Source organism: Victivallis lenta (genome assembly GCF_009695545.1).
Classification (GTDB): Bacteria; Verrucomicrobiota; Lentisphaeria; order Victivallales; family Victivallaceae; genus Victivallis; species Victivallis lenta.
The window spans coordinates 1-57,671 of record NZ_VUNS01000028.1 but is presented as its reverse complement, the minus strand read 5'-3'; the positions used below and the strand labels follow the sequence as shown (position 1 = coordinate 57,671).

Below are 57,671 nucleotides of genomic sequence, written 5' to 3'. Positions count from 1 at the left end.
CGAAGGGCAGGGGCTCAGTGAGCACACCGCTCCCTTTGACGCGCTGGTGAACGTGCTCGACGGCGAGGTGAAGATCGCCATTGCCGGGAAGCCGCATCTGCTGAAGAGCGGGGAGAGCATCATCATGCCCGCGAACATTCCGCACGCGCTCTCGGCCGTTACCGCCTTCAAAATGATGCTGGTCATGATCAAGGCGTAACGCCGTCGAGTTCTGAATGAACTTAACGGATTGCGGCGGAGCGTCCGACCCCGCCGCAATCCCTGCGCCCGGACACCGGAGAACTTTGCCGCAGTTTCAAAAATACCTCTGATCCGCACTTGAAAGAGTGCGGGTCCCGGGTTACTTTTAGAAGCATGGTCCGGCGAATGAATCCAGGGAAGTTCCCTCGGGGCCGGAAGAGGGCGGAAGTATGTACGAAGAAGGCGCGTCCGGCGACGCGGTCACATCCAGAATCTATCGGGACGAGCCGATTCCGAGAACGGCGGCCCTGCTCGCCGGCGCCACCCCGCCGGAATACCGGGAGATGCGGAAGCTCGCCCGGAGCTACAGCATTTACGAAAATTCCGAGGCGATCATCTTCTATAAGCAGGGCAAGTTCATGGAGGAGTTCGAGGACGACTTCGACTTCGGCGGGGAGTTCGTCCGCTATTTCCCGACCTATCAGGCCATGAACGACCGGCAGCTCCGCGGCTATTTCTCCTGGCGAACCCGGGTCCGGCGCGGCATCGTCGAAAAAACTTCGCTCTCGTTCGCTTTCGTCTACCTCTATGAGCTGCTGAACCAGATCGGAACCGGCACTCCCGAGGAGGGCTTCCGCAGGCTGAAAAGTTTTCACGAAGCTTACGGGCAGATCGATTCGGCCATCAACCGCTACGCCAGGCTGTGGCTCCGGGATTACGTCGTTTACTACAACCTCGACAGATCCCTGCTGGACGGCTGCCCGGATGCGGAGGCCGACCGGGCGATCCTGACGCTGATGAATTACGGCTCGCACAGTACGGACGAGGTGTTTGCGGCCCTGGTCTCCCTCTCGCCTTACCGCCTTGAAAACTCCGGATTTTTCAAGCAGTATCCGGACGATGTGAAAACCGTGGTCGCCGGCGTGTTCGCATCCCTGTCGGAGTATTACGGCAAAAACCGGCGGAACAGCCTCTGCGAAAAATTTTTCGGCAAACTTCAGACCGGCACGAGCTACAATATGTTCCGTTCCGCCGTCTTTTTCGACCGCATCCGGCGGCGGGAGTATGTCTACGAGATCAACGATATTTACCGATACCGCTGCAGCGGCGGCGGCTGGAGTTGCGACCGGTTTCTGCGCTACAAGGACAAACTCCGGCAGATCGGGGCGCTGCTGAAGAGCATCGACGCCCTCATGCGCCTTCAGTACGGTTTCAAATCCGCATTGAAGGAGGAAAAGACCACCCGGCTGTTCCAAAGCATCATCAATGCCGAAATCGGGAAGCTTCTTGAGGCGAAGCGGAAAAGCGCCCGGTCCGAAATCACGCTGGACCTCTCCCGGCTTTCCCGCATCCGCGAGGCGGCGCTCGCGACGCAGAACCGGCTGATTGTGGAAGAACCGGAAGAGGCCGCCGGTCCGGCAGTTGCGCCGCCCTCCGCTCCGCCGCCGGAAACGGGTCCGGCGGCTGCTGAAGAGGCCGCGCTTCTTCCCGACGCCGAATACGGCTTTCTCGGCTGTCTGCTGGACGGCGGGGACTGGGGGACTTTCGCCCGGGAGAGGAGTCTCCTGCCGTCGGTACTGGTCGACTCCATCAACGAAAAGCTGTTCGACCGCTTCGGAGACACAGTGATCGGCTATGATGCGGAAAAGCCGGAAGTGATCGAGGATTATAGAGAGGAATTGAGAGGAATGATCCGGAAATGAAAATACCCAGACGCATATCGACCGTCATCATCAACTCCCTGAAAGGCGGCGTGGTGCCGCGGATCGGGCTGCCGTACATCACGGTCGGCCGGGAGACGGAGATCGACGCCCTGCTGCACGACGTCGACCTGATCGCGGAGGGCGGCGCCTCCTTCCGCTTTATCGCAGGCAGGTACGGCAGCGGCAAAAGCTTTCTCCTGCAGACCATTCGCAATTATGCCATGGACAGGAACTTCGTCGTGGCGGACGCGGACCTCTCCCCGGAGCGGCGGCTGCAGGGCACCCGGGGGCAGGGGCTCGCCACCTACAAGGAACTGATTCAGAATATGTCCACCCGGACCCGTCCGGAGGGCGGCGCGCTCACGCTCATCCTCGACCGGTGGATCAGCAGCGTTCAGAGCGAAACGGCGCTCGAGAGCGGGCTCGCGCCCGGCGACGACGGCTTCGGCCGGCTGGTGGAGAAGAAGATATACGCGGTGATCCACTCCCTGAACGAGATGGTTCACGGCTTCGATTTCGCCCGGCTGCTGACCATCTACTACCGCGCCGCCCTCGACGGAGACGACGGGGAAAAGGCGAAGGTCGTCAAGTGGTTCCGCGGCGAGTATGCGAATAAAACCGAGGCCAGGGCCGAGCTCGGCGTCAACATCGTCATCACGGACGACGACTGGTACGAGTACATCAAGCTTTTCGCCATGTTCCTCAAGAAGGCCGGTTACAGTGGTCTTCTGATCCTGATCGATGAGCTCGTCAACATCTACAAGATCCCGAACAGCATTACGCGGCAGTACAATTACGAAAAAATCCTGACCATGTACAACGACACGCTGCAGGGGAAGGCGCGCCATCTCGGCATCATCATGGGCGGCACGCTCCCGTGCATCGAAGATACGCGGCGCGGGGTGTTCAGCTACGAGGCGCTGAAATCCCGGCTGGAGGCGGGCCGCTTCGGGTGCGACGGCGTCCGGGATGTGCTTTCGCCGGTCATCAGGCTTTCGCCGCTCACCAACGAGGAGATGCTTGTGCTGATCGAGAAGCTCGCCGCCATCCACGCCGGGCTTTTCGAATATGAACCGGCCCTGAGCCAGCAGGACCTAGTCGACTTCATCAAAATCGAATTCAGCCGGATCGGGGCGGATACGAACATCACGCCGCGCGAAGTGATCCGCGATTTCATCGAGCTGCTGAATATCGTGTACCAGAATCCCGGAATCGATGTCGCCGGGCTTCTCGGTTCGGAACAATTCGAGTTCGCCCGGACGGAGATCGACGGGGAAGCGCCGGATAAAGAGTTCGAAGAGTTCGAGATCTGAGGACGCCGATGAATATCTTCAACCGCTATGCGCCGTTCATCCGGGATTTCATCTACCAGAACAACTGGGAGTCGCTGCGGGCCATTCAGGTTGCCGCGGGTGACGCCGTGTTCAACACCGACGACAACCTGCTGCTCTCCGCTTCCACCGCGTCGGGGAAGACCGAGGCCGCCTTCTTTCCCATCCTGACGCTGTTCACCGAAGATATGCCGAAATCCGTCGGCGCGGTTTATATCGGCCCCCTGAAGGCGCTGATCAACGATCAGTTCCAGCGGCTCAACGACCTCTGCAGGGAGGCGGATATCCCGGTGTGGCACTGGCATGGCGACGTCGCGCAATCCCGCAAAAAGCGGCTTCTGGAGAACCCCTCCGGCATTCTTCAGATCACGCCTGAATCGCTCGAGGCGCTGCTGCTTCACAAACACGCCTATATCGCCCGGCTGTTCGGCGACCTGCGGTTCATCGTCATCGACGAGGTTCACTCCCTGATGCGCGGCGACCGCGGCGGCCAGACCCTCTGCCTCATTGAACGGCTTTCGAAGCTCGCCGGGGTGAATCCGCGCCGGATCGGGCTCTCCGCCACCATCGGCGACCTCGAAAGCACCGGGAAATTTCTCTCCGCCGGAACCGGGCGAAAGACCGCCATCCCGAAAATCGAGGCCGGAGGCGCCCGCTGGCGGCTCTCCATGGAGCACTTCTACGTTCTCGGCGCGCAGGCGGCGGAGGAGCGGGAGATCCAGGACGCGCAGCCGGAGCTGGACGGAAAGACCGATACCGCTCCCGTCAACGCCGATCCCGCCATGGGTTATATTTTCGAGCATACCCGCGGAAAAAAGTGCCTTGTCTTCCTGAACTCCCGCGAAGAGTGCGAGGCCGCCACCACCACGCTGCGGCAATATTGTGAAATCAGGCATGAGCCGGACCGGTTCCTGATTCACCACGGCAATCTGTCCACCTCCTACCGGGAGACCGCTGAAGCGATCATGAAAGATGAGGAACAGTTCCTGACCACCGTCACCACCGCGACCCTCGAGCTCGGCATCGACATCGGCCGGCTCGAACGTGCGTTTCAGGTCGACGCCCCTTTCACGGTTTCCTCCTTCCTGCAGCGCATGGGGCGGACCGGGCGGCGGGACCTGCCGCCGGAGATGTGGTTCGTCATGCAGGAGGAGCAGCCCGAGGCGCGGGCGATGCTGCCGGTCACGGTCCCCTGGACGCTCATCCAGGGCATCGCTCTGATTCAGCTCTACCGCGAGGAGCGCTGGGTCGAGCCGCCGAAGCTGGACCGGCTGCCGTTCAGCCTGCTTTACCACCAGACCATGTGCACGCTGGCCTCCTGCGGCGAGATGTCGGCGGCGGCGCTCGCTTCGCGCGTGCTTTCGCTGAGTTATTTCCACCGGATCACACAGGAGGACTACAGGCTTCTGCTGCGGCACCTCGTCTCCACGGAGCAGATCCAGAAAACCGAGGAGGGCGGGCTGATCATCGGCCTGGCCGGGGAGCGGCAGACCAGCTCCTTCAAGTTCTACGCCGTGTTCAAGGAGAACGAGGAGTACACCGTGCGCAACGAGTCGCAGGAGCTCGGCACGATCGTCATGCCGCCGCCGGTCGGCGAAAAAATCGCGCTGGCCGGGCATGTGTGGATCGTTGAAGAGGTCGATCACAATCGCCATCTGGTCTACTGCTCGCAGGTCCGGGGGAAAGTGCCCGCCTATTTCGGCCAGTGTCCCGGCGACATCCATACCCGGATTCTGGAACGGATGCGCGAGGTGCTGCGGGAGAACTGCTCTTATCCGTATCTCATGAAAAATGCCGTGGCGCGGCTCGACGAGGCGCGCCGCACTGCCCGTCACTCCGGCATGACCGAAGAGCCGCTGATCTGTCTGGGCGGCGACATGTGGTGCCTGTTTCCGTGGCTCGGAACCTATGCGTTTCTTGCCCTGGAGCGCTTTATCAAAATCAAGTGCGGCCCCGCGCTCGGCCTCTCCGCGCTGGATTCGTCGCGGCCGTACTTCCTGATTTTCCGGATGAAGGCGTCGAAAGAGGAGTTCTTCCGCCTCCTCGGCGAGATGGAAAAACAGCCGCTCGACCCGATGGAGCTGATTTACAAGGGCGAAGTTCCGCTGTTCGAAAAATACGATGAATTCCTGCCGCAGCAATTGGTCAGAAAAGGATTCGCTTACGGCATTCTCGGCATAGACGAAATGAGGGCGCGCATCCGCAGCTGGCATTAGCCCCGATACAGTCCGCTGACTAATGCATCGCGGGGCCCGGAGGTGGTACATCTGCCTCCGGGCCCCGCGGCATTGCAGCCTGAAAAGAGGAGGATTATTTCCCCTCTTTTTCCTTTTTCAGACGTTCGACGTCCTGCTTGGAGAAAGCGATGACCTGATCGAATTTTTCAGCGTTGGACCGGTCGGCTTCGACGAGGGTTTCATGTGCTTCGGCGACGGTTTCGGCGGTGGTCAGCAGGTCGGCTTTCCGGGCCGCGCTGTCGTAATCCGCATCGGAGTCGCCGCCGCCGGCGACGAAGTCGAAAAGCTTGACCACGCCGAGATCGCGCAGCAGTTTGGTCAGGAACTCCGAAGCGTTCACGAGTTCGACTTTCGCGTCGCAGCGTTTGGCTTTGAGCCCGATCATCGAAAGCACGCCCATGAAGGTGCTGTCCATGGCCAGGCATTCGGTCATATCCATCCGCACGCATCTGAAATTGTCGAGCGTCTTGGCCAGTTCGCGCAGCGGCACCGCGTATTCGAAATTCGCGCGGCCCGAAACCTTGACGAAATAAACGCCGTCACGGTGCGAAATCAGCAGATCGGACTCTTTCATTGTCTCACTCCTCCCCGGGGGTTATCGTTCCAGAACGGCCTTGATCCGGCGGACGCCGCGGCTCGAACTCTCTTCCTTCTTGATTTTGAACCGGCCGAGTTCCCCGGTGCGGCTCGCATGCGGACCGCCGCAGATCTCCTTGCTGACGTCGCCCATCGTATAGACCTTGACTTTGGCGTCGTACTTGTTCTCGAAGAGTCCCATCGCGCCGGAATTTTTGGCGGTTTCGACATCCATCTCCTCGCAGACGATCGGCAGGTCGCGGCTGATCGCGTCGTTGACCAGGTCTTCGACCTGCTTGAGCTGCTCCGGCGTCATCTTGTCCTCGTGCGAGAAGTCGAAGCGGAGCCGCTCGGCCGTGATGTTCGAGCCGCGCTGTTCGACATGCGTGCCGAGCACCTTGCGGAGCGCCGCCTGCAGCAGGTGGGTCGCGCTGTGCAGCGCGGCGGTCGCCTCGGAGCTGTCGGCGAGGCCGCCCTTGAATTTCTGTTCGGCGCCGGCGCGGCTCATCTCCTGATGTTTGGCGAAGGCGGCGTCATAACCGGCCCGGTCGACCTGGAATCCTTTTTCCTGCGCCATTTCAATGGTCAGTTCGATCGGGAACCCGTAGGTCTCATACAGATTGAAAGCGTTTTTGCCGGAGATGATTTTCTTCTCGATATGGGCGGGAACGCGGTCGATCAGCTTCTGGAACTCATGGGTCCCCTTTTCGAGCGTGACCGCGAATTGCTTTTCCTCGCGGTCGAGCTCTTCGCGGATGACGGCGGCCCGGTCCCGGAGTTCGGGGTAGACATCGCCGAACTCTTCGATGACCGCATCCGCGATTTTCGAGGTGAAGGCGTCGTTGATGCCGAGCTTGCGCCCTTCGCGGATCGCCCGGCGGATCAGGCGGCGCAGCACATACGGCTGATCGACCTTGCCCGGCGTGATTCCGTCGCCGAGAATGAAAGTCGCGGCGCGCAGATGGTCGGCGATGATGCGTTCCGAGCTCGTGCGGACGGCGGCCGGCGCGTCGATGCCGCGGATTTCGTCGAGCTTTGCGAAGATCGGCGCGAAAATTTCGGTTTCGTAGCAGCTCGCCTTGCCCTGCAGGATCGCGGTCACGCGTTCGAGGCCCATGCCGGTATCGACGTTCTTCTGCGCCAGCGGCTCGAATTTGCCGTCGGCCGTCTTGTTATACTGCATGAAGACGTCGTTCCAGATTTCGACCCAGCGCTTGTCGCCCGGATCGAACGTTTCGGGGGCGGGCAGCGGCCCGGTCCAGTAAAACATCTCGGTATCCGGGCCGCAGGGACCGGTGGTGCCGGCCGGGCCCCACCAGTTGTCCTTCTTGCCGAGTTTCGCGATGCGGGCCGCCGGGATGCCGTGCGAGCGCCATTCGTTGTAGGCCTCTTCGTCGAACGGACAGTCTTCGTCACCGGCGAACACGGTCACGGCGAGCATGTCGGCCGGAATGTTCAGGTTCTCTTTCCCGGTCAGAAATTCAAAGCTGAAGCCGATCATCTCTTTCTTGAAATAGTCGCCGAGCGACCAGTTGCCGAGCATCTCGAAGAAGGTCAGGTGCACCGGGTCGCCGACCTCGTCGATGTCGCCGGTGCGGATGCATTTCTGGTAATCGGTCAGCCGCGTGCCGGACGGATGCTTCGCCCCGAGCAGATACGGCACCAGCGGGTGCATTCCGGCCGTGGTGAACAGGCAGGTCGGGTCATTCTCGGGAATCAGCGGAGCGCTTTTGATCTCCGCGTGGTTTCTGTTCTTGAAAAATTCGATATATCGGCGGCGGATTTCAGATGCTTTCATTCCTGTTTGTCCTGAACTGTATTGAATCGTTTTTTGAATGTCACTGATTTATTAATGTAACGGCGCGAGCAGCTTTTTCAAGTGCGGGTTTGACATTTTCACGGAATCGTGTATAGTAACTGTAATCCGGATCCGGAGTTCCGGTCACCAACAGGAAAGGGGAAATGAAAATGTTCAGGAAAGCTCTGATGATCGCCGCGTTCGCGGGTGCCGTCATGTTCGTTGCCGCGGGATGCTGCGGCAGCGGCAGCTGCGGGAAATCCGACTGTCCGTCCGGCAAGGCGTGCCCGACCACGGCATGCCCGGGCAAGACGGCCTGTCCGGCTCCGGCCGCGAAGTAATTCGGCAGTCACCGGTAAAGACGCCCGGGGAGTTTCGGCTCCGCCGGGTGTTTTTTTGTCCGCGACGGGATTGCCGGGGAGCGGCGGGTTGCAATTTTCTTCCGGCTATGCTATATTCCCGGTGCAACCAACAGGAGGAGTGTTTCAAAATGCCGTATGCCGTGGAAAATATTACGATTGCATCCGCTTCGCGGGAAGAGCTTCCGATTGTGGCCCGATTGGCCGAAAGGATCTGGCCGGAGGCTTACCGGACGATTCTGGACGAAGGACAGATCCGCTATATGCTCAAGATGATGTACGACCTGCCCGTGCTCGAGAAGGAGTACGGGGAGGGGACCCGTTTCGATCTGATTTTCGACGGCGGTACGCCGGTCGGCTTTACGAGTTACGGCCCCTGTTCCGAGCACAGCCGCGAGTGTGCGAAGCTGCACAAGCTCTACCTCGACGCCGCCTATCATAACCGCGGCATCGGCACGCTGGCGCTGAAGCACGTCATCGCCGAGGCGCGGAAGAAGGGGTACAAGGTGCTGCATCTGAATGTGAACCGGCACAACACCGCGGCGATCCGCGCCTATGAACGGAACGGTTTTCACAAGGCGAACGAGATGGTCACCGATATCGGCGGCGGCTTCGTCATGGACGATTACATCATGGAGATCCGTCTCTGACCGTTTCCGGACGCGCGCCGCAAAAAACGGCCTGCCAGGCGGACCAGCTGCCGGAGGTCATTTCCCGTTCACTGTCAACGGCACAGCCGAGATAGTTCGCAAGATCGTGTCCGTTCAGACCGGCCTGAACGCCGCGGAGCGCCGCCGCCAGGTTTTCCGCGGCGGGATCGTGCCGGTTGTCGGCGGTGCCGCCGGCCGGCAGCTCGAACAGAAGCCGGCAGTCGGTTCCTTTGGCGGCGTCGAGCAGTTCGCGTGTCCATATCCGCATAAGCCGGATATAATGTTTCCGGTCGGAGAGTCCCGTATGGTGCATCCTGACCGTCATGCGGTCGCAGCGTTCGGCGACTTCGGTCAGAAACTCCCTGCTCCAGCAAACTTCCGGCTGCGCCCGGAACCAGGATGGCGGCGGGTAAGCCGCCGCTTCGAGACGGCGCGGCCCGACGAGCGGCCGCAGTTTGTCGAGCAGCTTCAGATAATCCGCATTGCCGCCGGGCAGCGACTCGATCCTGAGCTGGATTCCGGCAAATTCCGGATGGTCGTCGAGCAGCCGGGCGACCGAACGGACGAATCTGGTTCTCCACTCCGGCTCGGCGGGACGGGCGGAATCTTCATAGATGCCGCCGACCTGCGGAATCACTTCGAAGCCATATTCGCCGGCGAGCTTGAGGAGCCGCCCGGCCTGTTCCGCACCGCCGGGCGGCGGTTCCGGATCGAAAGGCACGTAGAGAAGGCGGACCCGGTTCCGTTTCAGCGTGTCGAACCGTTGCCGGAGCGCGATGTCGCCGTCCGGGTGTGTCGACCCGCCGCTGCCGTCGAACCGGATGGCGTTTTCCTCCCGGTCGAACCGGCCGCCGGCAGTTTCGGCGTCCGGCTGCCGGAGCCAGCAGATCACGCAGGCAAAGGCGGCGAGGGTGGCCGCTGCAAGCACGGCCCGCCGCAACCTGCGCAGGACGGATGCGGCTCTCATAGCGGAAGGACTTCCGCTTGAACCTGTTCCGGAAACCCGCCCTCGAGCGGCGGCAGCAGGACGAAGAAGGCGGTTCCCGTTTCGACGCTGTCGGCCGGGCGCAGGCCGTTGGCGAACGTCACCTCTTTGGTCAGGCGTTCATTGCCGCGCCCGAGTATGAACCGGAACTTCAGATCGGATTCCGCCCTTCTTTTCAGCCGGGCGCCGATCAGGGTTCCGTCCTGTCGCGGCCGGCAGCGGATTTCCACATCCGGCCCGTCCGCGACGACCGGACCCAGCGCGGCAAACTCCTCCGGCGTGGTCAGGCGCAGGAACGGGAGCGGCGCCGGGGGGCGCGGAGACGGCAGTTTCGCAAAAATCACATATTCAAGATCGTTCCAGTTGGCGCTCGTGATCGGGGCGATCGTCGGGTCGGCGGCCAGAGCTGAGCGAAATGCGTTCAGCTCCGCTTGCGTCATGGTTTCCGGGCGGAGGCTGAACAGGTAGAATTCCCCCGGTTCGGCCGGGTCCGTCAGCGCCCTGGTCGGAAAATCGAATACAAGCTGAGCGCGGATGCGGGGCGAGGCGTGAACCGTAACCCCGCGCGGCAGCGCGGATTTCAGGAACAGGACCAGTTCGGAGGCGTCCGGCCGGGAGAGGATCGGCGCCGCCGGATATTTCCCGAACAGAATGCTTTTCCCGGCCAGCAGATAGAGTGCCGGGACCAGGAGCAGCGAAGCTGCGAGCGCTCCGAAAAGCGCTTTGCGGTTTCCCTGCCGGAACAGCTGTTCCGCCGCATAGAGCGCGGTGATGAAGACGAGGCAGTTGAGTTCCACGCCGTATTGGAGCACCACATTCTGCAGGTCGCGGCTCGACTGGAGGCATACCCCCGCCAGAAGAGGAACTCCGGCCAGGAGCGGCAGCGGGCGGCGGATCAGGAAAAAGAAGAGCGGCAGGACCAGCATCAGGAGGAAAGAGAGGTTGTTCGGAGAAGCGAGCGTCCCCCAGAACGCGGCGGGGCGCAGCAGCGGGGAAAGCAGCACCTCGCCCGGCGTGCTCCCCAGCTGGGAGAAATGGAACATCTGCGTATATGTGCCGCCCGGCGTTTTTACCGCTGCCGGGATGGCGAATTTGATCGTGAGAAAGAAGAACAGGAGCATTCCGCCCGCGAGCAGGGCCGCTTTGCGGTACTGCTTTCCAGCGGCGAGATAGAGTGCGCAGCCGAACCAGAAGATGGCGGCGGTCTCCTGCACGAATAAAGTCAGGAGCATCACGGCGCCCGCCGCCGCGTACTGCCGGCGTTCACGGAAGAGGAAGAAGAGAAGGAACAGCGCCGGCAGGAGATTGACCGGGTGGAAGCCGTAGAACAGCGACAGCGGCTGGTTGCTGACCACCGGCGAAAACAGGAAAAACAGCGCGAAGACAAGCGCGGTCGCAACCGGCAGTTTCAGCCGGCGGCCGAGCAGATAGACCAGCGGGACCGCGGAGAAGATCATGACGCTGTTCAGCAGAAAAATCGTCTCCGGCGCCGGAACCAGCCGGATTGCCGCGCTCATCAGCAGATTGACCGCCCCGTTCCAGTGGCCGCCGCCGACCAGCCAGTCGATCGGGCGGATATCGGCGGAGAACGCGAGCCGCCGGTAATGCTCCGCATATTCCCCCCAGTCGTGATAAAAGAGGAAAAGGGTATTGCCGGCCGTCCTCTGCAGGTGAAACCCCCAGAACACGCCGAGCATGCCGAACAGGACCGCCAGCGCCGCGCCGGTCCGCGGCGAAAGCAGGGGTGCTTTGCCGGACAAGGCCGTCTCCCCGCCGGCGAGGTTCGAGGCATACCGGCAGGCTCCCCACCCGGTCAGCAGGAATGCGCCGAGCAGGGGCAGCACCGAATCGAACTGAGGCAGGAGAAGCGCTCCGGCGAACGGCAGCGGCATCCAGTCCCGGACCCGCTCCGCCCGGCCTTGCCGTCCGGCCGGAAGGAACAGAAAGAGCGCCAGAAAAAGCAGGAAAAGGAGCACCGCGGACCAGTATGGAGCCGGCTGAAGATACAGAACCTCGTAAACCGGGTCGAAAGCCCGCAGCCGCCGGAAGAAATAGTGACATACGACCGCGGCTCCGGCGCTTTCCAGAGCGGCGGCAGCGATGATTTTCAGCTTCTGCGGCAAAAAACGGCCCTTTCGCGTTGCTTCCGGAAGACCGGAGCGGCCCGTCAGTTGATTCCGCGCAGGAAATAGCGTTTGAAGAAGCGTTCCGGGTCGAGCGACCGCTTGGCGTGACGGAGCGATTCCTCATTCATATCCTGTTCGCGGTTCATGAATTTCGCCTTGTTCCGGAGTGCGATGGCCAGCTGCCAGGTCAGCGTCTGCGGCGCGCCCTTCGCGGTGTGGTCCGCCTTCTCGAAGTGGATGTCGACCGTATCCGGCGAAAGCATGCTGTAAATCGAAAAGCCTGCCGGATAATCCGGCTCGGCGTACAACACGATGCCGCCGAGTCCGAGCGCTTCGAAGTTCTCCCACGCGCGGTTCATGGCGAGCTCCTCCTCTTCGAGGAATTCGCACGGAGGCAGCCGCGAATTCAGCTCTTTGGCGAGCCGGGCGACGGCCGGAATTTCGTCACGCGTGATTTTGCGCACTTCGGCGTACGGCCAGTTGGTCTGGAACTGCTTGACCAGATTGTGCTTCTTGCGGAGCTTCGGGCCGGAAAAGGTCGCGATCTTCTCGATCGAGTAGAGGTAATCGATCGCGCCCTCGTCGTACTCGAGCTCGAAAAAGCGGTCGCAGTCGGGATGGCGGTCGAGAAACTCCTCGGGGACGTCGTAGATTCCGCCGTCGGTGAGACCTGCCGCGACGAAGGCGTCCGAAACGGCCCGGAGTTCTTCCGGCGGTGTCCAGCGGCCGATCGGGTAGTGGATGGTCCGGCTGGCGTGCTCGTACACGATGAGCCGCCCGTCGGCCTCGACAAAGTCGATTCCATACGGCTGCTGGTACATGAACAGGTTCGCAAAGCTGCACTCGCAGCTCTGCGACGGCTGTTCGGCGAGTTTGGACTCAAACAACGTGCGGTCCGCCAGGGCGACGGGACGGAGAGATTTCAGATCGATTTTCATTCTACGATGACCAGATGCTGTCTTCCTGGAGCATGACGCCGGTTCCCTTCGCGACCGCGTTGAGCGGCTCCTCGGAGATGAACACGGGCAGCCCGGTTTCTTCGGTTAAAAGTTTGTCGAGGCCGCTCAGCATGGCGCCGCCGCCGGCCAGCATGATGCCGCGGTCGATCAGATCGGCCGCAAGATCGGGGGGGCAGCGTTCGAGCGTCGCGCGGACGGCTTCGATAATGGTCGTGACCGGCTCCTGGAGCGCCATGCGGATCTCGGCCGCCGTGATCCGGACGGTCTTCGGCACACGCGACACGAGGTCGAGGCCCTTGACCTCCAGACTTTCGTCGTCCTTGACCGGGTAGGCGCTGCCGATGCGGATCTTGATCTGCTCGGCGGTCAGTTCGCCGATCATGAGATTGTAAACTTTCCGGAGGTGCTGCGTGATCGCGGTGTCGAGCTCGTCGCCGCCGACGCGGACGCTTTTCGCCCCGACGATGCCGGAGAGCGAAATGACCGCAACCTCGGTCGTGCCGCCGCCGATATCGACGATCATGCTGCCGGCCGGCTCCGCGACCGGGAGCCCGACGCCGACCGCCGCCGCCATCGGCTCCTCGATGAGCACGACTTCCCCGGCGCCGGCGCGCTTGGCCGAATCCTTCACCGCCCGCTTTTCGACCTCGGTGATGCCGGACGGGACGGCCACGAGCACGCGCGGGCTCAGCAGCCGCTTGCGCCACGGAACGTAGCGGATCGCTTTCTGGATGAAGTAGCGCAGCATCTCTTCGGTGATTTCGAAGTCGGCGATGACGCCGTCCTTCATCGGACGGATGGCCCGGATGTTGCCCGGACATTTGCCGAGCATGCTTTTCGCCTCGCTGCCGACATTGAGCACTTCATGGGTGCTCTCTTTGATCGCCACGACCGACGGTTCGTTCAGAACGATCCCGAGATCCCGCACGTAAACCAGACAATTGGCGGTTCCGAGGTCAATTCCGATATGGGTCGAAAAAAGTTTTGCCACGCATTGAGTACTCATCGAACCTTAATCCTGAATTGTATGGAATTTAACACACAAAATTATCCTCATGATATAATAAACCTTGTTTTGCCGGAAATTGCAAGCAGAAACTCATTTTTTCTTGCAAAAGTGCGTACTTTCCCGGCTTCACGATTGAAAAAATGTCCGCATTATGGTATCTTACGGGCATTGAGGCCGAAGATGACTTTTTCACTGATTCAATTCCGGAGGAGTATGGCGCAATGAGCGAGCGCCCCGTGCATATGCTTGACATCCGGCGGGATTTCCCGTCGCCGCAGTTCGAAAAGATCGTGCCGGATCCCGGCATGTGGCGCAACGGAATGGCGGTCCGCATGCCGAACCATCTGGGCGACGCCGTGATGGCGCTGCCCGCGCTCGGCCAGCTCCGCAAAATCATTCCTCCGCGTTGTGCGCTCTACTGCATCGCGCCGGCCGGGCAGCGGGCGCTTTACCACTCGCTGCCGGTCGTCGACGGGATTGTGCCGCTCGAGCGCATTCACAGCAGCTGGAGCCGCGAGGAGCTGATGCTGCTGCGGCGGCTCCGGCTCGGAGTCGGCGTGCTTTTCAACAATTCGTTCCGCGATGCGTTCTCGATGCGCCTGGCCGGAGTTCCGAATCTGTACGGGGCGAAAGCGCGCTGCCGTTCATTTCTGCTGCGGCGCGCATTCGCGTTTCCGCCGCGGCCGGAGCGGGAGCCGGCAAACATTCACCATGCAAACCGTTATCTGGCCATCGCGTCGGCGCTCGGCGCTCCGGACTGGGACGGCGTCCTGCCGGAGTTCCGGCTTTCGCCCGGAGTCGACGAACTGCCGCCGGCGATCACCGCGCTCTGCGAGCACCCGAAGCTGCTGACCGTCGCCTCGGGCGCCGCGTACGGGGCCGCGAAGCGGTGGCCGTCGGAGAACTTCGCGGCGGTGGCCCGGCACTGGGTCGAAGCGGGCGGCATCGTCGCCGTGCTCGGCAGCGGAGCCGAGCGGAAGATCGGGGATGAAGTGGTCGAAGGGCTCGATCCGCGCAAGGCGTACAATTTATCCGGCGGCACATCGCTGATCGAACTCATGCATCTTCTGAGGAGTTCCGCGATGACGGTCGCGAACGATTCCGGGATCATGCATCTGGCGGCCGCGCTCGGGCGCCCCGGCGTGGCGGTTTTCGGGCCGACCGATTTCACGGCGACGGGACCGATCAGCCCGAACTGGCGGCTCCTGTACGAGAAGATCGAGTGTTCCCCGTGCTTCCGGCGCGAATGCCGGGAGGGGCACCGGCGCTGCATCCGGGCGATCACTCCCGGGATGGTCATTGCCGAAATCGACGACCTGCTGCGGACCGAACGGGCGGCCGGCGCGCGGAAATAATCGTTCTCCCGCTAAGAATGCATCCCCCCGGGCGTCCCATATTAAAAAGGAGTGGTGACGGATGGACCGTTTTCGCTGTATTCTGCTGTATCTCGCGGCGGGGAGGGGGCCGGAGCGGGAGATGACCCTCGTCGTCGAAGGCGAGGAGCCGTTTTACTGGACTGCGCTGAAGCCGGTCACCTGTTACGGCTACCCGGCCGATCCGCGTTACGGGCTTGAGGCTCCGCCGCTGGTGCGGTTCCGGGTGGACGGTGAGGGGGGCTGGCTCGAGGCATGTGACTTCGAACTCGATCGGCGGCCGCTGGACCGGGTCCGGCTCTTTTCCTCCGGGGACGGCGGCCGCCGTTTTCATTCGTTTCGTTTCGTCTGGGCCGCGGACGGCCGGCGCGTCCGCTTCGAAATCGACGGCAGGGTGGAGGCGGTCGCCGAGCTGGCGGCGAAACGGCTGTCGGTCCGCGGCGGGGACGGCGGCAGGGCGTTTCACGCCCTCTGGTCGAAGCAGGGGCACGGCTGGGACGAGTCGCTGCTCGAGGCGTTCGACCGGGTGCCGGAGGCCCTGCCCGGCAAGCCGTTCTGGCGTCCGGTCCCGAAGCTCCCGCCGGCGATGCGGCTGTATTGTACGGGATCGCTCTATTTCGGACTGGTCACCTTCTGGCTGGCGGCCGGACTCGCCGGGGCGCGCTATCTCCGCTTCGAGCAGGCGTTGTTCGGCTGGATCGCGCTGCGTTGCGCGAATCGGATTCTGCAATGCTTCGCCAACCCGTACCGGCTGCTGGCGGAGCGGGTCGATCCGGAGTTCCGGCCGCCGGAAGGCGAAGAGCAGCTGAAATACCGCAACCGTACGGTGACGCGCTGTCTGGTTTATATCCTGCTTGCCGTGTTCGGACTCTGCGATTTCGTGCCGGGCTGGATCCCGTGGGCGGTCATGGTGGCGATCCATTACGCTCCGTTTGCGCCGATGATGCTGGCGGCGCTCGGCATCCTGACGCCGGGCATGCGGAAGCTTGAGAAACTTGCGCGCACGACGCCGTATCAGTGGGAGGTGCGGGAGAAACTGACGCGCAGCCATCTGCCGAAGGTCCCGTTTTTCGCCTCGGTTTTACGGCGGCATTTTGCCGGAAAAAAGGTCGTGATCGGCGTATCGGAAAGGTTCGGCGGCGAACGGGAATACGACGAAGCGGCCGAGGTCGTGACCGCCCCGCTCGCGGAGCTGGCAGAGGAGGCGGGCGTGACCGTCGAATTCGTGCCGGACGGGCTGACCGCCGCAAAACTCGATGCGTCGTTTGCCGGGCACGACGATGCTGCGTGTTTTTTTTCGTTCGGCGCCGGCTGGAGGGCGTGGACCGGGACGGAGCTCTGGAAACGTCCGCCGGGGAGCCGTCCGGCGGTCTTTGTCTGCGAAGCCGGGGCGATGGAGTTCAAGGAGGTTTTCGCCGCGATCCGCGACGGCCGCCTCGCCGGCGCCGGAATCGAGGCGCTGAAGCTGCCGCACCTCGATCTCGCCTCCCTGCTGCCGGAAGAGCTGAAAAGGGTGGGTGACGACGGGGAGAACCGCCGGGGAGAGGAGATCGCACCGCTGCTGCCGGTCGACTCCGGCAATGTCGACGCCGTGATCGCGCTTCTCGTGCAAAGCGGCCTCGGGACGTTCCGGCCGCTGCTGCGGCCGGAGGTCCCGGCGGCGGACAATGCCCGGACTATTCGCTGACGACCGTGTTTCCGGCGGCGACGAGCCCCTTTACGGAATCGGGGTCGGCGTAGACGCCGGGATTCGGCACGTTCGGCGAAGCGATATAGCGGTTGTTCACGATCCTGACTCCGGTTGCGTTGGTCACGTAAAACGCGGCGCGGTAGGGCAGCGGGTCCCGACGCGGGGTCGGATTCGTGAAGGTGTTGTTCCGGAAGGTCACGTTCCCGGCCGAACTGATGAAGGCGACGAGCCCGTAGCTGTCCTTGAACGTGTTATTTTCGAACAGGATGTTCGACAGGATCGGGTAGTCGGTCCGCCGCATCGACGGATCGGTTTCCATGTAGACGCCCATGTAGATGTCGCGCGCCTTGCCGCCGCTGCCGGCGCCGCGCGGATTCACGCTGTCGAAGCGGTTGTTCCGCACGACGATGTTGTCCGCGCCGTACCCTTCGCTCCAGGCGTTGAAGGTGTAGCCGGTTTCGATCTTGATCGCCCCCATCTCATTGTGCCGGAAATGGTTGTTTTCGAGCGTGATGTCGCGCCCGAGCAGCAGGATGCCGCGCGCGCGGTTGTCGTGGAAGAAGCAGTTCCGCACGATGATGTTCCGTGTGTCGTAGGTCCAGTTGAACAGGATGAAGCCGCGGTCGACCGGCTCCGGAACCGGGTCTTCAAAGGTGATCTCGTGCATCCCCTTTTCCGCATCGACGGGGCGGACCGATTTGACCGCGGAGCGGAAGCCGGTCGGGGAGTAGTCGCCGTGGCGGAGCTCGACCGGCGCGCCGGGGCGGAAGGTGTCGATGAATTTGACGTTCCGCGTCGTAACCGAGTGCGTGCCGGATTTTTCGGCGTAGCCGGAGCAGTCGTGCGCGTTCAGACAGTCGTCCGCGCCGAGGCTGAATTCGCAATCCTCCATCTTGAAGAATCCGCGCGAACGCGCGATATGGCAGTGGTCGGCCGTGCAGGTGATGAGCCGGCGCGGCACTCCGGCCGGCGCGGCGATGTTGACTCTCCGGAACTCCCAGTACTGCTGGAGGCCGCTGACCACAAAGGCGTGTCCGGCGCAGGAGTAAATATCGATGTCCTCAAGCGTCAGGTGGCGGTTGTCGCTCATGACGAAGCCGTTCATGTCGTAGTAGTAGTGCTGCATGCGGAAGAGCTGTCCCCGGCGGAAGGGCGACAGGTTCCGGCCGCGGACCCGGAGCACATTGCCTGAAAGCCATTCGGTTTCGGGGCGGTTCCGCCCGGCGAAGAATTCGAACCCGCGGTCGAACCCGCCTTCGATTCCGACCGACTTTGTGGCCGGATCGTAACTGCTGACGATGGCGATGCGAAGGTCGCGGCGCGGAAACGTCTCATATTCGCAGAAGCGGAAGTCGACGTGACTGTCGGAGGCGTCGACGACTTCGACCAGGCTGGCCAGCGGGTCCTTCTCCCACTCCCAGTCCATTTTGAAATTGCGCATGACGACCCGCTCGCAGCCGTCGAGCCGGAAATTCGCTTCGCGTTTCTTGTGCCAGACGAATGTCGCGCCGCCGCCGTCGAAGATGAAATCCCGCATCCGTTCGAGCCTGACCGGCCGATCGGCGGTCATCCGGTAGGTTCCGGGAGCGACGGCCAGTTTCGCCGCCCCGGTTTCCCGGCAGTGTTCGAGAGCGCGGTTCAGCGCATCGACGTTGTCGGCCGCGTCGGCGGAGAGGCCGAAGGCGGCCGCCTCGACGACGGCGCCGCCCGGATTCGACGGCGGATGGACCGAAAACTCCTTCGCCCCGGTCGGCAGCGGTCCCGGCGAATCCGTGCAGGGGGCGGCGTCCGGCGTCGCGGGGTAGTAATCTTCGCCGAGCCCTTCGACCAGCCGGAAATCGGTGATTTCCCCCTTCAGCTTCCGGTGGGTATGGATCTGGAACGCATAGTCCGCGGCGTTCCCGGTGCGGAATTTGATTCTGACCGGCCGGAAGGTGGCGCTGTCTCCCTCGTTCTGCCGCATCGTGTCGAGTGCGGCGTTTCCGGCGGAGACGGGCCGGCTGAGGAAGTGCAGGAACTTCGCATCCATATCGGGCTCTTCCACCCGGCAGCGGAAGGTCGCGACGTAGGCGGTGGACGGTTTCAGCACGCCGGGATTGGTCAGGAAAACCGGATTCCACTCGTTTTCGCTTGCCGTCGTGTCGATCCGCAGCGTCGCGCCGTCCGCCGACAGGGAGGCGAACGGCTTCTTCAGCGTGCAGCGCGCGGAGTCGGTGAAATTCTTCAGGACGACCGGTTCGCCGGCGGCTGCGAACAGCGCGGAACCGGCGATCAGGGCGGTGACGATCTGTCTGGTCATGGCTTGCTCTCCGTGTTCGATGGTGAAGCTTGGGTTTTTATTAAAATACTCCCCGGATTGCGAAATGCGAGCATTTTCCGTGCAAATTTTCCGGTTCGCGGACGAATGGCTTGACAATTAGGATTTCTGAATTATATTGAGGGTAAGCGGCCTGTCGCGGTTTATGGGCGGCTCCGGAGGAGAGGAACAATTTCAGAGGAGGAAAGGTTCGAGTGTCATGAAAAGTCTGGTGGTTTATTCGTCGAAGAGCGGAAATACGAAGCGGGTTGCCGAAGCGGTCGCCCGGGGGCTCGGGGAAGACACGGTGCTGGCCACTCCGGCCGACGCGCCGGATTACCGTGATTTCGATTTCGTCGCGGTCGGGTTCTGGATCGAGAAGGAACGGCCGAATTTCGAGGTGCAGAAATACCTGCGCCGGCTGAAGGGGAAAAAGGTCGGAGTATTCTTCACCCTCGGCGCCGATCCGGCTTCAGACCATGCGCAAATCTGTCTTGAGAATGTAAAGCCGTTTTTCGAGGAGAACGAAGTGCTCGGATATTTCATGTGTCAGGGAAAGATCGATCCGGCCCGGGTCAAATGGGTCAGGCAGATGCCGCCGTCGGAAATGCTTTCGACGGAACATCCGGCTCATTGGGACCGGGCGGCGCTGCATCCCGACGTGGATGATCTGGCACGCGCCGCCGAAACCTTCCGCTCAATGGCCGCCTCGCTCGATTGAAACCCGGCCTGGCGTCACTAAAGCGGGCGGTCCGCGGAATCGTTTTGCGGCTTTCCGCCGCTGCAGGGAAGCCGTTTTCGCGGGATATTCCCCGGCGTGCGGCCGGAAACGCGCTTGTTTTTACTTGTGCGGAGCACTGAAAAACGACGGTATCCGGCGCTCCCGCCGCCTTGCATATCCCCATCCATGCTTCCCCGCCGGACATCGCGGCCGGGGGAAGAATGAAAATGCCCCCTCCGAGTCCTGCAGTACAGCAGGCAGGCCCGGAGGAGTCGGATGACGGTTCAGTATTTGCGGCGGAGCTCGATCACCCGGCCCTGAATGCTGACTTCGGAGGCAGGATAGATTTGAACGTTGTATTCCGGATTGGCCGGACGAAGTTCGATGCGGCCCTGGGTCTTCGGGAAAAAGCTTTTGACCGTGACTTCACCGCCCTGCAGCAGCGCGACGACGATGTCGCCGCTGCGGGGCTTTACGGCGGTCTGGGCGACGATGACGATATCGCCTTCGTAGATGCCGAGGTCGCGCATGCTTTCTCCCTGGACGCGCAGCGCGAACAGATTTTCCGGCGGGCAGTCCGGCGCAAGCGTGGAGCTGATGCAGACTTCACCCTCCTTATATTCGAGGCTCTCCGCCGGGGCGCCGGCATTGACCCGGCCGAGCAGCGGGATCAGGAGCGCTCCCTGCGGCACCTTGTTGCGGCTGTTGGGACGGTTGATGAGGCTGATGCTGCGCGCCTTCGAACTGCGCGAAAGCTGCTTCTTGCGCTGCAGCGCGCGCAGATGCGCGAAGACCGTCGAGGTTTTGATGTCGAAATGGGCGGCGATCTCGTAAACGGTCGGCGCCATTCCCTCCCGGTCGAGAAACTCCTCGATGAATTCAAGGATGTTCTTTTGTTTCTCCGTCAGAGTCTTCATGATTTTCTCCCCTTTTTTATGGAATTGGTCACGTCTGTGAGAAATCTCTTTTAGAGACGGAATCCCGAGCCGCCGATGGCGTACTCGTTGTCGCCGACCTTGCCGATGCTGACGAAATAGAGAAAGTCGCGCCGGATCGGTTTGCCTTCGGAATCCTTCTTCTCATAAGTCAGTTTCCAGAGATACGACTGATAGATGATCTGATCGAGAACACCGATCAGCTCCATGTCGATGAGCTCTCCCTGCTCACGCTGTGAAGCGTTGAGAATCTCCTGGAATTTCTCGGGAGTCAGCTGTTTCTGCCGCTCCCGGGAGATGACCCGCTTGAATTTTTCGATGTCCCTGTCGCGGAAAGCGGCTGCAAAGTTCGCCATATAGTCCTCGGCGACCTTGCGGGCGCCTTCGTCGCGTTCGCCTGCCGACATCCGGGCCAGCGGCGCCGGGGCCGGTTTCTCCTCCGTGGTCGCGCAGCCCGGGAGCATGGCTCCGAGAACGAGCGCCGCGACCGGCAGCGTCCATCTGTTGCTCCTCATTTTCTTCCTCCTAACGTTGCGGTCAGTTGCCGTGCTCCCGGCAGAATGCGTCGAGCCGCCCGGCCGCGTCGCGGATGTTCTCCTCGGAGCAGGCGTAGGAGAGCCGGATCTGGCCCTCCGCTCCGAACGAGCAGCACGGAATGGCGGCAAGTTTTTCTTCGGCCAGAAGCCGGTTGCAGAACTCTTCCGAAGTCATGCCGAACGAACTGACGTCGCAGAGGAGATAGAACGCTCCCTGCGGACGGATGCACTTGACGCCCGGAATGGCCGAAATCAGTTCATATACGAGGTCGCGCCGCTTGGCGAATTCTTCGCACATGTGCCGGACCTCTTTGTCCGCCTTGCCTTCGAGGGCGGCGATGGCGCCGTACTGGGCAAAGGTGGTCGGATTGCTGGTCGTATGGCTCTGGAATGCGATGATCCGCCGCGCCAGCCAGCGCGGGGCGCGCAGGTAGCCGAGCCGCCAGCCGGTCATGGCGTAGGTCTTGGAGAAGCCGTTCACCGTGACGACATGCTCGTTGACTTCATCGGAAAGCGACGCGATGCTGACGTGCGGCTTGTCGGCGTCATAGGTCAGCTTCTCGTAAATTTCGTCGGCGAGGATCATGATGTTGCGCCGGACCGCGATTTCGGCGATCTTCTCGAGCGTCTCGCGGCGGTAGACCGCCCCGGTCGGATTCGACGGCGTATTCAGGATCAGCAGCCTGGTGTTTTCGGTGATCGCGGCTTCGAGATCGGCCGGGTCGAGTTCGTAGTTGTTCTCCATGCGGGTCGGAATTTCGACGACCTTCGCGCCGACGGCGGTGACCATTTCAGGGTAGCTCAGCCAGTACGGCGCCGGAATGATGACCTCGTCGCCGGGGCCGCAGAGCGCCGCGATGGCCGTGAAGCAGGAGTATTTCGCTCCGGGCGCGACGACGATCTCGTCCCACGCGCAGCGGATGCCGTTCTCCTTCTGGAACTTCGCGGCGAGAAGCTTGCGCAGTTCCGGGGCTCCGCTGGCGGGCGTGTAGGTTACCTTGCCGGCCTCAAGCGCAGCGATGCAGGCGTCCTTGATCGGCTGCGGCGTGTCGAAATCCGGTTCTCCGGCGCACATGCTGCAGACATCGTGGCCCTGCTCTTTCATCTCCTTGGCCATTGCCGTGATGGCAAGCGTGGCCGACGGATGAAGGTGGCACATGAAACCGGATGCATTCTTAAGATCGTTCATGATGAGGAACAACTCCCTGTTGGATACTCCAAAATTACGGTTCGGTGTGAATAAATATTCGGGTTAACACCTAATATAGCACAGCCCCGCCTTCAATTCAATATAAACCGGATTATTTTCTCTGCTTTTCAATCACTTCTGACAATTCGGGCACCAGGCGGAGCTCCTGCCGCCGAGCCGGACCGTTTCAATCATTCCGCCGCAGCGCGGACACGATTGCCCGGCCCGGCCGTAGACGGCGATTTCCTGCGCGAATTTTCCTTCCGTGCCGTCCACATTCAGGAAGTCCGAGATCGAGCTGCCGCCGAGTTCGATCGCCCGGGCCAGAATCCGTTTGGCCTCCGCGGCCAGTGTGCCGCATTCGCGGCGGGTCAGCTTCCCGGCCGGACGCAGCGGCGAAATATTCGCGGCGAACAGCGTCTCCGTCGCGTAGATATTGCCGATTCCGGCAACCACCGCGTTATCCATCAGGAAACACTTCACATTGACGGTTTTCCCGCGCGAACGCTTAAAAAGATGTGTTCCATCGAAAGCCGGGGTCAGCGGTTCGACGCCGAATGCGTCGAGTTCCGCCGGGAAACCGCCCGGCTCCGGCAGCGTGCAGACCTTCAGCACGCTGAAGCGGCGCGTGCATTCGAAACGGAACGCACGCCCGTCGTCGAGATGCAGAAACACATGTTCATGCTTCCGCCTCGGAATATCGGTTGATTCGACGCGCACGACGCCGGTCATGCCGAAATGCATCAGAAGCGCGCGGCCGTCCGACAGCTCCTCCACGACGTAACGGGCGCGTCGCCGCACGTCGACGACTTTCAGCCCTTCGAGTCCGGCGGAGAGGAGCGGCGTCAGCGGTTCGCGCATCGCGGGGGTGAATACTTCGACTCTGGTGATCGTGCGTCCCGCCATGACCCGCTTCAGGGCCCGGCAGATATTTTCGGCTTCCGGCAATTCCGGCATAATATAAATATGAATCCCTTTATTACAAGTTGATTGCGGTACTGATAGGTTGTAATATAATATGCTTTTCGGAAAATCAAATTCACAATAAATAATTTTTGCGAAAAAAATGCGTTTTCTTATGAAAACTTAATTGAGAGCCAGACTTCTGGTGTATAATTCTTCGAATTCCGGCAGATTGTTGAGTGGAATGTCGCGGAAGCCGGGACGCTCCGATTCAAACTGGTCCAATATCTCCGGATCGGCCGCCGCCTGTATCGCCGCCGCGAGGGAGGTATTGCCGCAAATGCGGATTCGATCGGCCGCGACGGCGGGTAGAAGCCCCGTTGAACGGGCCGACGCGAGGTCGAGCGCGGAGGCGAAGCCGCCGCAGAGATAGAGCGCATCGAGCTCCGACGGACTCCGGCCGACGCTGCCGAGCAGTGCGAGAACGCCCGCTTCGATGGCGGCCTTGGCTTTCAGGAGCGCTTCGATGTCGGCTTCACTGACGGCAAGCTGTGAAGAGAGGCGGCAGAGCAGGCCGGTTTCGGGCGTGCCGGCTTCGAGACGGCCGAGGGAACCGAGGCGCGCGCGGTTGTAGCGGCCGAATTCGTCGATCAGCCCCGCGCCGCGCATGCCGGCGAGAAAATCGACGAGTCCGGAGCCGCAGATTCCGTCGATCCGGCGCAGGTCTCCGCCGATGACGTGGAAACGGAAGTACCCGGCTTCGCTGACGGCCAGGTGATCGACGGCGCCGGGCCGGGCCCGGCAGCCGACGGCGGAGCTGCCCCCCTCGAAAGCCGGTCCGGCCGCGGCGGCCGCCGCCAGCTTGCGGCCGCGGTCGCTGAGGATCATTTCGCAGTTCGTCCCGATGTCGAGCAGGAGTTCGAGCCTGTCCGGGACGCGCCCGAAGCCGGTGACGGCGATGCCGCCGGTGATGTCGCCGCCGACGCTCCCTGAAATGGCCGGCCAGACATGGACCGGAGTTTCCGCATCGACCGCGAGGCCGAAGTTTGCGGCCGGTTCCGCCGGGAAACGCAGCCGGAGCGGCCGGAACGGCGAAACGCCGATCGACTCCGGCGAAAGTCCGCAGAAGATGTGGCTCATGACCGTGTTGGCGGCGACGGCGATGCGGCGCACGCTGCCGGAAGCGGGGGCGAGTTCGGCGATCAGCGGATTCAGGGTCTCTTCGACGAGAACACGGCGAAGCTCGGCTGCCGTTTCCGGCGATCTGCCGGCGGCGACAATCCGGTCGATGACGTTGTCGCCGAACCGGCTCTGGGCGTTCGGCGCTCCGGCGGTGCGGAGCACTGCGCCGTCCTTGACGAGGGCGGCCGCCACCGTGGTTGTGCCGATGTCGAAGGCGAGGGCGCTCTCTCCCGGACCGGAGGCGGCGCCGGAAGGAGCGCAGCGGAAGCCGGTTTCGATCAGCAGGCCGTCCCGGAACAGCGAGGAATCCGGAATTTCGATCCGTCCCTCGACTCCTGCCGGGATGAGCCGGCAGGCGTTCGCCTCGCGCGGGCCTTCGCGGTCCGCGTCATACGCCTTCCCGGCAATGGCGAACCGCCCGGAGAGCAGCCGCACCCGGCAGCGTCCGCAGCGGTTGTTGCCGCCGCAGCGGAGGTCGAGCCGGATGCCGGCTTCCGCGAGCGATTCGCTCAGATGCCGCCCCGGCGGCGCATCGATGTCGAGGCGCCTGCCGCCGGAATCCACATGAAGCTTCATTGTTGTTCGGACCGGAATGTTTTCAATCGCACATGATTTTATGAAATATACAGCCGGATCGCCCCGGCGGCAAGCGCCGGAGGCGGAAATCATTGCATCCGGCGGTTACCGCAGGTCGATTTTCAGCTCCCGGAAGTAGTATTCCCGGTCACGGTCGTTGATCGGCCGCAGGACCCGGCACGGGTTGCCGACCGCGACGACCCCGGCCGGGATGTCTTTCGTCACGATGCTGCCCGCGCCGATCACGCTGTCGTCGCCGATGGTCACTCCGGGCAGGACGACCGCCCCCGCGCCGATCCAGACGTTGTTGCCGATGCGGACCGGCAGGTTGAACTGCGCGACCTTCCGGCGCAGGCCGGGGTCGATCGGGTGTCCGGCCGTGGCCAGCGTCACGTTCGGACCGAACATCACGCTGTCGCCGACGTAGATGTCCGTGTCGTCCACCAGCGTCAGGTTGAAGTTCGCGTAGACGTTGCTGCCGAAATGGGTGTTCTTCGCCCAGTTGGCGTGGAGCGGCGGCTCGACGTAGCAGTTTTCGCCGACCTCGGCCAGCAGCTCTTTCAGCAGCTTTTGGCGTTTCTCCATTTCGGAGGGGCGGGTCTGGTTGAAGTCATACAGCTTGTCCAGGCACTGCAGCTGTTCGCGCGCGACGCTTTCGTCGGTGCAGAAATAAAGCTTTCCGTTTTTCATCCGTTCGCGGATATCCATCGGCAGGTCTCCTTTCCGTGGTTTCTGGCATTTCATGCGGTTCGCCGGATAAGACAGAGGATGATTCGCGCAAGTTCAAGTGCCGGAGCGCTCATTCCGGCGGGATTGCGGCCGGACCGGTCGAAATCCGGCGGAAAGCCGCCCGGAAGCTGCGAGGCGTCATGCACTCGGTTTTCCGGAATGCGCGGGACATGTAGCTCTGGTCGCAGAAACCGGACATCTGGGCGATTTCGCTGATCGGCAGGTCCGTTTCGCTCAACAGCTTCTTGACCTTTTCGACCCGCAGCTGGATCAGGTAATCCCAGGGGGAAGTGCCGGTTTCATTGCGGAAGCATTCGCAGAAGTAGTTTTTGTTGAGATTGGCGTGTTTCGAGATATCCGCCAGCGTCAGTTTCCTGGCCAGGTTCCGTTCCATGTGGATGATGGCGCGGTGGATCGCTTCCTGCCGGTAGTCGGAGCTGTGCAGCTCCTTCACCTGCGCCCGCCCGAGCAGGACCAGGAACTCCAGGAACAGCGCCTTGACGCTGATTCTGAACGACGGGGGCTGCATGGAGAGTTCGCCGATGATCCGGCGCAGCAGCACTTCCGCAGCGGAGCGGGTGAACATCGGGAGGTGGAATTTGTGCAGCGGGGAGTTCTCCAGCGAGCGGATGATCGGCATTTCCAGCAGCTCCTTCCACTCCGAACCGAGAAACTCCGGTTCGAACAGGATGTTGTAAAGCAGCATGTCGTGGGTGTTCGTGTAACAGTGCACCTTCCCGGCGGAGATTGCGAAGACATCGCCCTGCATGATGCCGTAGGAGACGGTTTCGCTCAGGCGGTGTTCGCCGTGGCCGCGCGCGACAAGCACGAGCTCGAAAAAATCGTGCGTATGCCAGAGCGTGTTCTTCAGCGGAATGTCGCTGTTGATGAAAATCGGGAAATCCCGGACGGTGAACAGCCACTCTTTCCTGAAATATTCCATTTCTTCCTCTTTCGGTTGATCTTCGTTACTATATACGTACAAGGACGATATTAAAAGAAAAGAAATGCCGGTTCGGGACGATTGTCCTGAAATATCTTAATATCCTTCTAGATATCGGATGCGTTTCCCGGTATAATATAGGCAGCTGAAACGGAAATCCGTATGATTCACAAAGAGGTTGAAAGTGAAAAAAACATCGTTTACGCTGATCGAACTTCTGGTTGTGATCGCTATTATCGCGATCCTCGCCTCGATGCTGCTGCCCGCGCTGAATCAGGCGCGCGACCGGGCGAAATCCTCCGCCTGCCTCAACAGCCTGAAGCAGTGCGTTACGGGATTTCTGCTGTACGCGGATGATTACCGGGGCGTGGTTCAGACGCACGACTGGGCCGGGGGCGGCTCCGGGAGGAAGGTCTGGATCGACTATGTCATGCCGCCGGGAGACCCGGCGCGCAAAAGCGCGGTCTGTCCTTCCTGGAGTCCGTTCAAATACACGGTTTACCCGATGGCGACTTACGGTTCCAACTCCGAAGGGGTCGGGGAAGCGGACGGCATTTTCTTTCTCGAAAACAATTTCCTCGCCTTTCTGAATTTCAAGGCGCTGAAGCAGCCGAGCCGGTTTACCGTCCTGGCCGACAGCCTCTGCATGAATCCGGGTGATGCGCTTTACGGAAATCAGTCGTTCAGCCTGACTTCGACCGGCTGGTATAAAATCCACATCCGTCATGGCGAACGCGCCAATCTCGCATTTGCCGACGGCCATGCCGCCTCGCACAGTCACGGCGATATTTTCAAGCTCGGGTGGGGATCGGTCTGGAGCTCCACCGGCGAAACCGATTTCCGCCCGTAATGCAATGGAGTATGGAATCATGGGAATGAGAAAAATTGTTTTTGCCGTGCTGCTTCTTGCATCCGCCCTGCGGTCGGGAGCCGTCGCGCTGCCGGAGCAGGCGTGGCAGGTCTGGAGCCCGGAGGCGGTCCGCCCGGAGCAGTTCCGGCAGGAGAACGGGGTTTTTCTGCTTCAGGCCGGTCCGGCGCAGGAGATCAGCCGGCACTGCTCGATTCCGGCGGAGCCGGGGGAATACCTCCTGTCGGCGGAGCTCAGATGCACCGATGTGGAAAATCAGGCCGTGATCGGCCTTGAAGCGTGGGGCGGCGGCGTCTGGAAAAAGGCCGTGTTTTCGCCCCCCGCCAAGGGAAGCGGGGCGTTTGTGCCGGTTCAGGCGCGGATCGAAATATCAGGCGAGGTTGAGAGTTTGAAAGCGGTTCTACTGCTGCGCGGTCCCGGCAAGGCTGAATTCCGCAAAGTCGCGCTGGAGAAGGCGGGCGGCAATCCCCTGCTGCCGGACGCCGTGCGGAGCGGCGGAACCCTGTCGCTCCGCGTTACGGAGAAGGAGACCGGTCCGGTCAACCGCAGACTGTTCGGCGGCCACTACTTCGATATCCGCGACCGGAAAACCGCTTATGCCGACATGGGCATGAGCGTCTGCCGCGAAGGCGGCCCCGGCTTCTTTTCCCCGGGCCGGCTGAACCCGGACGGGAACGCCTGGCGCTGGGAGGATCTGGACCGCTTTCTCGGCTGGAGCCGGGAGAACCGGGTTGAAGTGCTCGGCCTGATCGGCGGCGCCGTGCCGTGGATGATGCCGGACGGCCTCGAATCCCCGGCGGGCTGGAAGGTGTTTTACGAACGCTGGAGCGATTTCGCCGTTGAGGTCGCCCGGCACGCCGGCACGGTCCGGCACTGGGAGCTCTGGAACGAGCCGGACGGCGGCCACTGGTTCGGCAGACCCTGGCATGCCGGAGCGAAGGAGTATGCGCCGCTCTACCTCGAAACCGCCCGGAAACTCAAGGCGTTGAATCCGGAGCTGCAGGTCGGCACCGGCGGCATCGCCGACCCGTTCCGCGGCAGCATCGATAACTGGTGGGTTCCGGTGGCGAAACATCCGGGCGTTGCGGAGCTGATCGATTTCGTGGCAATCCACGGCTACTACGGTGACCCGGCCAACCAGATTTTCGCCCGCGGCATCGATCACATGCGCGCCCGGATGCGCGAGTGCCTCGGGCGGGAGGTCCCGCTCTGGGTCACGGAGTTCAATGTACATCCGCTGGAGGATTTTACGCACCGCGGTTACTCGTTTCCGCTGCAGGCGGTCATGATCGCCGAGTATCTGGCGCTGTTCGCGCAGAAGGAGATCGAAAGCTCGCAGTATTTCTGCGTCGGCTGGTGGGAGTCGGATTTTTCGCCGTGGGACGGGAAGACCGGCGCGCCGCGCCCGGTCTTTCACGCCTATGCATTCTGGAAGGATTTCGCGGGAACCCGCCTCGCCGTGACGAATCCGGAGGAGGCGGAACTGCCGGTCGTCGCCTGCCGGACAGACGAGGGCGCGCGCATCGCGTATGTTCCGGCGCGCCGGGAGGCGAAGCTGCGGATCGGTTTTGAAGGCTGTTCCGAAGCGGACCGGGTTGCCGTGAATGGTTTTTACGGAGACTCCGTCATTCCGGTCGTGTTCTCCCGGAGCATGGCCGGCGGCGTCCTCTCCGTGGATATCGACTGGCCGCAGGGAGCGCGGGCGCTGCTGAAAGTCGAGGTGAGGCCGAAATGAGAACTGCCGGAAGGAGAATCGCGGATATGGACCGGGAACGGTATCGTGACAAGGTGCTGGGCTGCTGGCTCGGGAAAGCGGCCGGAGGAACGCTCGGTGCCCCGGTGGAAGGGTGGCGCGGGCCGCACCGGCTCGAGTTTTACGACCCCGTTCCGGAACGGATGCTTCCGAACGACGATCTGGATCTTCAGGTGGTCTGGGCCTGTTCGCTCGCGGCGATGCCGGAGCCGGCGGTGAGCTGCCGCCGGCTGGCGAAGGCGTGGCTGGACCACGTCGGGTTCGCCATGGATGAGTACGGCGTCGGCATCCGCAATCTGCGCAACCGGATCGAGCCGCCGTTTTCAGGAAGCTATGACAACTGGTTCACCGACGGAATGGGAGCGGCGATCCGCTCGGAGCTCTGGGCATGCCTGGCCCCCGGCGACCCGGAACTTGCCGCGGCCTTCGCTTACGAGGACGCCTGCGTGGACCATGCGGGGAGCGGCCTCTGGAGCGAGGTGTTTCTGGCTGCCGCCGAGTCGGCCGCGTTCACGGAGCCGGATATCCGCAGGGTTGTCGAAACCGGTCTCGCGGCGATTCCGGCCGACAGCCCGCTGCGGGAGGGGATCGGGGATGTGATTCACTGGTTCGATGAAAAACCGGAGTTCGATTTTCTGTTCGGCCGGATCATGGAGAAGTACCGGAGCGACAACTTCACCGATGTAAAGGTGAATCTCCCGATCATCACGGCCGGGCTGCTGCTGGGGCGGGGGGAGTTCGGCGCTTCGATCTGCCACGCCGTGAATTTCGGCGAGGACTGCGACTGCACCGGGGCGAGCGTCGGGGCGATTCTCGGCATTCTCAATCCCGCCGGGATCGGGGAAAAGTGGCTGGCCCCGATCGGGCGCAGTCTTGTGCTGAGCCGGGAGATCACCGGAATCGACGCGCCGCGGACGCTGGACGCGTTTTCGGAGCTGATCTGCTCCCTGCAGGGACGGGTCGGGCTGGAACGGAATCCGGCGCGGAGTTTCGAGCCGCGCCCGGTCCGGGCGCTTTACACCCTGCGCCGCTCCGGGAAGCCGGGGGAAGCATCGGCGCCGGTCGTTTTCGGCGGCCAGCTCTGCCGGTGGCCGGCTCCGCTGGAAAACGAGCATGAACAACTGGTGCTGAAGTTTGAATTCCGGGTCCCTGCCGACGGAGAGTACATCGTGATGTTCAATACCCGGGCGCAGGTCGAGGTCGAGGTCGACGACGCTCCCGCCTTCCGGCGCGAAGCGGGCGGCAGCATGGCTCCCTCCTTTCATCGCGCCCCGTGGAACCAGAGCGTTCGGCTGGAGCTGAAGGCCGGTGCGCATGAACTGAAAGCCGTCCTGCAGCGGATGCCCGGCAATGTTGCTCCGGACTGGGTGCTCGGCGTGGGGGACGCCGCTTCTTCGCAGTGGATTCCTGACGCATTCTGCGGCTGATCAACCGGTTATGGTTATGCGCGGCCGGGGGAGAGCCGGAATTCGAGATGGCAGTCGCACGGTTCAAGTTCGAACAGATCCGGCATGAGCTCTTCCGCCTCCGTGCAGTTCAGCGCGCGGTAGAAGGCCTGCGTCTCTTCGGCGGAATGGGCGGAGATGTAGAGCCGTTCGGCCCGCAGTTCCGCCGCCCGCCGGCAGGCCGCCCGGAACAGGAGCCTGCCGATGCCGCGCCCGCGATATTCGGCCGATACGTGAAGGTTCGAGAGCTGCAGATATTGATTTCGGGAGCCGCGGGGCCGGTTCTCCAGCGAGGCGAAACCGATCAGGTTTTTTCCGTCGAACGCGCCGAAAACCGCGCCGCCGGCGGCGACGGCGCCGCGCAGAGCTTCCGCGAGAAGCCGGTAATCCTCCGCGCTCCATTGCTCTGTAAAAGCGATCTCCTTCAGGACGTTGCGGCCGTTTTCCCTCCGCCGGCACCGTTTCACCTCCTGATAGCGGTTGAAGGAGGCGAAAAGCCCTGTTTCGATCTCTCCGGCCGGGAGTTCCCGGTACGTAATCTCCGCCGGTCCGAGCCGGCGCCAGCGCGTCGCGGAAACCGGCTTGAAGCCGCACCGGGCGAGCACACGGCGCGAGGCCGTGTTTTCCGGTTCGGTTTCCGCGATGACGCCGGTGACGCCGGGCTGTTCCAATGCCCACGCCGCAATCGCGCGCAGGGCTTCGGTCATGAATCCCCGCCGCTGGAATGCCGGGGTGATGCCGCAGCGGATTTCAACTTCTCCGGTTTCGTCCGGCACGTTCATGAAACCGGCGCTGCCGACGGAGCAGTTCCGCTCCTTCCAGATGATCTGCCAATTGGCGGCCCACGGGCAGGAGGACGGAATTTTCTCCGCGAGCTCCGCCGGGGAGGCCATCGCTTCGTGCTCGAAGCGGGGCATCCCTTCGAGCCGGAGTTTCAACTGCGGCAGCGACAGGATTCTGAGGCGTTCGGTTTCCAGCTGCATGTTCCTGTTGTCGTTATCGTGGTGAATGAATGAAATCCGGATCAGTCCTGAGGTTTTCTTTCTGCTTTTTGCGTCTGCGATATCCGGATTAGTTGGCGGGAACAACGGCTTCGGAAGTGGCTACGGTGCAGGCGCGGTGTTTTTTGAGCCATTCGCTGCGCGTGACTTCAGGCCATGAGGGCAGCTCGTCGCAATAGACGACGAGGGGGCGTTCGGTGATTTCGAATTGCGGTGAAGCTGCGGTGAAGGGAACTTCATCGAGCAGCCAGTCCACTGCTTTGACTACCTTGCCGTCGCGGAAGCGTACCGTGGCGGGTTTGAGGGTCGGGCTGGGGGTGAAGTTGGGATTCATTGCTTCGACCGCGCCATTTTTCCAGAGGACAACGGCGTACTTCGGAGAGCCGGCGGGAGCGGCCGGGTTGTTTTGCAGCAGATAGGCTTCCACATCTTCGGCGGGTTCAGCCATGCGGACGAGGTTGCGGGTTTTCATTGCGTCTGCCGCCGCCGCGAGGCTCAGCAGGCGCAGCTTCGGACGCCAGTCGATGTCGAAGAAACCGGAACGGTTCAGACTGGCTCCCTCCATCCGATCGCGGGCAAGGTAACAGTAGACGCTTTCGAACCTGTGCAGATAGAGATTGCGTGCCATCAGCTTGATGATGTCCGACGGATGGCTGAAAGCGCTTTCCTCGCTATTCACGAGCTTGTCGCTGACCGTGCCGGGGGAGAGCTCGCGGAAGAATTTCACGAAATCCTGTTCTTTCATCTGCCAGGTGTAGTGCAGCGAATAGCCGTCGATATACCGCTCCAGCCCGGCGGACAGACAGCGGCGGGTGAATTCCTGTCCCTCGCCGTTTTTGTCGCGTGCGGCGCTGCGCGAATAGGTCGCGGAGATGCCAAGCACGGGAGTTTTGATGCCGAGTCTATCCATCTCCTCGCGCAGGATGCGGCAGTCGCGGACGTAGTCCTGCGGCGTGGCGCCGCGCCACCAGACCTTTGGAGCGTCGACCTCGTTGGCGTACTCCCAGTATTGAGCATAACGGTCGTAACGGGGCAGAATGAGGTGCAGATATTCGCGGAACAGCGCTTCATGTTCCGGTCTGAAGGTGGAGAGGTGGAACGGATGCTTGTTGAATTTGGCGGCAGGGTAACCGATGGTGAACATGAAATTCATCCCGTACTTGTCCGCTTGTTCCACCTGATAGTCGATATTCTCGAAGTCAAAGTTCGCCGGAGCATCTTTGCCGAGGCGGTGCCAGCAGAGCTCGGCGGTACGCAGCGTGTCGACTCCGGCACGGGCGAGCAACTCGAAGGCCCGGCTGGTTTTGTCATCCTGAAAACCCTTCCGAACCAGTGGGATTTCCATGCCGTGAACCCCGATTCGGTGGATGCTTCCTTTCGGCATCGGTGCGGGCAGGGGACGGGCCAGCAGTTTTTTCAGGGCCATCGCTGCATTTTCATCGGAGATGCCCTCAACCGGTGCTTTCTCCTTCATCAAGGCACGTACCAGCTTCTGTTCCGTGGCGAACTGCAAAGCACGGAAGTCTTTGAATTGCGCCAACTGCTTTTTCCACTCCGGCTGCAGCTTGGAAATGCGATAGTTCGCCCGGGGCCTGATTGCCGGATTGGTAGTCAGCAGGAAGCCGTCGAAGAAACAACTATAGGCGTTGGAATCGCGGCGGGGCCGCGTGACCCGGAAGTCGATCCGGTGCTTGCCGGCTTTCAGTTCGACCGAACCGGGATTGATCCAGCCGAGCACCGCGCGCGGGGCGGGTGCTCCGAATGCGCCGCTTTTCCACTTCATTTCTTCCGGATCGTCCCAGACCACTTTGCCGTCCACCGCAATCGCGATCGGCGAAGCCCAGCCGGAAGCGGGATTGGAGACCGCCGCCCAGAGGGCGTATTGGCCGTCGGTGGGGATTGCGACTTCATATGAAGTGTAATAATGATCGGCTCCGGCCGGTTTTTTCGCCGTGAATAGTTCGAGTATCAGCCCGCCGGAGGCTCCGCTGCCGTCTTTCTGCAGGTAGATGGCCCGGTGCGGCCAGTTGGAGGAGGTGAAATCCTCCGCCTCCTGCCAGACTTCGGCTGCTGTCGCGGCTCCGGCCAGCAGAATGGACAGGAGAGCTGTACATAGTTTCTTCATATTCAATATCCTTATATTATTCGGAAACGTTGATTATTTGTCGTTGATTGTCCAGCACAACCATAGTTTTTGGGAACGTTCGGCGCGGGCGCGAAGCATGGTGCTGTAGGGATAGAAGTTGACGTGGCCATCGAGCAGCAGCATGTTTATGCCGCCGTCGTGACCGTATTGTATTGTGCCGTAATAACCTTCATTCGGAATTTCGCTGGGAGTCCAGAGAATACCGTAATGCAGCGCCACGAGTTTTTCCTTGCATTTGGGCATGGGGGCGTCAAAATTGGCGGCGGTTTTCGACGGATATTTGTACTGGTTGATTTTGCGTGTCGGGGAATAGGTGCGCCAAGTTGATAATCGGTAGTTCTGGGCATAGCTGAGACGAGCGTCCGGGTTGAACGGCGATTTTGAATAATAAGTGCTCAGCAGCGTCGCATTGGTTTCATCGGAGGCCGGGCAGTGGAAAAGCCGGGCGCTTTTTTCACGGCCGATCAGGTTGGTGAACTGCGTGACCCAGATGATGTCCCCCGGCTGCAGGATTTCCGGACAAAGCACACCGGCGTAGGTATCGGCGTACAGGTTGTGCGCGATTCCGAACTGTTTCAGGTTGTTGGAACAGGTGGTGGTCTGCGCTTTGCTGCGGGCCTTGTTCAGCGCCGGCAGCAGCATACTCGCCAATATCGCGATGATTGCAATTACGATCAGTAATTCAATCAATGTGAAACGGATTTCCTGTTTGCCGGAAGCGGGTGAACGGTCTGGATTGCTTGAGGCGAAGCCAGACATGGTTTTCGTCGCTTTCTTCCTTCCGGCTTTCGCTGTTTGACATGGGCGGGGACTGGAAAAGGCAGGGAAAGATTCAATCGCTGTTTGGTGTTTCCGCATCATTTCCTCCATTGTTATTTGGTGGCGAGTTTGCGCACGGAACCTTGTTCAATCAGATCGGTTTTCAGGGAGATATTCCCGTGATTGCCGGAGATGAGCAATTCGAGTGCCGTCTTGATCTGCCCCGGCAGGTTGGTTTCCACTGTATCGATCGGCGGCGCATAAGTTCGGGTCAGGCCAGTGCTGCCGATGGTGACCACGCTCAATTCACCGGGAATTGCAATATTGCGGTTGTGACAGGCATTCAGCAAGCCTGAGAGCGAATTACTGGCCACTCCGACGATGCCGGTGAAGTCGAACTTTCTTTGCAGATAGTTGAACATATGGTCGTAGGTTTTGCCGGGAGCAAATTCGCCGTTCCGGATGCCGCAGTCGATCACCTCCAGTTCCAGTTCGTTCAGTTCTGCGTAGTCTTCGACTCCCTTGACCCGATCGAGCGTAGCGCGGTTGTGAGGCTCGGAGAGCAATACGGCCAGTTTGCGGTGACCGTTCCGGTGCAGGTGACGTGCCGCCAGGCTTCCGGCGAACGCATCGTCTAGGCTGGCCGAGGGAAGGCGGCTGCTTAGGGCATTGCGGCCGAAGAGTACTGCCGGGATGCCGTCGCGGAGTCGGTTGAATCCCTCGACTTCGGCGGCGTTAAGTTCATCTCCCGCCGGATGCAACAGAATTCCCTTGACGTTCTCTTCGAGTAGGGGAAGTTCGCCGGGTAGTGGACGGGCGAAGTCGAACTCATATCCGAGCAGTCTCCGCTGGGGAAATTTCGGCTGAAGCTCCCGAAACGCATTCAGCATTTCCGTGATATCGTGGGAGTACCAGCGCGGCACGACACAGAGTACGGTCTCGGGCTTCCCGACGGTGAAGCGGATGATCTTCTCCGAAACGAACAGACCGCGTCCGCCTTCCGCAGTCAGGAACTCTTCTTCGCGCAGACGCGACAGCGTACGGTCCACGACCAGTTGACTGACTTCGAATTTTCTCATGATCTGCCGGATCGACATGAATTGCTCGCCGGGGGAGTAGTGCTGTAATTCATTCCAGAGACGCGGGTACAGTTCGTCGGATTTTAAACGGGACTGAATCATACCGATATCCTTGATGATTGGTTTTATTTGGTTATATTATACCGTATGATACAGTATAATGCAATAGCTCAGTTAATTTTTTTTCATTTTTTTAAGAAATATCGGAGAGGGAATACCATATGCGCCGGTATACGGAAAAAGCTGCACTGGTTTTCTCTGCCGCTGCCCGGATGGCGGAGCCTATCTCACGCTCTTCCGCGAGGCGGAAGCGGATGAGGAGACCTGCGCGTCGGACGGACTGCCGCGCGGGGAATGGGAGCGGTTGTGGGGCGCGGAGGCGTGCCGCATTTCGCCGGAGGGCGTCGTCAGCGGGCTGCCCCGGGCGTCGTTCGCCTTTTTCCGCCGGCTCTGAACCGGGAGCCGCGCAGCGCCGGATGGGCGGCATTGGGGGGGGGACTCCTTTGCGGAGAAAATTCATTAAAATATTAAAAAAACGAGAAATTCCGTATTTTCCGGTTGACGGAAGCTGCGGATTATGGTATCTTCGAACAGAGCGTGAAGAAATGGAGCCGTCATTCTTCTATCCGCTTTGATGCCGCCGGGAGTTATTCATCATTTTTACATAAGGAGTCCGGTTGATGGCAAGCACGAGTTTTCATTGTCCGCAGTGCGGGAAGGGGATCGAGACGAATGACGAAAACGGTGCGGGGAGCATGGAGTGTCCGTACTGCGGCAAGTCCGTTCCGGCTCCGTCCGGACCGCCTACCAGCAAAATCCATTGTCCGGGCTGTTCCGCCAAGCTCGAAATCCAGAACGACTGGATGGGTACGGAGATCACCTGCCCGAAATGCGGGAAAGATATTATGCTCAGCGAGGATATGATCCTCATTGAACTCAAGCCGAAACCGAAATCGGTTCCGCCTCCGGCGCCGCTGGTGCGGAATGTTCCGCCGCCTGCGGCTGCCCGGCAGGAGGCCGAAGCGGAGGCAGGGGAGGAGATGCCGGAAGAGGCGTCCGCCCCGTCCTGGAGCGCCCGTTTGCTGGGCGGCTGCCATTTTCTCGAGGGAATCCTCTATGACAAGTTCGCTTCCGGCTGGTACGGGCGTTTGTTTCCGGCGGCACACCGGGGACTCATCACCGCCGGAATTATCTGCGGCTTCGCATTTTGTCTCATCGGCGTGATTCTCATCCTCTGCAACTATGATTATGCGCTGACCGGAAATTACAATCTGTTTCTGCTGAGTGATTACGGCTATCAATTGGCAAAGTGGTTCGACAAGCTGTTTTCTATTCTTCTCTACCTGGTTTTCTGCCTCGGTTCGATCTATGTGAATGTAAAGCTGATCCGGTTGTCGGACCTGCTTCTGCTGAGTACCCGGGGGAAGATCGCGCCCGGCATTCTGCGGCTGGTTCCGGTCTTTTTCGTATTCTGTCTGCTGGCGGTCGTTCTGACGCTGCTTTGGTTTGCGCATTCGCCGTTGTTTCTGTATGCGCTGACGCCCCTGCTCGTTTTGCTGCCGGTTCTCTTCGTCGCTCCGGTTCCGGAAGTCGTCAACGTCGAGGTCGCGGAGCGGAAAATCGGAGAGGTCCTCGTTGACGCCGTCGCGTTCTGGCTGCGGTCGGTGCTCAAGTTCCTGCCGCTGATATGGATCGGGGCGAGCTTCGCCTCTTTGTGCTCCTTTTCGCATCATGGTGTGCAGCCGTATTTTCTGCTCTTCCTGCCGCCGCTGCTGGTGATCAACATCCTGCTCAACTTCCTGGTGCTGGAGCTCCTGAAGGGGATCCTGTCGATTCCGGACAAGCTCGACGCGCTGAAGAAAGACGCAAGGTGACGCCGCCGGGCGAAATCACTCGTCCTCCCACTCGCGGATGACGTCGAGGAAGGGCGGAATCACCGTCTGGGCCTTGACCGGACCGATGCCGGGGACCTCCTGCGCCTCCGCGAGCGTCTGCGGCCTCTGTTCGGCCAGCCCGATCAGGGCGGTGTTCGAGAGCACCACGTAGGCCGGCACGCCGCGCTTGGCGGCAATCTCTTTGCGGAGTTGCCGCAGCGCTTCGAAGAGGGTCTCCCCGCCTTCCGGGGGCGGAACTGCCGCGGACGGCTTCGAACCGGAACGGCGTTCGCGTTTCTCCCGCTTCAGCTCCGGCATGTCGATCCGGGCGCGGGTGTGGCCGTTCAGCACTTCGAGCCCGCGCGCGGTCAGTTCGAGACAGGGGAAGTCGCCCCGTTCGATCCGGCCGAGATAGCCGCCGAGCTCGAGCGATTTCAAATAGGCCATGATTTTGGTCTGCTTGAGCGGCGCCAGGCGGCCGAAATGGCGGTTGCGGTGGAATCCGCGCCCGGTCAGCTCCGCGCTCTTGCTGCCGGAGAGAATCTGGCTGAGTTTGCCGGCGCCGATGCGGCCGTCGAAATCTTCGACCGCTTCGAGAATGCGGCGGACAACCCCCTCTTCAGCCGCGTCCGTGACTTCGCGCAGGGCGCCGCCGCTGCCGGAAGAGCTGCCGGTGCAGTTGTCGCAGCTCCCGCAGCGCCACTCCCGCAAATCCTCGCCGAAATAGCTGACCAGCACGGCCTGGCGGCAGCGGTGCGCCCGCGCATAGGTGCAGACCTCGTCGAGGCGGGCCAGTTCGAATTCGCGCTTGTCGTTCATCGCCTTGAAATCCATGTCGACCTGTACCTTGTCCGGATTCAGGAGCTCGGTGCCGCGCCCCGCGAACGGGACGCTCCATTCGAGGCAGTCGCCGTCGAGCGCCCTCAGTACGCGCCTGACCTGCTCGACGGAGAGTCCGGCGACGGAGGCGAGCTCGTCGAAGGTGAACGGCTTTTTTTCGAGCAGTTCGAATCCGAAGCGTTCGATGCAGCGTGCGATGAACCGCGACCGCTGCGTCGCCTGCGCCATATGTTCGGAGGCGAGAAATTCAAGGTCGCCGGTGAAACGCAGGAACCCGCGGTTGTTGCGCCGGAAGCCGCGGTCGACCAGGTTCGCCTTTTCGAGAATGCTCATCGCGGCCGAGAGCTGGCTGTCCGACTTCGCGCCCGGTACTTCCGGGACCAGCTCCGACAGCGTCACCTCGAGCATCGTCGTTCCGCGTTCGGCCGCGAGCTCGCGCAGCCGCGTGTAAAGCTCCTGCACGACTTCGGGCGGCGGATTCGACAGGTCGATCAGGAACTCCTGCACATAACGGTCGCGGTAGGCGTAGAGCAGCACGCAGTCGGCCGCTTCGCCGTCGCGCCCGGCGCGCCCGGCCTCCTGATAGTAGGCCTCCAGCGAACCGGGCAGATTGAAGTGGATGACCTGCCGGACGTCGGGCCGGTCGATGCCCATGCCGAATGCGTTGGTCGCGGCCAGCACGGGGCAGGGGTCGTTCATGAACCGCTCCTGCGCCTCCCTGCGCGCGTCGTCGGACATGCCGGCGTGATAGCCGATGCAGCCGAATTCGGCGACGAGCTGTTCGACGGCCTTGCGGGTCGATGTGTAGAGGATGGTCGGTTTTTTCTGTTTCAGCCGCCGCCGGATCTCGGCGATCTTGCTGGCGTCGGACGGGCAGTCGACGACCGAAAACGCGAGGTTCGGCCGTTTGAATCCGGCGACGTGGAGGTCCATCTCCGGCCGGTGCAGCTGAGTGCGGATGTCGTCGCGGACCTTCGGCGTGGCAGTCGCGGTGAAGGCGCAGACTTGCGGAATCCGGTACGAATCAAGCACTTCGCCGAGCCGCCAGTAGGAGGGACGGAAATCGTGCCCCCACTGGCTGATGCAGTGCGCCTCGTCGACGATCATGACCGAGGGAGGCGTGGCGGAGAGGAAGCTGCGGAAGAAATCCGTGTGGAACCGCTCCGGCGCGACATAGAGAAGCTTGATCTCTCCGCGTGCCGCCGCATCGGCCGCCCGCGCCTGTTCGGAGAATGGGATCGTGCTGTTGATGAAGGCGGCCGGGATGTTTTTTTCCAGCAGCGAATCGACCTGGTCCTTCATCAGCGAGATGAGCGGCGAAACCACGATGCCGTAACCCGGACGCATGAGGATCGGCAGCTGGTAGCAGAGCGATTTTCCGGCGCCGGTCGGCATGATGACGCAGAGGTCGCGCCCGGAGAGGATCTCTTCGACCACCTCCTCCTGATTGTCGAGAAAGCCGTCGAATCCGTAATAATATTTGAGTGCTTCGAGTGTATCGCTGTTCGTTTCCATGATATTGGATAACGTACACCGGGATTGCTCCATTTTCAATGAAAAAATGAAAAACTGCGGGTTGTATTCCGCCGAACGGCGGTTATTTTAGGAGTGAAAGTTCAAGCGGGAGACGGTGTGTCGATTCCATCGAAACATGAACAATGCCTTTCCCTGTAGAGAGCGCGGGGCCCCGGGAAGCGGCCGAAGTCCGCCGGAGGCGGGGATCGGAGCCCGGGTCCGAAGACCAGGCAACTTTTCGGGGATTGCAGGAGGTTGGCGAATATGGCGATGAGTGAAGAAGCCGAACGGCTGCTGAAGAATCTTCTGGTCGAAGACTCTGAAATCGATTTCAGGATCCGGGTCGGCACCGAGCTGTACCGGAAGGGGTTCGGGCGTATTTTCCTGAAGGGGGCCGACGGCCGGCCGCTCTCCGGCGCGACGGTTCGGCTCCGCCAGCTGGCGTCGGAGTACAAATTCGGCTGCAATGCGTTCATGGTGGATCAGTTTCCGTCGGAAGAGCAGAACAGGCGGTACGAAGAGGTGTTCGCCTCGATTTTCAACCTGGCTGTCGTGCCGTTTTACTGGTCCGATCTTGAGCCGGAGGCCGGCAGGCCGCGGTTCGGCTGCGGCAGCGAGCCGGTTTACCGCCGTCCGCCGCCGGACCGCGTCCTTGAATTCTGCGACCGTTACGGCATCACGCCGAAGGGGCATCCGCTCTGCTGGCACCAGTTCAGGCCTTCCTGGCTGCCGGGGGATCGGAAGCCGGTGCGGCGGCTGCTCGAAAAGCGGTTCCGCGAAATTTCCGATCGCTACGGGGACCGGATCGGCATCTGGGACGCGGTCAACGAGGCGCAGACCCGTTACCCGCTCGAATACAGCCGTGACTTTCCGCTCGGCGACGATCATGTCGAGTTCGCGTTCCGTCTTGCCGACCGCTGTTTTTCGCCGTCCGCGCAATTGATCTACAACGACGACTGCCGCTGGTGGGATTGCCAGGGAGACTATTCTCCGGTCTATCTGCTGGTGCGGCGGCTGCTGGACCGGAATCTGCCGGTCGGCGGTCTCGGGCTTCAGTTCCACATGTTCGAACCGATGCTCCGCGACAGCGAGCGCGCTTTGAATGCGCGGATCATCTTCGGCTGTCTCGACCAGTACGCGAAGCTGAATCTGCCGATCAACTTTTCGGAGGTCAGCATCCTTAGCCGCCGCGATCTCGGCGACGGCGACCGTTTCCAGGAGCTGGCGGTCGAGCGGCTCTACCGGCTCTGGTTCAGCCATCCGGCGACCGAGGCGATCGTCTGGTGGAATCTGGTGGATGGAACCGCCGCTTATGCGCCGCTCGGCAGCGAGGAGGGCGAAAACCGTCTGCGCGCCGGGCTGGTCGGCTACGACTTCGCGCCGAAACCGGCCTTCCGGACGCTGGAACGGCTGATCCGGACGGAGTGGCGTACCGAAACCGGTTTCGATTACGCCGACGGCGGCGACAACCGTTTCCACGGCTTCTACGGCGACTACGAGGTTGAAGTCCGGTACGACGGCGGCAGTTTCACGCGCCGGATCACGCTTTCGAAGGACGGCGTCCGCGAATTCACGCTCTCCCCCGACTGACGGAAAAACGACCGGAAGGCCGGAGCCCTCAGAGCGCGGATTTGCAATAGGCGCGGACTTCGTAAAGCCGGCCGGGAAAGGTTCCGGCCCCTCCGAAGTGGAAAGTCGGTCCCCAGGCGGGTGGTCTGCCCACGTCGGCCTCCGGGAAAACCGTGTCGTTTACGATGATTGCGAACCGATTCCGTTTCCAGGTGAAACCGATCGTACATCTCTGGCCGCGGGGCAATGCGGTTTCGTTACGGAGTGCGGAGACATAGTTCCATTGATGCTGTTCCCCGGCTGCCATCACGCCGACCGTGATGTTGCCGGGCTTGCTTTTACTGATGATATCCAGGTACAGTGCGACGCCTTTTCCGTCCTTGTCGGCCCGGAACAGGAAGAACTGCCGGCTCCACTTTCCGGCTTTCTGCACGGCGGCGTGAACCTCCGCCGGATCGAAGTCATAAGCGATATCCATCAGGAGCGTTCCCTCTGCGTGCGTCAGATTGCCGGTCAGGGGAAAAGTCAGCGCGCCGGAACCGGGATTCCGAAACCGGAGCACTTTCCGGCCGTTTTCTTCGGCAAGTTCCATATTGCCCGGCAGGTACGTTCCAAGGACCGAGCCGCCCATTTCCGCCAGAGCGGGCTCATCGGACGGAACGTAGCGAAAGACGAGTTCGTTTTCTCCTGGAATTTTCCCCGCTCCGAGCGGAAGAAGACCGGCCAGTGCCGAAAGCAGCATGATGTGGAAGAGCTTCATGTTTCTCTCTCTTTACCATTGTTCATTGTAATACGGTGTTGTACCGAATATCTCGAATATGCTTTGTCCCGGCAGGTAGGCGGACTTCGCCGTTTTGTTTTGTCCGGAGGTGAATTCCAGCCGCAGCTTGCCGTGGACAATACCTCCGGCGCCGGCGTTGTCCTCGACCCGGACTGTGATCGTATTTGTTTGTCCATACCGGATCAGTTGTTCCGGCACCCGGTAGACGCGATTGGTCGTGTAGGTTTGCGGGCCGAACGCTGCGTTCATTCCGCCGATTTTCCGGCCGTTGAAGAAGGTTGTATCGAAATCGTCCACAACTCCGAGATTCAGGATGCATTTCCGCCCGCGGAGATATTCCGGAATCATGACTTCAAACCGGTAGAAGGCGATGCCGTCGTACTCCGGCGCGGCGGGAGGCGGATTCGGCGGACCGAAATTTTCCAGAAAGGGCGTTTTTTCCCAGGCGCCGGGTACTGTGATTTTCCGCCATTCGTTCCGGTTGACCGCGGAGTTCGGCAGATACCAGTTGTCCTTCAGGCCGATATCGTCCGGATCAAGACGAAAATCGGCGCTTCCTCCGAGCGGAACGAACATGGAGGCTCCCGCCGACGCGAGCATTTCACCGGCATCGAAACTCTCATCCTGAAGGCCGAGCGATGTGAGCAGCACCGACCAGAGCCGTACGGGTTTCATGCGGTAAATATTTTCCGCCGGCAGTTCTGTCGGCAGATTGCAGCAGATGATTCTGCCGGAACCGAACGGTACTTCGCCGAGCAGCGGGGAACCGGTCCCTCCGGCAAACCGCCAGCCCGGCAGCTGAACCGGAGTGCGGAAGAAGAGATCGGAGAGGCTTGCCGGCAATCTGTTCTGCCGGGCTTCTTCCCACGAGGAGAATCCGTTGACGCCTTCGAAAACCGCCGGTTCGGGCCGAATCGGCAGCAGTGCGGCCGGAGCGCCGGGCAGCGTGAGAACCGTTCCTCCGGAACGGAGGTGTGATTCGACAGCCCCGGCGGTGAGCTGCCGATCCGCTTCCGGTCCGAGGATCAGAAGCGTATCGCCCGGCCGGAACGCTTTCGTACTGCGGCCGAGTCCGGACAGGAAGGCACGTCCCGTCTCATTGCCGGCGTATCCGGCCCGGACCGGCTTCCGTTCGGACGGTTCGAGGGCGAGTTTCAGCAAATTCTCCGCCAGTAGTGTTGCGGCCGGATCGAGACCGATCCGGTTTGTAAGATCGAGCTGGCAGAACCAGACCCGGCCTGAACCGTGATGGAGTTCCAGCAGCGGCGTGAATTGCAGGTCGAATCCAGATTCCAGAATCGGGATAAAATTTCCAACATGCGGCTTTTCGACGGGATAACTCGCCACAATTCCATCCACGCTGGTCACGATCGGTTCACTCCAGTGGAATCCGGCCGGAGCAGGCGGAAACGCCTTCAGAAGCGAACTGCCGCCTTGCCAGTTGGAGAGATCCTCCGCTTCCAGTCCGGTCAGAAGCGGATGTGCGGGAAGTGCCGGAAAGACATTTCGGGCGCGACGCGCGTCCAGAGTGAGGTTCAGCAGCTTTTCTCCGGCTTGCTCGAAGACGACAATCCGGCCGCCCCGGTTCAGGAAACTGCCGATGTCGAGTTTTTTTGCCAGTTCCCCGAAACGGAGGTTCAATCCGGAACGTCCGACCAGAATTGCATCGACCGCATCAAGCGATTCGAGTTGCTCGAGCAGGGTTGCGGTATCGGAGTCACAACGTTTCAGAAGCATGTCCAGAGAATGCTCCGGATCGAAAACGGCAACGGTGCCTTTCAGCGGCTCCGGTTTCCTTTCCGGAAAAACCGCAAGACGGGTTTGTTGTTCGGCCGTGCGTCCCGGCACGGAAGCCATTCTGACCCGGAGAGTGCACCCGGTACGCTTTTTCACTTCCGGCAGCGGCAGCCGGAGGACGAACTGCTTGCGGAAACCGGGAACCGCGTCGACCGTAAGCGGATTTCTCCACCATACGGTGCCGTCGTCACCGGTCAGCGTGATGTCGAAATCGAGTTCGCGCCGGATTCCCGATTCGTTTATGACGAACATTGTCCGCTCGATGGTTCGGCCGCCGTATTCATTATGCGGCGCCGTGGTCGGAGCATCCGGCGGTCCCATCAGGTAGAATGTGTTGCTGCTGAAAGCATGCAGCATCGCTTCTCCGAGCGAGGTCAGTCTGGTCGAAGGATGCTGATGACGCCAGAGGTGGTTGATGCTGACGAATCCCGGAACGTTGTCGGAGAGTTCATCGGCCGTATCGATCATTTTTCCGGGCTCATAACCGCAATAGGAATCAGTGTGCATCATGTGACCGAGCGTTCCGTAATGACGCATCGCGCCCGCCTGAGTGATGAGAGAACGGATATGGGCAGGGCGTATCGCGCGTTCGTCTGCCGGCAGGTAATAGGCCGCGGCGCCGAGGTCCAGAGCGGAAATCTCCCGTACTGCATACGGTCCATATAATCCGCGCCAGGCGGGATTGCGCGGTGAATTTCCCCATTTCGGATAGAGACTCGGCCAGCCCGGAAAAAGGTTTCCCTCGGTCACGAAAAAGGGCATCTTGTCCGGAGAGCGGTCAGCCGCCCACAGCTTGGGAAAATCGGCTTTCTCCTGCAATGGAACCGCGCAATTCCAGTAACGGTTATGGGTGTAAATCGGTCCGCGCCCGCCCGCATGGTGAAGATAGTTGAGCCGGGTCGGATCGATTGCGCCGGTCTCCGCCAGAATCCGGTCGGCGAAAGCGGCCCGTTCATCGGAGGAATGCTCGCGCCGCCCGGCGAGATGGGGATTGTAGGCAAGCTCACAGTCGCAGAGCCAGTTGAACATCCGCACATACGCCAGCACGGAGGGATGAGTTGCGTAATATTCGGAGAGGTCGGTGAACTGTTTGCGGAAACGGGCGAATTCGTCTTCCGGAATCGTTTTCCCATCCAGTCGGGTCAGGCCGGGAAACGCCGCATGCTTCTTGAAGATCAAGTCGGCATCCTGCTTGATTACGGGACCGAGGAAAATGCCGATCCGATCGGCAGCTGCCAGAATCGGTTCCTGCGTCGGAAAATCGAGCATGTTGACATAGTTGAAACCCATGGCCCGCATGCTGGAGAGCTGCTGTGCCGGATATACTCCGGTACACTGGTTCATCAGGAGATCGAGACGCGAGCCGCTCTCGCCGAACAGGGTACGGGCTACTCCGTTGACCAGAAGACGTGTCCCTTCCAGCCTGACTTCCCTGAAACCTGTGATGGTTTCAGGGATCGATGCGATGATTTTTCCACTCTCATTCAGGCGAAAATCGAGCCGGTGAAGTTTCGGGGCCTCCGGTTCCCAGAATTCGATGCCGTCGAGCGGAAGTTCCAGCTCCGCGTAAGAGCGTCCGGTAGGCAATTCGATTTTCCTTGTCACTGTTTTCCGGGGGAGGCCGTCGCTGTGGAGCGTCAACTGTGCCTCGGCGCAACGCGGTCCGCCGTAGTTTTCCAGCCGGACTTTTACTTTGGCGCGGCGCGGTTCCCGGGTGGTGTCGATCAGCGCGTATCGTGCCATAACGCTGTGTTCCAGTACAAAGAGACGTACATCGTGCATGATTCCGCCGTGCGTAAGCCGGCGGGTTACGCCGGGATTTCCGAACGCATTCGGCACTTCCAGAAACGGACGGAGGGCGATTTTTACGACATTGGTTTTCTGTTCCGTCAGCAGCTCCGTCACATCGTAAAAGTTATTTTCGTAAACGTGCTGTGTTCCGAGCCGATGATCGTTGAAAAAGATATCGCCTTGAAACTGGATTCCGGCAAGGTTCAGAATCACGCGTTTTCCCTGAAATTCAAGCGGAGTGCTGAAATGCAGTTCGTACAAACCGTAAATTTCGGCATCCGGCCAGCGTTTCCCGGCGGGGAAGGGGAATGCCGGAAGGATTTTTCCGCCTGAATCGGTGAGCTGGTCGGTTTTGCCGAGAAAATTGAACCATTCGCCCGGAACGCGCATGTAATAGCCGGAATCACGGGCGCTTTCCCGCTGACCCGGCATTCGGTCGAAGGGCTTGAAATGCCAGAGTCCATTTAACAGATATTCTGAGCGGCCGGGAGATTCGACCATCAGGCGCGGCACGGGAGTCGCAACGGTTCCCTCCGCCGGCAGTATCGTTCCCGCCAGCAACAGCAGCAGCAAAAGGTATTTCACCGTGTTCATTCCCTTCTCACTCAAATTCCACGACATACCGCTTGTGGGCCGGTGTGTAGGCTACATCTTCGGCTGCTCTCCACCAGCCTGCGCTGCCGTCGGTGAAGAGCTTGTTGGCTCCGCCGTCATGGTAGATTTCCTGCTTGCTCTTCTGCTGCCAGTAACCGTAAAACTGATGCTGGTTATTGGAGACTGTCGTTTCGCTCGGCGTGTCTCCGGCGCAATCGAAGGCGACCACTTTCCGCTCCCGGTAACGCTGGAGTTTGAAAGGGCCGCGCTGGCTTTCCGTCGGGTCGTTCAGGCTGCCGCAGACCGAAATATTCAGGCCGTAGGAAAAGGATTTGTAATAAAAATACTGATTGGAATTCTGTCGGTTGTCGGCCGGGCAGTGCATTTCGCCGCTTTTGCCGATGTAATAATAGAGCGGCGTACCGAAATAGGGTGCCAGCGTACCCGGAGCGGTTCCTGCTCCGGGATTGCCGCCGAAGAACCAGCCGCCGTCGTAGTTTGTCTTGGTCAGAGGCATGATGTCGTTGTTGTCCCCGCAGTAGAACATGACCTGTTTGCCCAGATTGCTGAGCTTGGACAGACAGGAAGCGCGGTAAGAACTGCCGCGTGCCTTATTGAGGGCGGGGAGCAGCATGGAGGCCAGGATTGCGATGATGGCGATGACGACGAGGAGTTCGATCAGGGTAAACTTGTTTTTCGGGTTCTGCATGATATTCTCCTGGTTGGATGAAAAGGACAGCGCTGCTTTTAAACGTTGAACATACGGTTTCCGGCGTCCGGCTGGTCACCGGCCCGGCGGAAAGGCGGTCCGCCACTCCGGGTTTTCCGGGCCGAAATGTTTGAGCATGACGAGCGGTTCGGCATGGGAACGGTTCCTGATCCGGACTCCGCACCGGGCGGCTGCTTCCGAAACGAAATATTCGTCGCAGGTCTGTTCGCCGAAGCGGATCATCGCCGGTGTTTCGAGCGGCATGCCGTTCAGCGTCCCGTAGCCTTGCATCATGATCAGCCCGTAGGCGGCTTCGTCCCGGATGACGGCCTCCGCGCCGGGAAGCACGGTCAGCTCTTTGGCGGAAACTGCGTCGGAACGGTAGCAGATCCATTTCTCCGAGCTGCCCGGTACCGGGTTCTTCACAGGAACCGGACGCATAAAGCGGTGCGCTGCGAAATCGGGATCCACATTCAGCTCCCAGTCGATCACTTCGATCAGGTAATCGACGTCGCCCCGCTTCTCCGGCGGACAGTCTTTCCAGAGCAGTTCTTCCGGGACAGGACGGTCGTCCGTCAGCGACTGATACATCGCATAGACGTCGCTGGCGAACTGGGGTTCGTAAGTGCAGAGGCTGCCCGGCGCGTGCAGCACACCCGGCGGCACGTCCCAGCCGGTCCCCGGCTCGAGCCGGTAGGCTTTGGAGAGGTTCGTGATTTTGTTGTCGCCCCGGGAGAAGTTTGCAAGGCATTCACGCACCTGCTCTTTCGTCGTTCCCGGCTCGAAACCGAAGAAGGTGTACGGGAAACGGCCGCCGTGATTGTTGAGCTGGGGCGGAAAGTAGTAGCATTCCGGCTTGCCCCGCCGGCCGACCCGTTTCGCGTGTTCCTCCCGATGGTGGATGTGGTGTGGCAGAGGGCCGAGGTTGTCGAAGAACTTGGAGTAGACCGGCCAGGCATGGTATTCGTTCCAGAGCCGTTCGCCGATCAGTTCCGCGCCGAGTTCCGCGACCGCTTCAGTCAGAGGAATGAGCGATCCGCCGCAGCCGGCGATGTGGCTGACGCCCTCGTTCGGGGCGGTCTGCGGGCCGTTGTCGGCGGGAGTCGTGCTGCCGAGCCAGCGTTCGTCGATTCCGCCGCGTTCACTTCCGAGCGCGTAATAGTCATCGGGATGCAGCTTGATTCGCCTCCCGGGAATGCAGAAGGAGCGCGGCACCCAGGCCGGTGTCAGCCGGAAGATTCCGCCGTTCGCCTCGAAGGTCTCTCTGAGTTCAGACATGTTTCACCTCGATTTCAAATAATTCAATGTGTTCGAGCCGTTTCAGCGCGATGGTAAGCTCTCCGTCTCGGAATTCGAACGGATGCTCCCCTCCGTCCGAGACGCGGCGGACCCGGACCGGAACGGCCGGGAATTTTATCGTCAGTTTCACGTCGCGCAGCGGAATCACCGGCAACACGGGCTGATGGTTGACCACTCCGAGCAGGAACTGTTCCTTCTTTTCGCTTTCGAGCAGGGTCAGTTCCGCGCCGGGCGGGAAATTCTCCGAACGGATCAGGAAGGGCGGCAGCAGTTGTGTGAACAGCTGTTCTCCGAACGACTGCTGGGAGTACTGACGGAGCGCCAGCAGTCCGGAGTAGAGCCAGACCGCTTTCCCGCTGCCGTACGTGTGTTCAACCCAGCCGGCGAATTCCGTTGTCCGCCCGGGCGGGTCGGAGTGAATCGATGCGTACTGTTCCGGGTCGCCGGGCGGAAAATCGGGGAGCGAAACAACCCCCTTGACTTCCGCCCGCTCTCTCGCTTTTGCAAGCGGCGCCGGGAGCCCGCGGGTGAAGAGCTGTTCTTCCCCTGCGGCGAGATAGCTGACGACCCCGGCATCCTCTCCGGTATAGTCGACATTGAAGAGATCGGCCAGCGCGAAATTCCCGCTGCTTTCCCCGTTGCGGCGGCAGAGCGAGGTTTTGCCGGTCGCGATCAGCGTTCCGCCGTTCCTGACGAATTCGCGCAGGCGTCCGGTCTCCTCCGGCGTCATGAAGACCGCCCGGTTTACGATGATCGCCCGAAAACCGGCGAGCTCCTTTGTCTCATCGGTGACGACCCGGTACGGTATATGCAGCCGATTCAGTATCTCGGCCGTTCCGAGCACCTCGTCGAGCGTCGCGTTCTGGCGGATACCCATATTGTTCGCATTGCTCTCGTGGAGCCGGGCAAGCGGAGTGCCGTTCTTCTCTTCGCTGACGCAGCTGGCCATCGAGAAGTAGAGCCCGACCTCCGCCCGCAGCGACGGCCGCAGCTCCGCCACGCGTTTGCGGAAGGGTTCAAGCCGGGCGACGATCCGGCCCAGCCGCTCGTAGAAGGGCCGCGACAGGGTACCGTCCGGGTTGATCGCGTCGATGAAGAAATAGGCGCCGCCGTTGGCCAGCGTGGTCGCGGCGTGGAGAAACAGCTCCTCATCCGACTTGGTCGAGGTGTGGTCGTGCAGGTTCACGCAGCGTGAGGTCATGAATTCATACGGGATTCGGCGGCTGTATGCCTGGAAGAGTTTGCAGCCGAACCGCTGCTGGAGTACGCCGCCGTAGAAGTCGCCCGACGCGTAATCGCTGGCGCTCGCGATTCCGGAACTCTGTCCCAGGAACCAGCCGTGCAGCACCGGCGAAAACTGATGGGTTACCGCGATGCCGGGACGGCAGTTCCGGGCGTGGGTCGTCATCTCATGAGCGAATTCCGCGAGGGAGTCCTCCCGGAAGCGCTGGAATTTCACCCAGGCCGGATTGCGCCAGTCGAGCGTCTCCGGCAGGGGGGCTCCGTATTTTGCCCGGCACGAACTGCAGGCGCAGATCTGCGGCCAAAACGTCATGTCGAGGAAGATTCCGGCCACGTCGTAAGCGAGGATCTCGGCGATCTGCTGTCGGCAGAACTCCCGGTACTCCGGATGGTTCGGGCAGCAGAACCGGTAGCGTCCGGAGGGCTCTTCGCCGGTGATGGAGCGGATTCGCCATTCCGGATGCCGTGCCGCGGGTTCGTTCTGATAAACGAGCGTATGATAGGCCACCGGCACGATTCCGGCTCCGGCGAGCCGTTTTACCGTTTCTCCGAAGAGGTCGCGTCCACGGCAGCTGGCATGCACATGGCCGACCTTCGACGGGTAGTAACAGTTGCCGTTGTGGTCACTTGCGTAGACCATGGCGGATTCGATTCCGGCGAGGCGGATCATTGCTGCGTAATGTTCCGGATCGAACTTTGCCATATATTCCGGCCTGAGGTCGGTGATGTGGTTGTCGATCAGGATGCGCGAATAACAGTCGAACAATGTTTTCATCGGATTCCTCTTGCTATCTTTCAGCATTTATTATATATTATACCGGAATCTCTGCCAAAAAAAAGAGGAGAAATCTATTATTGATAGGATAAATCGATACTCTGACCTGCTGAATCGGCTGCATCCGGAGAGCTGCCTCGTCTGGTGCGGGGAGTGGCCTGCCGGACGAATTGAACCGAATCGGCGGCTCTACGATTATGAGCTGGTCTATGTCGCGGGCGGGAAGGGGTATGTCGCAACTGGCGAAGAGAGCCATTACTGCGAAGCGGGATCACTTCTGGTCATTCCGCCCGGTGTGGTTCATTTCTCCCGGGCCGAGACGAGGATCCGGCGCTGGTGCATCCATTTCGACTGGTACGGGGAGTGTCTGGCGCAGAGGGAGCTGGAACACCCCTACCTCTTTCTCGATGATGAAGCGGCGTATCGGGAGGAGCTGGCGGCCGCGCCGCCGCCGCCGGAACTCGGCCTTGTTCTGCCGTGCCACATCCGGCTCGGAGTGGAAAAGCGCGAACCGTTCCTGGAACTGCTGCGTGCGTTCTTTACGGAGGTGCCGGACTGTCCCGCCGCTGCCGTGCGTCGCCGGGGACTGCTCTGGGAAATTCTCGCACATACGCTCGAACAGCCCGCTGCCGGAGCTCTGCCGCACAATATCAATACCCTCTTTTTTCAGGCCAAATGCAGGCTGGACCGGGAGTTCCGCGATCCGGCCCTGGAAGTGGGCGAAATCGCACGTTCTCTCCGCATTACGCCGAACCATCTGCTGAAACTCTTCCGGCGCGAAACCGGCATGCCAACCCAGGATTACCTGATTTTGCGTCGACTGCGGCATGCGGAGAATCTCCTGCTCTCGACTCGGCTTTCGATCGGGGAAATCGCGGAGCAGTCCGGCTTCCTCGACGCAAATTATTTTGCCCGGCTCTTCCGGCGCCGGCACGGTTGCGCTCCGCGTGAGTTCCGCAGCGGTTCGCCGCCGTTCCGCGACTGACTGCCGTATTGCAGGAGGAGGGGAAGCATAAAAAAGCGAGTCTCTCTCATAACGAAAGAAACCCGCTTTTTCAAAGGCCGGGGAAGCGTTTTTTTCCCGGTGAGCGTCGTTACAGCTCTTCGCCGACTTCCCAGCGGACGAAGCGCGTGACCTTGCAGTTCGGCCGGAGCTTCGCCAGCGTGGTCTTGTCGTCGCGGACCCACGGCTGATCGACGAGGCAGACCTCGCTGAAGAACTTGCGGATCTTGCCGGACAGGATCTTGTCCAGCATCGCCGCCGGCTTGTCCTTCAGCTTCGGATCAGCCGCCGCCGCGATCTCTTTTTCCTTCTCGATGACTTCCGCCGGGACATCGTTTTCGGTGATGTAGCTCGGGCGGAAAGCCGCGATATGCAGGCAGATGTCGTTCAGAATCGCCGGATCGCTCTCGCCTTCGACTTCGACCAGAACCGAGACGCGGCCGCCGTCATGGTGGTAGCTCACATAACGTTCGCCGCCTTCCCACTTCACGGCACGGCGGATCTGCATGTTTTCGCCGATGACCCCGATCTGGTCGGTCAGCGCGCTCTTTTCGGCTTCCTGAACCGCGGCGCTGATGTCGCCGTTGCCCGGCATATTCAGCATGTCGGCGGCGAACTTGTTGACCATGTCGATGAATTTATCGGTCTTGGCCGCAAAGTCGGTCTCACAGAGAACTTCGACGATCGAAGCCTTGTTTCCGTCGATGGCGGTCAGGACTTTGCCCTGATTCGTGCTGCGGCCCGACTTCTTCTCCGCCTTCGCGGCGCCGGATTTGCGCAGGTTTTCAATCGCCAGCTCCATGTCGCCGTCGGCGGCGGTGAGCGCCTTCTTGCAGTCCATCATGCCGGCTCCGGTCTTCTCCCGGAGGTCCTGAACCATTTTCGCGGTGATTTGCATTATGTGATCCTCCTCTCGGATTCGGTTTGGGTTACTCGGCCTTCGCTTCGCTCTTTTCGGCCGGCTTCGCTTCCGCCTTCACTTCTTTGGCCTCGTCCTTGCGCGGGGCGCGGCGGCGGGGCTTGCTCTCCTTGTCGGCCTTTTCGTCGTCGTCGGCCTTCTCCTGAGCCAGCTTCTTCGCGGCTTCGGCGGCGTCGCGCTCCTCGGCGACCTTCTTCTGGTGGATCTCCTTCGCGATCTTGACCGCTTCGGAGAAGAGCCCGGTGATGACCTGAACCGACTTCACCGCGTCGTCATTCGCAGCGACGGGGTAGTCGACCAGCGACGGGTCGCCGTTTGTATCGACGATCGCGACGATCGGAATATTGAGCTTGTTCGCTTCACGGACCGCGTTGAGCTCATTGCAGACGTCGATGACGACGAGAGCGGCCGGCAGGCGCTTCATCGCGGCGATGCCGTCGAGGTCGCGATGGAGCTTTTCAGCTCGGCGGGCGAGCCCCGCGATCTCTTTCTTCTTCATGCCCTTCGCGCTGTCGGACTCCAGCATCTTGTCGATGTCGGCCATCTTCGTGATGCTCTTGCGGATCGTGACGTTGTTGGTCAGCGTGCCGCCGAGCCAGCGCTCGGAGACGTGGAACATGCCGGTCTCCTCGGCGAGGTTCTTCACGAGTTCGCGGATCTGGCGCTTCGTGCCGACGAAGAGGATGTCTCCGCCGTTCGCCACCACGCGCTGCAGAAAGTTGCAGGCTGCCGCGATCTGGTACATGGTCTTGGTCAGGTCGATGATCGAAATGCCGTTCTTCGCCCCGTAGACATACTCTTTCATTTTCGGGTTCCAGCGACGGGTCTGGTGACCGAAGTGACATCCGGCTTCCAACAGGTCGTTGATCGAAATCTTCGCCATTTTGCGGCTCCTTTTTTCTGCGGCGCTTATCCTTATGTCTCAGGCAAGACGCCATAGGTTTGATTGTTGTTCCCTGCACATGCGAATGCAGCGATTTTGATAAAATATCACGGATTCGTCAGAATTCAAGCGATTTTTTCCAGAAATCAAGCTGTTTTGCGACCTGCTCGAAGCCGGTTCCGCCGGTGATGTTCCGCTTGGCGACGCTGGCGACCGGGTCGAAGAGGGTCAGGAATTCCGGCGTCGCTTCGGGGATCGTCTCCTTCATCTCGCCGAGGGTGACTTCGTCGAGCGCCTTGCCGTGCTCGCGGCAGTATTTGACGAAGGCGCCGACGCGGTGGTGCGCGGTGCGGAACGGCACGCCGAGCTCGACGAGTTTTTCGGCGATGTCGGTCGCCATGAGCGCCGGGTCGCTCGCTGCCGCAAGCATCTTCTCCTCTTTGAGTTTCATGGTTTCGATCATCGGCGGGTAGACCTTCAGGATCATCTTGACCGTATCGAGCGCGTCGAAGATCGCAACCTTGTCTTCCTGCAGGTCGCGGTTGTAGGTCAGCGGCAGCCCCTTGCACATGGTGAGGAGCGCGGTGAGCGCCCCGTAGACGCGGGCGGTCTTGCCGCGGGTCAGCTCGCAGACATCCGGATTCTTCTTCTGCGGCATCAGTGACGAGCCGGTGCAGAACGCGTCGTCGAGTTCGATGAAGTCGAACTCCTGGCTGCACCAGAGGATCAGGTCCTCCGACAGGCGGCTCGTGTGCATGGCGAAGATCGCGAGGTCCGAAACGAGCTCGATTGCGAAGTCGCGGTCGGCGACGGCGTCCATGCTGTTGCGGGTGACCCGGCTGAAGCCGAGTTCCTCGCAGACCCGCTCGCGGTTGATCGGCAGTGTGCTGCCGGCGATCGCGCCGGAGCCGAGCGGCATGACGTTGATCCGTTCGCGGCAGCCGGCGAGCCGTTCCGCGTCGCGGTCGAGCATCTCGACGTAGGCGAGCAGATGGTGCGCGAAAAGCACCGGCTGCGCGTGCTGCAGGTGCGTGAAGCCGGGCATGACCGTGCGCGGATGGGCGTCGGCCTGCGCGACCAGCGCCCGCTGAAAATGGCGGAGTTCCGCGATCAGGGAGTCGACTTCGCTGCGCAGGTAGAGCCGGATGTCGAGCGCGACCTGGTCGTTGCGGCTGCGGGCGGAGTGAACGCGCGCGCCCTCTGCCCCGAGCGCTTCGATGAGCGCGCTTTCGATGTGCATGTGGATGTCTTCCATCGCGATGTCGTAGCGGAACTCCCCGGCGTCGATGCGGCGCTCGATCCGGTCGAGTTCTTCCCGGATCGCCTTCGCGGTTTCCGCCGGAATGATTCCCTGTTCGGCCAGCATGGTTACGTGGGCCTTGCTGCCGGCGATATCGAAGTGGTAAAGCCGCTGATCGAAAGAGATCGATTCGGAATACTGCGTTACCTCGTTTCTGGTTTCCGAACTGAACCTGCCGCCCCAAAGTGCCATAATCCGCGCCTCTCCTGTCTGATGTTGCGTGAGTGAAATGATATTATCCGTATAAAATAACCGTCCCGGGCTGGATTTTCAATCATTCCGCACTATATTATCAGTAATTATGAATGACATCTGCAACAATTCGAAAAACGGCCGTCCCTCGTACGGCATTCTGAGCTGCCCGAACTGCGGCGAGCGTCTGACGCCCGCCGATCTGGAAGTATTTGCGAAATGCCCGTTCTGCGACTGGAGCTTCCAGCGCGACGCGTGTCTCGAGGATTTCGTCATCAGCCCGATCGTGAACCGGTGGATGGCGCGGGTCCACAGCCAGTTCCCGCGCGACTGACCGGATTTTACCGGGCGGCGGGCGGCCGGACCAGGACTGCGTCGAGTCCGTTCCCGCTCAGCTCGGCCCGGCGGGTTCCAGACGGAATCAGAATCCGGTCGGCGTATTTCAGGTCAAGCTCCATGCCGCCCGCCCGGATTGTGCCGGCGCCGCCGGTGAAGAACACAACAAACTCATGTGCTGCCTGGCGGCCGCCTTCCGCATGATGGGCAATCCCCTGAACATTCTGGTATCGAGTTCATCTGGCGCAGGTAAGTCCACCTGGCAGGTTCGTGCAAGGAAAGTCAAGACGATGACACTTTCGGAACAATCTCTGCGCCAATATCCCATGTAACAGGTATAACCTTATCAGAAATCATAAGACCGGATTGAATTTTTTTAATATCATTTGTTATAATAGTGATGTTTATTCGTGAAACTCTCAGCAATTCCAGCTCTTACATAATTTTCTGCTACGAGAATCTCACTTGCATCTGGAACCGGAACTGCAATCAGCGAGGGAATCCCTGCCGGCATTTTATCGTATTGTTTTGATTTTGTTATACCGAATATTCCATTTGGATGTAAAACAATCAGAAGGAAAAGGCGTTCACAGATATCTGCGAAGCCATCACATAAATCCCAGTCATATTTCCATGCTTTATAAGGCGCAGGACTTTGCCGGAGCGGTATAATAGTACCACGATATTCGCAGATATACGATGTGATATCAATACATGTACATCATTAAAAGCGAGGGTTGCGCCAATCATATGAAAATCTGTGAACCCTGTAAATACAGTGATATGGTATTAGCCTTTTTTGTTCCACATAAATAAATATATCTTTGATTTTAATGAGTAATTCAGAGGCATTGATTGTGATTTTATACGAATCCTCGGTAATATTGTAAACCGCTTGCTGTTTTTTAAAACGGATCGGAGGGCCGCCTCTTCCGTAAATAGGCTGATATTTTGCTTGTAACATTTCTTCTGTTATCTGTGGTTCAGGAAAACCATTAAGTTTGAACGTAATCTGGATGTTTCCCTTTATTTCATCAACTTGAAAATCAATCAAATGCAACAAACAATGCTTTGTATGAAAAGCAATAACAGAGTCTACGATGAGCCATAAAAACCATATTGCGGGAAGGCTGGGAAGTACCCATAGCCACCAAGTGTTGAATAAATGATTCAGGAAGGGAATATTCCAGTAATACAATGGGATATAGATACAACCGATAAATAGTAATAGTAAAAAAACTGCTATAATTTGAACGATTAGAGAGCCTCCAGGCCTTTCAGGTTTCAATATTTTCATTTTTGCATCCATGGTAATTATTTTATATCATATAATTATAAATATACCACAATAAAAATTTTGCTTTTTCCAATCACTAGGATGCGACGTTTTAGAGGGATCTGTTTGTTGCCTGACTGCCTTGTCCACACCTTCGGGCAGTTTTGTACTGCCCCACCAATGGTTAATTATACCAGAAAATCTGTGTTGTCAAGAGTGAATTGCCACATTCATATTGTTCGAAAAGTGTTGTCATATCCATAATATTTACAATCAGAATTCAGGATAGGAGCATTTTTTAAAGAACTGAGATCATTGACTGGATTTCGGGGATTTGGTGCATGGTTCAGGTATTCTGCCGGCGAATTTGCTTCAGGAGTCCCATATCTGATCAGGAAAATCAACTGTGCTTTCTTTGCTCCGGAGAAATCATTATTTACATTTGGAGCCATGAATGAAGCAAAACGAACCAATTGCGAAGCGAGAAACAACGGGGGTGATATTTTCTTGAACCGGAGTGGTTACCAGGTTATATTCTTTATAAAGAATTCCTCTGCTGTGTTTTCTGTTATGCACTATAAACCTTAATAACTCACTATCGAATTCCCTGACAATTTCGAATAACTTTTCAATTTTTTTATAATGATTCTCCGAACCGTTCTGGGGATGCACCAATACGTCATATATGCGGCGCTGGCGCGACCCCAGAATAAAGAAAAGATAGATTGATAAATAAATTTTTTTCATATTCAATGGAGTAATTGCATATTGATATTTTTTTTGATGGTAATTATTTTATGTTTATAGAAAAATCAGACGTGTCCTAACAATTAGCCAAAAAGGCGGAGCCAAACTTTGTCCGTAACAGTATATTACGGTTGCCTAACCCCAAAGGAGGGCTCCGTAATGAAAAATACCTCGATAAGTCTGTTTCGTCAA

The 57,671-nt window shown here is 60.3% G+C and carries 45 protein-coding genes (1 of these 45 running past the window's edge); 16 read left to right on the top strand and 29 right to left on the bottom strand.

Going from position 1 to position 57,671, the window contains the following annotated elements; genetic code table 11:
- The 4 genes from FYJ85_RS18835 to FYJ85_RS18820 all read left to right on the top strand — a co-directional run.
- Positions 1 to 199: the 3' portion of a cupin domain-containing protein gene (locus FYJ85_RS18835; RefSeq protein ID WP_154420197.1), read on the top strand. 149 nt of this gene lie to the left of the window's left edge; the window shows 199 of its 348 coding nt (coding positions 150–348); the start codon falls outside the window, past its left edge; its stop codon occupies positions 197 to 199.
- A gap of 211 nt (positions 200 to 410) precedes the next feature.
- The gene (locus FYJ85_RS18830) at positions 411 to 1,883 is read left to right on the top strand and encodes a TerB N-terminal domain-containing protein (RefSeq protein ID WP_154420195.1); all 1,473 of its coding nucleotides are present in this window, start codon (positions 411 to 413) and stop codon (positions 1,881 to 1,883) included.
- Positions 1,880 to 3,196 (top strand): ATP-binding protein, encoded by a 1,317-nt coding sequence (locus tag FYJ85_RS18825; protein WP_154420193.1) that lies wholly within the window; start codon positions 1,880 to 1,882, stop codon positions 3,194 to 3,196. The genes FYJ85_RS18830 and FYJ85_RS18825 overlap by 4 nt, the downstream gene beginning before the upstream one ends.
- An 8-nt stretch (positions 3,197 to 3,204) precedes the next feature.
- Positions 3,205 to 5,430 (top strand): DEAD/DEAH box helicase, encoded by a 2,226-nt coding sequence (locus tag FYJ85_RS18820; RefSeq protein ID WP_154420191.1) that lies wholly within the window; start codon positions 3,205 to 3,207, stop codon positions 5,428 to 5,430.
- Between the two features lie 94 nt (positions 5,431 to 5,524).
- Here FYJ85_RS18820 and FYJ85_RS18815 read toward each other — a convergent pair whose 3' ends face one another.
- Positions 5,525 to 6,025, bottom strand: a complete 501-nt coding sequence (locus FYJ85_RS18815) for an STAS domain-containing protein (RefSeq protein WP_106052949.1) — start codon at positions 6,023 to 6,025, stop codon at positions 5,525 to 5,527.
- A gap of 21 nt (positions 6,026 to 6,046) precedes the next feature.
- A complete protein-coding gene (locus FYJ85_RS18810) occupies positions 6,047 to 7,825 on the bottom strand; it encodes an alanine--tRNA ligase (protein WP_106052948.1) in 1,779 nt (592 codons plus the stop codon).
- A gap of 164 nt (positions 7,826 to 7,989) precedes the next feature.
- On the opposite strand from FYJ85_RS18810, the gene FYJ85_RS23305 reads away from it, so the two are divergent.
- Positions 7,990 to 8,166 (top strand): hypothetical protein, encoded by a 177-nt coding sequence (locus FYJ85_RS23305; RefSeq protein ID WP_158703880.1) that lies wholly within the window; start codon positions 7,990 to 7,992, stop codon positions 8,164 to 8,166.
- A gap of 149 nt (positions 8,167 to 8,315) precedes the next feature.
- Positions 8,316 to 8,834 carry a GNAT family N-acetyltransferase gene (locus FYJ85_RS18805; RefSeq protein WP_158703879.1) on the top strand — a complete coding sequence of 173 codons (519 nt, stop codon included), beginning with the start codon at positions 8,316 to 8,318 and terminating at the stop codon, positions 8,832 to 8,834.
- Here the strand turns inward: FYJ85_RS18805 and FYJ85_RS18800 are convergent.
- Genes FYJ85_RS18800 through FYJ85_RS18785 form a run of 4 tightly spaced genes read right to left on the bottom strand, consistent with a single transcriptional unit; the run spans position 8,815 to position 13,910 of the window.
- Positions 8,815 to 9,801, bottom strand: a complete 987-nt coding sequence (locus FYJ85_RS18800) for a hypothetical protein (protein ID WP_154420187.1) — start codon at positions 9,799 to 9,801, stop codon at positions 8,815 to 8,817. The genes FYJ85_RS18805 and FYJ85_RS18800 overlap by 20 nt on opposite strands.
- Entirely contained in the window at positions 9,798 to 11,942 is a 2,145-nt protein-coding gene (locus FYJ85_RS18795) for a DUF2079 domain-containing protein (protein ID WP_154420185.1), read from the bottom strand. The genes FYJ85_RS18800 and FYJ85_RS18795 overlap by 4 nt, the downstream gene beginning before the upstream one ends.
- A gap of 44 nt (positions 11,943 to 11,986) precedes the next feature.
- Positions 11,987 to 12,883 carry a DUF2156 domain-containing protein gene (locus FYJ85_RS18790; RefSeq protein ID WP_106052944.1) on the bottom strand — a complete coding sequence of 299 codons (897 nt, stop codon included), beginning with the start codon at positions 12,881 to 12,883 and terminating at the stop codon, positions 11,987 to 11,989.
- 1 nt (position 12,884) lies between these two features.
- The gene (locus FYJ85_RS18785) at positions 12,885 to 13,910 is read right to left on the bottom strand and encodes a rod shape-determining protein (RefSeq protein WP_106052943.1); all 1,026 of its coding nucleotides are present in this window, start codon (positions 13,908 to 13,910) and stop codon (positions 12,885 to 12,887) included.
- A gap of 224 nt (positions 13,911 to 14,134) precedes the next feature.
- On the opposite strand from FYJ85_RS18785, the gene waaF reads away from it, so the two are divergent.
- Together waaF and FYJ85_RS18775 are read left to right on the top strand one after the other, a co-directional pair.
- Positions 14,135 to 15,268, top strand: a complete 1,134-nt coding sequence (gene waaF / locus FYJ85_RS18780) for a lipopolysaccharide heptosyltransferase II (protein ID WP_206213310.1) — start codon at positions 14,135 to 14,137, stop codon at positions 15,266 to 15,268.
- Between the two features lie 61 nt (positions 15,269 to 15,329).
- Positions 15,330 to 16,973: a hypothetical protein gene (locus tag FYJ85_RS18775; RefSeq protein WP_154420181.1), complete on the top strand. Its 1,644-nt coding sequence runs from the start codon at positions 15,330 to 15,332 to the stop codon at positions 16,971 to 16,973.
- Here the strand turns inward: FYJ85_RS18775 and FYJ85_RS18770 are convergent.
- Complete coding sequence (locus tag FYJ85_RS18770; protein ID WP_154420179.1) at positions 16,963 to 19,275, bottom strand: right-handed parallel beta-helix repeat-containing protein; 2,313 nt, start codon at positions 19,273 to 19,275, stop codon at positions 16,963 to 16,965. The two genes, FYJ85_RS18775 and FYJ85_RS18770, sit on opposite strands and share 11 nt — an antisense overlap.
- A gap of 217 nt (positions 19,276 to 19,492) precedes the next feature.
- Here FYJ85_RS18770 and FYJ85_RS18765 point away from each other — a divergent pair, with 217 nt between their 5' ends.
- Positions 19,493 to 19,993, top strand: coding sequence for a flavodoxin family protein (locus FYJ85_RS18765; protein WP_158703877.1), 501 nt, complete (start codon positions 19,493 to 19,495; stop codon positions 19,991 to 19,993).
- 284 nt (positions 19,994 to 20,277) lie between these two features.
- Here the strand turns inward: FYJ85_RS18765 and lexA are convergent, their stop codons facing one another.
- The 7 genes from lexA to FYJ85_RS18730 form a co-directional block, all read right to left on the bottom strand.
- On the bottom strand, positions 20,278 to 20,910 hold the full coding sequence (gene lexA, locus FYJ85_RS18760) for a transcriptional repressor LexA (RefSeq protein WP_106052938.1): 633 nt from the start codon (positions 20,908 to 20,910) through the stop codon (positions 20,278 to 20,280).
- Positions 20,911 to 20,960: 50 nt separating this feature from the next.
- Complete coding sequence (locus FYJ85_RS18755) at positions 20,961 to 21,443, bottom strand: hypothetical protein (RefSeq protein WP_154420177.1); 483 nt, start codon at positions 21,441 to 21,443, stop codon at positions 20,961 to 20,963.
- Positions 21,444 to 21,465: 22 nt separating this feature from the next.
- Positions 21,466 to 22,653 carry a pyridoxal phosphate-dependent aminotransferase gene (locus FYJ85_RS18750; protein WP_106052936.1) on the bottom strand — a complete coding sequence of 396 codons (1,188 nt, stop codon included), beginning with the start codon at positions 22,651 to 22,653 and terminating at the stop codon, positions 21,466 to 21,468.
- A gap of 132 nt (positions 22,654 to 22,785) precedes the next feature.
- A complete protein-coding gene (mutM, locus tag FYJ85_RS18745; RefSeq protein ID WP_154420175.1) occupies positions 22,786 to 23,610 on the bottom strand; it encodes a bifunctional DNA-formamidopyrimidine glycosylase/DNA-(apurinic or apyrimidinic site) lyase in 825 nt (274 codons plus the stop codon).
- A gap of 129 nt (positions 23,611 to 23,739) precedes the next feature.
- Positions 23,740 to 25,314 (bottom strand): ASKHA domain-containing protein, encoded by a 1,575-nt coding sequence (locus FYJ85_RS18740; RefSeq protein WP_206213309.1) that lies wholly within the window; start codon positions 25,312 to 25,314, stop codon positions 23,740 to 23,742.
- A gap of 105 nt (positions 25,315 to 25,419) precedes the next feature.
- Positions 25,420 to 26,022 (bottom strand): maltose acetyltransferase domain-containing protein, encoded by a 603-nt coding sequence (locus FYJ85_RS24330; protein WP_154420171.1) that lies wholly within the window; start codon positions 26,020 to 26,022, stop codon positions 25,420 to 25,422.
- 91 nt (positions 26,023 to 26,113) lie between these two features.
- Positions 26,114 to 26,986, bottom strand: coding sequence for a helix-turn-helix domain-containing protein (locus FYJ85_RS18730; protein WP_154420169.1), 873 nt, complete (start codon positions 26,984 to 26,986; stop codon positions 26,114 to 26,116).
- A gap of 184 nt (positions 26,987 to 27,170) precedes the next feature.
- Between FYJ85_RS18730 and FYJ85_RS18725 the strand changes: the two genes are divergently transcribed.
- Genes FYJ85_RS18725 through FYJ85_RS18715 form a run of 3 tightly spaced genes read left to right on the top strand, consistent with a single transcriptional unit; the run spans position 27,171 to position 31,034 of the window.
- Positions 27,171 to 27,836 carry a prepilin-type N-terminal cleavage/methylation domain-containing protein gene (locus FYJ85_RS18725; RefSeq protein ID WP_206213308.1) on the top strand — a complete coding sequence of 222 codons (666 nt, stop codon included), beginning with the start codon at positions 27,171 to 27,173 and terminating at the stop codon, positions 27,834 to 27,836.
- 25 nt (positions 27,837 to 27,861) lie between these two features.
- Positions 27,862 to 29,589 carry a GH39 family glycosyl hydrolase gene (locus FYJ85_RS18720; protein WP_154420165.1) on the top strand — a complete coding sequence of 576 codons (1,728 nt, stop codon included), beginning with the start codon at positions 27,862 to 27,864 and terminating at the stop codon, positions 29,587 to 29,589.
- Entirely contained in the window at positions 29,586 to 31,034 is a 1,449-nt protein-coding gene (locus FYJ85_RS18715; protein ID WP_154420163.1) for an ADP-ribosylglycohydrolase family protein, read from the top strand. Before FYJ85_RS18720 ends, FYJ85_RS18715 begins: the two co-directional genes overlap by 4 nt.
- 14 nt (positions 31,035 to 31,048) lie before the next feature.
- Here FYJ85_RS18715 and FYJ85_RS18710 read toward each other — a convergent pair whose 3' ends face one another.
- From FYJ85_RS18710 to FYJ85_RS18695, 4 genes are all read right to left on the bottom strand, one after another.
- A complete protein-coding gene (locus tag FYJ85_RS18710; protein WP_154420161.1) occupies positions 31,049 to 32,035 on the bottom strand; it encodes a GNAT family N-acetyltransferase in 987 nt (328 codons plus the stop codon).
- 88 nt (positions 32,036 to 32,123) lie between these two features.
- A complete protein-coding gene (locus tag FYJ85_RS18705; RefSeq protein WP_154420159.1) occupies positions 32,124 to 34,178 on the bottom strand; it encodes a hypothetical protein in 2,055 nt (684 codons plus the stop codon).
- Between the two features lie 33 nt (positions 34,179 to 34,211).
- Positions 34,212 to 35,060 (bottom strand): prepilin-type N-terminal cleavage/methylation domain-containing protein, encoded by an 849-nt coding sequence (locus FYJ85_RS24235; RefSeq protein WP_276529153.1) that lies wholly within the window; start codon positions 35,058 to 35,060, stop codon positions 34,212 to 34,214.
- A gap of 11 nt (positions 35,061 to 35,071) precedes the next feature.
- Positions 35,072 to 36,139 carry a substrate-binding domain-containing protein gene (locus FYJ85_RS18695; RefSeq protein ID WP_154420157.1) on the bottom strand — a complete coding sequence of 356 codons (1,068 nt, stop codon included), beginning with the start codon at positions 36,137 to 36,139 and terminating at the stop codon, positions 35,072 to 35,074.
- A 578-nt stretch (positions 36,140 to 36,717) separates the two neighbouring features.
- Between FYJ85_RS18695 and FYJ85_RS18690 the strand changes: the two genes are divergently transcribed.
- Entirely contained in the window at positions 36,718 to 37,911 is a 1,194-nt protein-coding gene (locus FYJ85_RS18690; protein WP_154420155.1) for a zinc ribbon domain-containing protein, read from the top strand.
- Between the two features lie 15 nt (positions 37,912 to 37,926).
- On the opposite strand, the gene FYJ85_RS18685 is transcribed toward FYJ85_RS18690, so the two are convergent.
- Complete coding sequence (locus tag FYJ85_RS18685; protein WP_206213307.1) at positions 37,927 to 40,266, bottom strand: RecQ family ATP-dependent DNA helicase; 2,340 nt, start codon at positions 40,264 to 40,266, stop codon at positions 37,927 to 37,929.
- Positions 40,267 to 40,530: 264 nt separating this feature from the next.
- Between FYJ85_RS18685 and FYJ85_RS18680 the strand changes: the two genes are divergently transcribed.
- A complete protein-coding gene (locus tag FYJ85_RS18680) occupies positions 40,531 to 41,856 on the top strand; it encodes an endo-1,4-beta-xylanase (protein WP_154420151.1) in 1,326 nt (441 codons plus the stop codon).
- A 28-nt stretch (positions 41,857 to 41,884) separates the two neighbouring features.
- Here FYJ85_RS18680 and FYJ85_RS18675 read toward each other — a convergent pair whose 3' ends face one another.
- The 5 genes from FYJ85_RS18675 to FYJ85_RS18655 all read right to left on the bottom strand — a co-directional run bounded on the left by FYJ85_RS18675 (position 41,885) and on the right by FYJ85_RS18655 (position 50,823).
- Positions 41,885 to 42,595 (bottom strand): hypothetical protein, encoded by a 711-nt coding sequence (locus FYJ85_RS18675; RefSeq protein ID WP_106052923.1) that lies wholly within the window; start codon positions 42,593 to 42,595, stop codon positions 41,885 to 41,887.
- Between the two features lie 12 nt (positions 42,596 to 42,607).
- Entirely contained in the window at positions 42,608 to 46,798 is a 4,191-nt protein-coding gene (locus FYJ85_RS18670) for a glycoside hydrolase family 2 protein (RefSeq protein WP_206213306.1), read from the bottom strand.
- Between the two features lie 7 nt (positions 46,799 to 46,805).
- Positions 46,806 to 47,507, bottom strand: a complete 702-nt coding sequence (locus FYJ85_RS23295) for a type II secretion system protein (RefSeq protein ID WP_206213305.1) — start codon at positions 47,505 to 47,507, stop codon at positions 46,806 to 46,808.
- Positions 47,508 to 47,582: 75 nt separating this feature from the next.
- Entirely contained in the window at positions 47,583 to 48,785 is a 1,203-nt protein-coding gene (locus FYJ85_RS18660; protein WP_154420146.1) for a class I mannose-6-phosphate isomerase, read from the bottom strand.
- Complete coding sequence (locus FYJ85_RS18655) at positions 48,778 to 50,823, bottom strand: alpha-L-fucosidase (RefSeq protein WP_206213304.1); 2,046 nt, start codon at positions 50,821 to 50,823, stop codon at positions 48,778 to 48,780. The genes FYJ85_RS18660 and FYJ85_RS18655 overlap by 8 nt, the downstream gene beginning before the upstream one ends.
- A 10-nt stretch (positions 50,824 to 50,833) precedes the next feature.
- On the opposite strand from FYJ85_RS18655, the gene FYJ85_RS18650 reads away from it, so the two are divergent.
- Positions 50,834 to 51,808: an AraC family transcriptional regulator gene (locus FYJ85_RS18650; protein WP_154420142.1), complete on the top strand. Its 975-nt coding sequence runs from the start codon at positions 50,834 to 50,836 to the stop codon at positions 51,806 to 51,808.
- Positions 51,809 to 51,917: 109 nt separating this feature from the next.
- Here the strand turns inward: FYJ85_RS18650 and tsf are convergent, their stop codons facing one another.
- From tsf to argH, 3 genes are all read right to left on the bottom strand, one after another.
- The gene (tsf, locus tag FYJ85_RS18645) at positions 51,918 to 52,724 is read right to left on the bottom strand and encodes a translation elongation factor Ts (protein WP_106052911.1); all 807 of its coding nucleotides are present in this window, start codon (positions 52,722 to 52,724) and stop codon (positions 51,918 to 51,920) included.
- 31 nt (positions 52,725 to 52,755) lie between these two features.
- The gene (gene rpsB, locus FYJ85_RS18640; protein WP_106052909.1) at positions 52,756 to 53,628 is read right to left on the bottom strand and encodes a 30S ribosomal protein S2; all 873 of its coding nucleotides are present in this window, start codon (positions 53,626 to 53,628) and stop codon (positions 52,756 to 52,758) included.
- A 118-nt stretch (positions 53,629 to 53,746) separates the two neighbouring features.
- Positions 53,747 to 55,120, bottom strand: a complete 1,374-nt coding sequence (gene argH, locus FYJ85_RS18635; protein ID WP_106052908.1) for an argininosuccinate lyase — start codon at positions 55,118 to 55,120, stop codon at positions 53,747 to 53,749.
- Between the two features lie 109 nt (positions 55,121 to 55,229).
- On the opposite strand from argH, the gene FYJ85_RS18630 reads away from it, so the two are divergent.
- The gene (locus tag FYJ85_RS18630; RefSeq protein ID WP_106052906.1) at positions 55,230 to 55,454 is read left to right on the top strand and encodes a hypothetical protein; all 225 of its coding nucleotides are present in this window, start codon (positions 55,230 to 55,232) and stop codon (positions 55,452 to 55,454) included.
- Between the two features lie 7 nt (positions 55,455 to 55,461).
- Here FYJ85_RS18630 and FYJ85_RS18625 read toward each other — a convergent pair whose 3' ends face one another.
- Together FYJ85_RS18625 and FYJ85_RS18620 are read right to left on the bottom strand one after the other, a co-directional pair.
- A complete protein-coding gene (locus tag FYJ85_RS18625; protein ID WP_154420140.1) occupies positions 55,462 to 55,620 on the bottom strand; it encodes a hypothetical protein in 159 nt (52 codons plus the stop codon).
- 560 nt (positions 55,621 to 56,180) lie between these two features.
- Positions 56,181 to 56,753 carry a hypothetical protein gene (locus FYJ85_RS18620; RefSeq protein ID WP_154420138.1) on the bottom strand — a complete coding sequence of 191 codons (573 nt, stop codon included), beginning with the start codon at positions 56,751 to 56,753 and terminating at the stop codon, positions 56,181 to 56,183.
- Positions 56,754 to 57,671 lie beyond the last annotated feature (918 nt).

Coding starts and splice junctions, on each gene's coding strand:
- FYJ85_RS18695 (WP_154420157.1), bottom strand. CDS start 36,139: ATGATTCAGTCCCGTTTAAAATCCGACGAACTGTACCCGCGTCTCTGG.
- FYJ85_RS18690 (WP_154420155.1), top strand. CDS start 36,718: ATGGCAAGCACGAGTTTTCATTGTCCGCAGTGCGGGAAGGGGATCGAG.
- FYJ85_RS18620 (WP_154420138.1), bottom strand. CDS start 56,753: ATGAAAATATTGAAACCTGAAAGGCCTGGAGGCTCTCTAATCGTTCAA.
- FYJ85_RS18630 (WP_106052906.1), top strand. CDS start 55,230: ATGAATGACATCTGCAACAATTCGAAAAACGGCCGTCCCTCGTACGGC.
- FYJ85_RS18800 (WP_154420187.1), bottom strand. CDS start 9,801: ATGAGAGCCGCATCCGTCCTGCGCAGGTTGCGGCGGGCCGTGCTTGCA.
- FYJ85_RS18785 (WP_106052943.1), bottom strand. CDS start 13,910: ATGAGTACTCAATGCGTGGCAAAACTTTTTTCGACCCATATCGGAATT.
- FYJ85_RS18670 (WP_206213306.1), bottom strand. CDS start 46,798: ATGAACACGGTGAAATACCTTTTGCTGCTGCTGTTGCTGGCGGGAACG.
- FYJ85_RS18710 (WP_154420161.1), bottom strand. CDS start 32,035: ATGCAGCTGGAAACCGAACGCCTCAGAATCCTGTCGCTGCCGCAGTTG.
- argH (WP_106052908.1), bottom strand. CDS start 55,120: ATGGCACTTTGGGGCGGCAGGTTCAGTTCGGAAACCAGAAACGAGGTA.
- FYJ85_RS18740 (WP_206213309.1), bottom strand. CDS start 25,314: ATGAAGCTTCATGTGGATTCCGGCGGCAGGCGCCTCGACATCGATGCG.
- FYJ85_RS18675 (WP_106052923.1), bottom strand. CDS start 42,595: ATGAAGCTCTTCCACATCATGCTGCTTTCGGCACTGGCCGGTCTTCTT.
- FYJ85_RS18815 (WP_106052949.1), bottom strand. CDS start 6,025: ATGAAAGAGTCCGATCTGCTGATTTCGCACCGTGACGGCGTTTATTTC.
- lexA (WP_106052938.1), bottom strand. CDS start 20,910: ATGAAGACTCTGACGGAGAAACAAAAGAACATCCTTGAATTCATCGAG.
- FYJ85_RS18830 (WP_154420195.1), top strand. CDS start 411: ATGTACGAAGAAGGCGCGTCCGGCGACGCGGTCACATCCAGAATCTAT.
- FYJ85_RS18715 (WP_154420163.1), top strand. CDS start 29,586: ATGAGAACTGCCGGAAGGAGAATCGCGGATATGGACCGGGAACGGTAT.
- FYJ85_RS18765 (WP_158703877.1), top strand. CDS start 19,493: ATGAAAAGTCTGGTGGTTTATTCGTCGAAGAGCGGAAATACGAAGCGG.
- FYJ85_RS24235 (WP_276529153.1), bottom strand. CDS start 35,060: ATGATGCGGAAACACCAAACAGCGATTGAATCTTTCCCTGCCTTTTCC.
- FYJ85_RS18705 (WP_154420159.1), bottom strand. CDS start 34,178: ATGAAGAAACTATGTACAGCTCTCCTGTCCATTCTGCTGGCCGGAGCC.
- FYJ85_RS23305 (WP_158703880.1), top strand. CDS start 7,990: ATGAAAATGTTCAGGAAAGCTCTGATGATCGCCGCGTTCGCGGGTGCC.
- FYJ85_RS18805 (WP_158703879.1), top strand. CDS start 8,316: ATGCCGTATGCCGTGGAAAATATTACGATTGCATCCGCTTCGCGGGAA.
- FYJ85_RS18790 (WP_106052944.1), bottom strand. CDS start 12,883: ATGAAAATCGATCTGAAATCTCTCCGTCCCGTCGCCCTGGCGGACCGC.
- waaF (WP_206213310.1), top strand. CDS start 14,135: ATGAGCGAGCGCCCCGTGCATATGCTTGACATCCGGCGGGATTTCCCG.
- FYJ85_RS18750 (WP_106052936.1), bottom strand. CDS start 22,653: ATGAACGATCTTAAGAATGCATCCGGTTTCATGTGCCACCTTCATCCG.
- FYJ85_RS18775 (WP_154420181.1), top strand. CDS start 15,330: ATGGACCGTTTTCGCTGTATTCTGCTGTATCTCGCGGCGGGGAGGGGG.
- FYJ85_RS18810 (WP_106052948.1), bottom strand. CDS start 7,825: ATGAAAGCATCTGAAATCCGCCGCCGATATATCGAATTTTTCAAGAAC.
- FYJ85_RS18770 (WP_154420179.1), bottom strand. CDS start 19,275: ATGACCAGACAGATCGTCACCGCCCTGATCGCCGGTTCCGCGCTGTTC.
- FYJ85_RS18680 (WP_154420151.1), top strand. CDS start 40,531: ATGGCGATGAGTGAAGAAGCCGAACGGCTGCTGAAGAATCTTCTGGTC.
- FYJ85_RS18730 (WP_154420169.1), bottom strand. CDS start 26,986: ATGGAATATTTCAGGAAAGAGTGGCTGTTCACCGTCCGGGATTTCCCG.
- FYJ85_RS18655 (WP_206213304.1), bottom strand. CDS start 50,823: ATGAAAACATTGTTCGACTGTTATTCGCGCATCCTGATCGACAACCAC.
- FYJ85_RS18720 (WP_154420165.1), top strand. CDS start 27,862: ATGAGAAAAATTGTTTTTGCCGTGCTGCTTCTTGCATCCGCCCTGCGG.
- FYJ85_RS18820 (WP_154420191.1), top strand. CDS start 3,205: ATGAATATCTTCAACCGCTATGCGCCGTTCATCCGGGATTTCATCTAC.
- rpsB (WP_106052909.1), bottom strand. CDS start 53,628: ATGGCGAAGATTTCGATCAACGACCTGTTGGAAGCCGGATGTCACTTC.
- FYJ85_RS23295 (WP_206213305.1), bottom strand. CDS start 47,507: ATGCAGAACCCGAAAAACAAGTTTACCCTGATCGAACTCCTCGTCGTC.
- FYJ85_RS18660 (WP_154420146.1), bottom strand. CDS start 48,785: ATGTCTGAACTCAGAGAGACCTTCGAGGCGAACGGCGGAATCTTCCGG.
- FYJ85_RS18755 (WP_154420177.1), bottom strand. CDS start 21,443: ATGAGGAGCAACAGATGGACGCTGCCGGTCGCGGCGCTCGTTCTCGGA.
- tsf (WP_106052911.1), bottom strand. CDS start 52,724: ATGCAAATCACCGCGAAAATGGTTCAGGACCTCCGGGAGAAGACCGGA.
- FYJ85_RS24330 (WP_154420171.1), bottom strand. CDS start 26,022: ATGGATATCCGCGAACGGATGAAAAACGGAAAGCTTTATTTCTGCACC.
- FYJ85_RS18825 (WP_154420193.1), top strand. CDS start 1,880: ATGAAAATACCCAGACGCATATCGACCGTCATCATCAACTCCCTGAAA.
- mutM (WP_154420175.1), bottom strand. CDS start 23,610: ATGCCGGAATTGCCGGAAGCCGAAAATATCTGCCGGGCCCTGAAGCGG.
- FYJ85_RS18685 (WP_206213307.1), bottom strand. CDS start 40,266: ATGGAAACGAACAGCGATACACTCGAAGCACTCAAATATTATTACGGA.